This window comes from Candidatus Nomurabacteria bacterium (genome assembly GCA_023898645.1).
Lineage (GTDB): Bacteria > Patescibacteriota > Saccharimonadia > Saccharimonadales > Saccharimonadaceae > UBA2112.
In genome coordinates, this window is record CP060232.1 from 460,539 (window position 1) to 518,209 (window position 57,671).

Below are 57,671 nucleotides of genomic sequence, written 5' to 3' on the forward strand. Positions count from 1 at the left end.
GATGAGCAAGTATTGCTTCCTGTAGTGTCTGAGGAGACGGTAGATGTCCGCGTGCATGATTTTGCTGAGTCTGATTCCCGTGAGTATGTAGGCAGAATGTTTGGTAAATTTATGAATGAGCAGCCGCATCTTGCTGAAGTAGTCACGAACTATATTAGTCGAGCGGCGCAGTCGAATGCTGAAGCAGCAAAAATGGCGACTGTTGCGATAGTGATGTATGAGCACTTGAGTATTCAAGCTGAAGTGGATGAGTTAGACAGACAATTTAATTCACAACAAGAATAATATATAGACAATAAATAGACCCCGCTCATGCGGGGTTTATTTATTGTGTTCAGTACTTTACTAAACTTCGACTGCGTCGCGTAGTGCGAAGCCAACGACACCACCAACGAGTGGTGCAACTAGGTAGGCAGCAACTGCAAACCAGTCAATGTTTACCCAGTCAACAGCTGAAGCTGCTACGGCGATTGCTGGGTTTAGTACGATGTTAGCGCCAACATAGCTTACGGATACACCGGCAATAAGCATTGCGACGAACAGGCCGAAACCGGCTGTGATCGACTTAGCAACACGGTCGGTCTTTTCGCGCCATGCGCTTGCAAAAGCGAATGCAAAGATGGTGCTACCGAGAAGCTCGGCGAAGAATACGTACCAGTGGCTGTTGTTGGTGAGCGCTGCAAGCTTGAATACGTCAGGAGTAGCTTGACCAAGTGCAGAAGTGGATGACGCGTCTGTGTGGTAGCCGCTGATGAATGTTGACAGCACGACGTAAGCAGCGCCTGCGCCGAGAAGCTGTGCCAACACGTATGTAAGTGCGCGAACGTTGCCTAGCTTACGAGTAACCCATGCACCTACGGTGACGACAGGGTTTAGGTGTGCACCAGAAAGCGTGCCGACCATAAGTAGCAACGTGACAAGCACGAAGCCCATGTATAGTGGTTCGCCCTTTGTGACTAAGTAAGCGCTAGTTAGTAGAAATGCACCAATGAACTCACCGATGAGAGCTGCTGCTACGACAGTTCTCTTGTCGGTTAGCTTGAAGCGTGGAACCGATAGAGATTTTTTCGTTGTACTAACGGCCTTTACGGTTGTTTCAGTTTTTTTTGTAGATGGGCTTTTTGACCGGGTGGTTTTTTTTGCAGTAGAGCCGGCTTTTTTAGTCGCCATGGAATTCCCTCCTTGTATAGAAATTATGTGCTCAGTATAACATAACCTGAACGATATACTAGACCAAAGCGTCGACGCAATGAACAGTGGTTTATGGAGTATAATGATATATATGGGAATCATAGTAAACCAAGATGACAGACGGACAGAGTTGCAGAAACGTATTGCCGCAGATTTGACCGACAAAGCCAAAAAAAAGAGTGAACCACAAGGCGATATGCCAGACGGTGTCGATGACTCTGCGTACATGGAAGGTACGTCGTCGACGTCACGATTTGCAGGAGTATGGATTTTACTCATAGCCGTGATTATCGTTGCGGCTGTTATATATTTATTAGTCTCGTCTGGCAATCACAAGTAAGATAATTTATACTCTAGCTTAATGATCGATACCAATGAACTGCGCGAAAATTTGCTACAGCGCATCCGTGAAAGCAATCAGCCACACGAAGTGTTGCGAACTCCTGAACTCAGGGCGCTTGCTGATGGGCTGAGGGACTTGCCGCCTGAAGAGCGATCTGGTGCCGGCCGCGCGCTCAATGAATTGAAGCAGTCACTGCAGGCGGCCGTGCAGGAGCGTGAAAATGAATTGCTTGACCAAGCCGTAGTGCCAATCGACGTAACGGCTCCGATGGATGTTAATAGCGCCTTGCCTACACTTTTATCAACGGAGCGGGGTACGGTGCATCCAATTTCGCGCGAGATTGCCGTGATGAGCGACATTTTACAGCGCATGGGCTTTACTGTTTATGAGTCGCGTGAGATTGACGATCAATATCACATGTTTGAATCTTTGAACTTTCCCGCCGGACACCCCGCTCGTGACGATTTTGATACATTTATGACTGTTGAGACTGACAAAGACGGTGAGCCGCTTATAGCGCCCGCGCATACGAGTACTATGCAAAACCGCATAATGCGTGAACTCGCACCGCAACTTGAACGTGGCCTGCCAGTTGCTGCGGCGTCAATTGATCGCGTGTTTCGAAACGAAGATCTGGACCCGCGCCATGAACACACGTTTTATCAGCACGAAGGTATATTTATAGACAAAGACGTTCACGCCGGTATGCTTGTCGCTACGCTCAAGACATTTCTGGAGAGTTACTATCAGACTGAGCTCAACGTCCGCGTTAATCCGTTTTACTTTCCATTTACCGAACCATCATTCGAGTTCTCGCTCAGCTGTCCGTTCTGTAAGGGTGAGGGTTGCAACGTTTGCTCACAGTCTGGATGGATTGAATTACTTGGCTGCGGCATGATTCATCCTAATGTGCTCAGGATGGCAGGGATTAACCCCGAAGTCTATACCGGCTTTGCATGGGGCGGCGGTGTTGATCGATTGGTTATGATGAAACGCGGCGTCGAAGACGTGCGACATTTTGAATCAGCAAAATTAGATTTTTTGAGGCAGTTTTAAATGAAAGTTAGTCTAAATACAGTAAAGCAATACACGACTGTCGACTTACCGATCGATGAGCTAGTGACGCGTATCAACGAGCAGCTAGGCGGCGTAGAAGAGATTATAGATATTGCGGAAAAGTATCGCGGAATAACTATCGTACGAGTAGTCGAATGCGGGCCACTTGAAGGTACGGATCATCTGAACGTGACGAAAGTTGATGACGGCGGCGTGGTCGAGGGCGTGGAACGAGATGCGAATGGTTTGGTGCAGGTTGTGTGCGGAGCGCCAAATGTGCGTGCGGGAATGCTGGCCGTATGGTTAGCGCCGGGTGTAACGGTTCCCGAGTCGTATGATGAAGCTGAGCCGTTCGTACTTGGTGCCAAGCCTCTTCGTAGCGTGATGAGTAATGGCATGTTGGCAAGTCCAAAAGAACTTTCTTTTGGTGATTCGCATGAAGGTATTCTCGAAATTGATCCAAACGAATGGAAGCCCGGTGGTATTGAAATTAAAGAGGGTACGGATTTTGCGCAGGCTTATGGTCTGAACGATACGGTGATTGATATTGAAAATAAAATGTTTACTCATCGGCCGGACTGCTTTGGTCAGCTGGGAGTCGCGCGAGAGATTGCGGGTATATTGGGCAAAAAATTCGTAAGTCCAAACTGGTATAAAGATACGGTAGAGTTTGGTGGCGGCGAAGGATTGAACCTCGAAGTGCAGAACGATGCACCTGACAAGGTTTCGCGCTTTATGGCCGTTGCCATCAAAGACGTGACCGTAAAACCTAGCCCTGTGTGGCTGCAAGCTGAATTGGTGCGTCTGGGCGCAAAGCCAATCAACAATATTGTCGACGTCACGAATTATGTGATGTTACTCACGGCACAGCCAATGCACGCTTATGACTATGACAAAGTTGGCAGTAAGCTTGGCGTACGCATGGCGCATGATGGCGAACTGATTGCGCTACTTAATGGTAAAAATGCTGAATTGAATTCGTCTGACATTGTCATCACTGACGGCGAAAAAGCTATCGGGATTGGTGGCGTCATGGGCGGTAGCGAGACAGAAGTTTCGGACGACACGAAAAATATTATCTTGGAATGTGCCAACTTTGACATGTATACGTTGCGCCGCACGAGTATGCGCCATGGTTTGTTTACTGACGCAGTGACACGGTTTACGAAAGGCCAGTCACCATTACAAAATCCAGCAGTACTACAACTTGCTATGAAGTCGGTATACGATGTCGCCGGTGGCCAGCAGGCAAGTGATGTTGTCGACGTGAATCATGTCGATGGGTCGCGCGATATGCGATCAATTGAAGTTGCATTTATCAACAAGCGCCTGGGGCTGGCTTTGTCTTCAAGTGAAGTAGCTTCACTTTTGGGCAACGTTGAGTTTACCATTGATGCAAGTGCCGAAGACCGCTTGAGTTATGACGTACCGTTTTGGCGTACCGACATAGAGATCTCCGAGGACGTCGTAGAAGAAGTTGGGCGTTTATTTGGTTTTGATAAATTGCCGCAGGAATTGCCACGTCGCACACTTACGCCTGCGCCGGTCAGCCCGCGACAAGTACTCAAGGCGAAGCTTCGCGATACGTTGAGCCGCGCTGGTGCCAACGAAGTTTTGACATATAGTTTTATACACAAGAATTTATTAGAAAAGGCTGGCCAAGACATTGAAGATACGTATAAGTTATCAAATGCTCTTAGTCCCGATTTGCAATACTTGCGCCGGACTGTCCTTCCGAGTTTGCTTGACAAGGTCAACATGAATGTTCGTGCAGGCTATGATAAGTTTGCGATTTTCGAGATTGGTAAGGGCCACAAAAAGTCGGCCGGTCGCGATGATCAAGGCGTGCCTGTTGAGCAGCAGTACGTTGCTATGGTGCTTGCAGGCGGTGATTTTTATCAGGCAAAGGCGTTTACTGAATTTATAGCCAAGTCACTTGCCGTGCAGTTTGAATATGTATCGGTTAAGCAGAGTGAAATCTTTGAACCAAAAAGAAGCGCTCATATATATGTTGGTGAAAAAGTTGTTGGTGTGATTGGCGAATACCGTGCGTTAATAAAGAAGAACTTTAAATTGCCAGATGTTGCTAGCGGAGTTGAGATTGATTTTGATGGACTGCTTAACGCCACGAAAAATGCAAAAGAAAGTTATCGACCACTTAGTAAATTCCCAAGTGCTGAACGTGACGTGACTCTTCAAGTTTCGCGAGATAGTTCGTTCACCGACGTAGAGGGCGCGGTTATCGAAAGCCTATCCTCGACAGGCCTAGATGTGCTCGTTTCACCCTTGGGAATTTACCAGCCAGACGAGGGCGACACAAAGAACGTTACATTACGGTTGAAGCTAACCTCGTACGAAAAGACAATGACTGGCGATGAAGTCGCGGTCATTATGAGAGCGTTAGAGCAACATGTTTCGTCCAAAATCAATGCTTCTATCATATAGATGCAGTACGTATAGATTTAATTTGTAGACTTTAAAATACCGTCTGGCATCTGACGACCATTTCGTATAGAATAGGCATTAGCATGAAGAAACGGGGTAAGTCTTTTTGGAATCCAATTCGCGTAGCGATCTGTGTCGTGCTTTTGTTTGTTGCGGTCGGGGTGGCTCTTTGGGCGTACTTGCAGGGTAAAAATGTTGCCGTGCTAGATCCGCAAGGTGTCGTAGCGGCACACGAAAAAAGCCTCATGATCTTTACTCTTTTATTAAGTTTAGTGGTTGTCGTACCTGTATTTACTATGCTGTTTACAATCGCCTGGCGTTACCGCGAAGGCAACCCAAAAAAGGTAAAGTACACACCCGACGTTGACGGAAGTCGCTGGATGGAAACGCTCTGGTGGGGCGTCCCAATCGTTATCATCGGTATATTATGCGTGGTGACATGGGTTAGTACGCATCAACTCGATCCTTACCGAGCTCTTGACTCCAAGGTTAAGCCATTTCGCGTACAAGTCGTCGCACTGCAGTGGAAGTGGTTATTTATCTATCCTGATTATCACGTAGCGTCGCTCAACCAACTTAAGATTCCTGCTAAAACACCTGTGAATTTTGAGATTACTGCAGACGGTCCTATGAGCGCATTTTGGGTGCCAAATCTTGGTACTCAGACATATGCTATGACAGGCATGTCTGCGCAGCTCAGCCTCATGGCCGATCATGCGGGCACGTACCGTGGCAGCAATAGCAATATTAGCGGCACGGGGTATGCGGACATGACTTTTGACGTACAGGCCTTGCCAACACGACAGGCGTTCTATGAATGGGCAAAGTCGATTGCTAACGATCAGTGTCGTGAACACCTGGCCTGGGATGAATATGAACAATTAGCAAAGCCGAGTATAGTGAATCATGCTGTTTATTATCACCTCCACGATGACAAGCTGTATACTGATGTGGTGAACAAATACATGATGACCGGTATGGATATGAATCGTATGAACATGAGTCACTCAGATGATCATGGCGGTGATGATGATGTTGATGGAGGTAGTCAATGTGGGGTAGGTTAGGTCTTGACGCAATTCAGACCAATCCGGTTACATTGGGTGCTGTCGTTGGCGCTCTTGTCGGAGTATTGGCTGTTGTAGTCGGGCTGACATACTTCAAAAAATGGAGCTGGCTATGGCGCGAATGGTTGACATCTCTTGATCCTAAGAAAATTGGTGTCATGTATATCGTCGTGGCGTTTATCATGTTGCTGCGAGGTTTGGCAGATGCGGCTATGCTACGAGCGCAACAGGCTGTTTTTGCGACTGGCCCGCATAGTCCGATTTCTCCTGATATGTTTCAACAGGTCTTTACGGCACATGGTACGATTATGATCTTTTTCGTAGCCATGGGTATTATATTCGGAATTATCAATTTGATTATGCCTCTCCAGATTGGAGCACGCGACGTCGCATTCCCCCTATTAAACGCCATTAGTTTTTGGTTGTTCGCAGCTGGCATGGTTCTCATAAACGTGAGCTTGGGGCTAGGTGAGTTTGCTGCTGCCGGATGGTTGGCGTACCCGCCACTTTCAGAACTGGCATACAGTCCGGGGACGGGGATTGATTATTGGATATGGAGCTTACAGATAGCCGGCATAGGTAGCTTACTCTCAGGTGTGAATTTCCTGGTTACGATCTTTACTATGCGCAGGCCCGGCATGACACTTATGAAAATGCCTGTATTCGTGTGGTCAGTAGTCGGTAGTTTATTGCTCGTTGCATTTGCGTTCCCCATACTCACGGCAACACTTGCCATGCTGGCACTTGATCGCACGCTCGGCATGCACTTCTTTACCGCCGACATGGGGGGCAATCCAATGATGTATATCAATTTAATTTGGGCTTGGGGGCACCCCGAGGTATACATTCTTGTTTTACCGGCGTTTGGTATATTTTCTGAAATCGTTCCCGTGTTTAGTCGCAAGAAGCTATTTGGTTATAAGAGCATGGTTTGGGCTATTATCGCCATTATGCTGCTGTCGTTTACTGTTTGGCTGCACCATTTCTTTACTATGGGCGCGGGCGCCGATGTTAATGCGTTCTTTGGCATTATGACCATGGTGATTGCCATACCTACGGGGGTTAAGGTCTTTAACTGGATATTTACTATGTATCGTGGTCGAGTGAGCTTTACTACACCAATGCTATGGTTCATGGGATTTGTAACGACATTTACACTTGGGGGCGTGACTGGGGTTCTCATGGCGGTACCCGGTATTGATTTTCAGGTCCACAACAGCCTGTTTTTGGTGGCCCACTTCCACAATATGATTATTGGCGGAGTTGTCTTCGGCGCCTTTGCAGGATTTGCCTACTGGTTCCCGAAGTTTACAGGTTTTCGTTTGCACGAAGGCCTAGGAAAAATTGCCTTTTGGTGCTGGCTAATCGGTTTCCTTGTCGCGTTTATACCACTTTATATTCTTGGCTTTATGGGTGCCGTACGACGACTTGATCATTACGATCCGAGTCTTGGGTGGCAGGGGCTGTTCATCGTTGCCGGCGTCGGTGTGATGATTATTCTAATCGGTGTGCTCTTCCAGGTGCTTCAACTCGCCTACAGTATATGGAAGCGAAAGGAGCTTGCTGTCGGTCCTGATCCATGGGATGCTCGCACGCTTGAGTGGTCTACATCTACGCCAATTCCTGAGTACAACTTCGCTACGCTCGATGCGGTACACACTCGTGACGCCTTTTGGACTATGAAGCATTCACACAAGGAAAAGAAGTCGGTAAAGTATGAGCCGATTCACGTACCAAAAAACACTGGTTTTGGCGTGTATATCGGTGCCATCGCATTCGTCATTGGCTTTGCAATTATCTGGCATATTTGGTGGTTGATGGCCGTTGGTTTTATGGCCTTGATCGCAACTGTTGTAGCATCGACGCAACGCGAGGATACCGAAAAGACATTTTCCGTACATCAAATTACTGCTACTGAAGCTAAGTTATGGGGTACTGATGTATGAGTGAGAAAACTGAAGTAGTCGCACTGCTCAATAGGACGACCGTTGGATTCTGGTTGTATCTCATGACTGACTGTATATTGTTTGCGAGTTTGTTTGCTACATATGTAGTGTTGAGGGGTGAGACGGCAGGCGGGCCAAGTGGTCACGAAATCTTTGAAATGCCAACGGCGCTCGCTGAGACTATTATTCTGTTGACGAGTAGCTTCACGAGCGGAATGGCGCTCATAGCTATGAAACAAAAGAATATTCGGCAGTTGTATGTTGCTCTTGCCGCCACGTATCTGCTGGGTGTATCATTCCTGACTATCGAAATAAGTGAGTTTTCCAAATTTGTGGCCGAAGGGCACGGCTGGCAACAAAGTGCGTTTTTGTCGTCATTCTTTACGCTGGTTGGTACGCATGGACTTCACATACTGACTGGACTTATTTGGCTATTGGTATTGGTGACGGTCTTGGCACGCAAAGGCTTGACGGATAAGTTGGTACGACAAATGACGCTCTTTGGTTTGTTTTGGCACTTCCTTGACTTGGTATGGATATTTATCTTCACGGTTGTATACCTCATAGGAGTTGCTACATGAGAACTAGATATGTAGCTGGGTATGTACTGTCACTCATCCTGACACTCTTGGCTTATGATGCTGTAGTTAATCATTTCACGTATGGTTTTCAGCTATTACTTTTACTTGGTGTGTTGGCTGTAATCCAAGCGGTTGTGCAGCTGGTGTTCTTCCTTCACATAGATCAAGAAAGCGGTCCGCGATACAAGCTCATTACATTTTTAGTCATGATAGTTATGCTGCTTATCGTAGTGGTTGGGTCATTCTGGATTATGTACCATCTTAATTACAACATGATGCAATTGTCGCCAGACGCAAAGACGAACTTGATGCTCAACAAGTACGATAAGGGCGGCTTCTAAATAACTATATCTTCGATGACGTAGGTTGCTGTTTAAGATGATAGAATAGTTATCATGGAACGGCGGACGAAATCTTACCTGCAGTTGATCAAGCCGGGAATTACTCTTAGCAATAGTATGACAGCGGCCGCTGGGTTTTTTCTTGCAGCTAGTCAGTTTGGGTTTTCGTGGTCGCGATTCGCCGGCACGATAGGTGGTGTGGCGTTAATTATTGCATCCGCCTGTGTAGTGAATAATATCTATGATCGAAACATTGACGCAAAGATGAGTCGGACGAAGGGCCGTGAAATAGCGTCTGGGCATATTACACTTCAAATGGCCGCACTCTATGCGATGGCGTTGGGATCATTAGGGCTGTGGTTGCTATATACGTTTACGAATCAAACTACGGTGCTTCTTGGGTTATTGTCATATTTTTGGTATGTCGTCGTGTATAGTGTCGCCAAACGTACGACACCTTTATCGACAGTTATTGGTGCAGTGTGTGGCGCGTTACCCCCGATGGCAGGATACGCGGCTTTAGCGGGCAAGATTGACGATACAGCTTGGGTGTTGTTTTGGGTTCTTATGGTTTGGCAGTTGCCACATTTTTACGCGATAGCAATTTTCCGAGAAAACGACTATCGTAAAGCTAATTTGCCGGTGTGGTCTGTGTTGCTTGGGGCTGAAAATACCAAGGCTCAGATATTGTTTTGGGTTGCTGTATTTACAATCGTCGTTGCGCTACCTTCAGTAATTGGGGCGACAGGCAACATATATCTAACTGTTATGCTTGCGCTGAGTGTGTACTGGTTGGCGCAGGGTGTTTGGTACTATCGACGTGAAAAAACTGATCGATGGGCAAAGCGCATGTTCGGTATCTCACTTGTTGTGCTTTTGACTTTTTGCGCCATGATAAGCGTTGGCGGAATCATAGCATAAGTGCTATTATTGAAACAATATGAAAATTACTATAGTAGGTGGCGGCTTCGGTGGTGTCAAAACAGCACTCGAACTGTCCAAGAACAAACACAATCGAATCACGCTTATCAGCGATAGGCCTGACTTTCAATATTATCCCGCACTATATGGCACAGCGACTGGCCATAGTCATTTAGAATCATGGGTACCGCTTGGCACGATTTTTGCTGGCAAAATGAATGTCGATGTCGTGATTGACAATATTACGTCGCTCGACCCCAAAGTCAAAACCTTACAAAGCAAAAATGGAAACACGTATCACTACGAACATTTAGTGCTAGCACTTGGGGCAGTTACAACATACTTCGGCATCGAAGGACTTGATCAATACGCATTCGGTATTAAGTCTGAGGAAGAGATCAAGGAACTGAAACACCATCTGTATCAAGAAATAGCCGAACAACATGAAGTCGAAAAACAATACGTTGTAATTGGCGGTGGCCCTACGGGCGTTGAGCTAGCATCGGCACTCGGCTCATACATTACACGCCTTTGCGGACATCATAAAGTTCCGCACGGTCGAATTGGAATTACACTTGTAGAGGCGGCTCCTCGTATATTGCCACGGATGCATCCAACGACGAGCAAAAGGGTGGCGGAGCAGCTTCGGGAATTAGGCGTTAAGGTTCAGGTTAATAAAAAAGTTGAGTCCGCTACTGTTGATGGGTTGGTGGTGAATGGCAAGCCGCTTTCGAGTCATACGATTATATGGACATCCGGTGTCGCTAATAATCCATTCTTTGCTGCAAATAGTGAACATTTTGAACTTGCTAAGAACGGCAAGGTTGTGGTTAATGATTATTTGCGAACTAAAGACGGTATCCATGTAATTGGAGACAACGCCTTTACGCCATATAGCGGTCTTGCGCAGACGGCACTTCATGACGCGCTCTTTGTCAGTCGCAATTTTGCCCGATGGCAGTCTCATAAGTCGCTAAAGAAATACAAGCCAACAACACCAGTTGTTAGTATTCCTGTAGGTAAGAATTGGGCGGTATTTGAGTGGCATTGGGTTAGGTTCTACGGCTGGCCGGCGTCGCTTATACGGCAAGCTGCAGATTTTATTGGCTATCATGACATTCTTCCTGTCGGTCAGGCGCTTGGCGCATGGCGTGCGCAGACGGTCATCGAGGAAGATTACTTTACGCCAACCCCTCAAGAGCAATAGGCGTATCTATGAAGGACTACGTGAGCACTTCTGTTTAATTTGGTATAATGGAGTGAATAGAAAGAAGAGGGAGTAAACATGTCTACCACCAAAAGCCAACGAATAGGTATATGGGTCATCGCTGTCGTGCTGACCGTTGGAACTATAGGATCATTTTTTGTTGTCATTCTCGCCAACAAAAATAACCAAGCAGATCAAGCTGCGCTACAAAAGCAGTACCAGAAGCAATTAGACGATTACAAAAAGTTACAGGAAGAAGCGAAAAAAGCCAACAAGCCACTGGATGGCTATTCGGCAACACCGTTTGACAAAAACAGCGTCACCAAGTTGAAAGTAGAGACGCTAAAAGAAGGTACGGGCGCAGTTGTCAAAGCTGATTCGACAATTACGGCAAATTACTTTGGCTGGACATCTGACGGTAGTATCTTTGATAGTACGAATAAAAATGACAAAGTAACGCCAATCGACTTTAGCCTAACTGGCGTGATTAAGGGGTGGACGAATGGTTTGACTGGCGCCAAAGTGGGCTCAACAGTCCGTTTGACTATACCTGCCGATCAAGCGTACGGCAGTAAGGACGATGGCTCGGGTCGACCGGTTGGTCCGCTCATGTTTGTCGTAGAAATCCAAGCATTGAAGTAGTTAATATGCTATACTTAGTATAGTAAAATATAAATATTAATTAGGGACGAATATATGGCAGAAGTAATAGACACAATAATGATCGGTGCGGGTCCAAGTTCGCTTGCAGCGGCAGTATATACCACTCGCGAAGATATTAAGACTGTCTTGTATGAAAAGGGTGTCATCGGCGGATTAGCTGCGATAACCGACATGGTAGACAATTACCCTGGATTTCCAGAGGGTATTGAGGGCATGAAGCTAGCTGATCAACTTCAAAAGCAGGCTGAACGGTTTGGTGCAAAAATTGAGTTCGGTCAGGTTGACTCACTCAAGGTTGATGGCGAAATTAAAAATCTTGTTGTTGATGGTCAGCCGGTACAGGCAAAGACTGTATTGATCGCAACGGGAAGTGATTACAACAAATTGGGTATTCCTGGTGAACAGGAACTTTATGGACGCGGCGTGCACTATTGTGCTACTTGTGACGGTGCATTTTACCGTGAGAAACGTTTGGTTGTTGTCGGTGGCGGCAACTCGGCAGTGCAAGAAGCTATCTTTTTGACTCGCTTTGCGACACACATTGATCTGTTGGTGCGAAGTACCGTAAAGGCAAGTGACGTATTGCAGCAGGATCTGCAGAAGTGTGTCGATGAAGGTAAAATAACTATTCACTTGGGTGTAACTCCAACTGAAATTGTGGCTGGAGATGATGGCAAGGTTACTCATGTTGCTGCAAAAAAGAATGAAGAGGACGTCAAATTTGAAACCGATGGTGTATTTATATTCGTAGGTCTAAAGCCAAATACGCAGTTCCTTGAGGGTAGCGGTATTGAGCTAGATGAACAGGGGTTGATTAAGACAAATGAACATCTGGAAACGAACTTACCAGGTGTGTTTGCTAGCGGTGATGTGCGTAGCGGGGCGACTATGCAGATTGCAAGTGCAGTTGGCGAAGGTGCCACGGCGGCACTTTCTATTCGCGAATACCTGGACAACCTACACCACGTGGAAGTTTCATCGGTTACTGAATCACCGGTCGCTGCTTAGACAAAAATAGCTAACAGGCTATAGCTTGTTAGCTATTCGATCGGGATAGTCGGTGACGACTGCGTCGATTTCTCGCCGGTCGAGTAATTTTGCCGCTTGAGGTCGGTTTACCGTATATACATAGGTGAAGATTTTCGACTTCTTGGCAATTTCAATCGCAAGTTTATTTACATGAAGACGGTGCCAGCCGACGGCAGCAAGCTTGAGTTTGCGATTGTATGTGATGAAGGCGAATGGGTTTACGCTGTGTAATAGAGCCAGGTTTATGTATTTGTTTAACGAGCGCAGCTTCCATAGTGTACGTATGTGAAATGATGAGATAAGTACATTGTCCCACTCGTTTGGCTGATTGATGTACTTTTTGTCGAGTAGGTCGTAGACAATTTCTATGCCGTCGACTGGCTTGTATTCTAGATTAAGTAATATTTCACCAAAGAATTCATCTAGTACCGACGCAAGAGTGACAACCGAACCGGCTTTTTTGAGTTCGGCGAGCGTTGACTTGCGCACGGAGTGACCATGGAGTGCGGCATCGTGGCTAAGTATAGGGGTGCCGTCAGATGTTAAGCGGACGTCGAATTCAAGTATGTCAGCACCAGCATCCTTGCCGACGCGCAAGGACTCCAAAGTGTTTTCTGGCGCCAAACCTGCTGCGCCTCGATGTCCGATTACTAACATATCCTAGCTATAGTATACTGGATGGAGACAATACAGACGAAAAGAATACAGGAGAAACAATGGCAGATTTTAACAAGATACTTACACCAGGTGATGTCGATGGCGGCGTCGTAAACGTAGTGATTGAAATTCCGGCTGGCAGCAGCCACAAGATTGAGTGGAATCGCGAACTCGCAGTGATGCAGTTAGACCGCATCGACCCAGCTATTTTCGCTAAACCTACTAACTATGGTTTCATACCACAGACGCTCGATGAAGATGGCGATGAATTGGACGCATTGATTGTAACTGACGCTCCGCTACCCACGGGTATATTCCTAGAAGCAAAGGTGATCGGTGTGATGAAGTTTGAAGATGACGGTGAAGTGGATGACAAGATTGTCGTGGTGCCTGCCGACGACCGAAATAGCGGCAATCGTATCCAGAGCCTGAGTGACATCCCACAATTGGTTAAGCAGATTGAAAACCACTTTAACCACTATAAGGATCTTAAAAAACCCGGCACTACAATTGTTAAAAGTTGGGGCGACGTCGAAGAGGCTAAGGTTGTTATACACGAATCGATTGAACGCTGGAATAATCGCTAACAATGGCAAAGACGAAGTTTGTCGCAAAGGTATTACTCCTTGATGGCAACGGAGACTTTTTGTTGCTTACGAGAAGCGACACACACCCAAGCTTGGCTGGTTTTTATGACCTGCCAGGTGGAATGATTGAAGACGGCGAAGAGCCTGGCGCTGCGGTTATAAGAGAGGTAAAAGAAGAAACTGGCATTGAATTGCCTCATCATGCAGTCAAGGTGATATACACCACGACGCATGTCATGCATGACAAAAGCTACCCTACATTGCTGTATCTTGCGCGCATAGAAATGAAGAGTCCTGATATACAGATTAGCTGGGAACATAAGTCACACGAGTGGGCCCCACTTCATCGCATGGCTGATGTTGAGCCACAGTTGGCATCTACATACCAAGAGGCGTTTGCTTATGTTCGAGCACACAATATCATTGAAGATATAGATATCGTCGTAGGCGAAATTCAGGAAGCCGCAGCTTAGTTTTTTGTATACATAGCAAGCTTTGGCCTAAGTTTACTCTGGTTTACTTACGCGCTTTGCCTTTTTTGCGAGCTGCTTTATCGCGGATTATAGCCGCAGCGCCGCTGACGGCTTGCAGGAGGCCGAGCTTCCGGAGTTGCATACGTAATTTTGCTCGAGCATGACTTGTGGTGACGAGCTCTAACCAGTCGCTTTTTGGTTGGGATAATTTACGAGTTATGACTTCGACGACGTCGCCATTATGAAGCGGTTTGTCAAAAGCGTGAATCCTACCGTTAACGCGGAAGCTGTATGAGTGTTTACCGATGTCGCTATGGACCAGATAGGCAAAATCAAGCGGCAATGCGCCTTCGGGTAAGTTGTAGATGTCGCCTTTTGGTGAATAAACAAAGATGCGATTGCCAAAAAGATCGACATTTAACTGGTCCTGGCTAATCTCTTCGCCGTCCTTTAAGCGCGCTGCCACTTCTTGCATCTGTGTAATCCACTGTAGTTCGGCGGGTAGATGACTGGATTTTTTACGGGCGTAATTTTTGCTGCTTTTTTGCTCGTGGTAGTGAAAACTGGCGGCTAGTCCGCGTTCGGCATATTCGTGCATTTCGTTGGTACGAATCTGAAATTCAACAATCTGCTTACTCGGCGTAATGACGGTGGTGTGGAGACTTTGATAACCGTTTGGTTTCGGTATGGCTATGTAGTCTTTAATTCGGGCGAGCATTGGCTGATACATGCCGTGCAATATACCTAGTACTCGGTAGCAGGTTTCGTTGTTTGGCACGATGATTCGTAGAGCCATGAGGTCGTAAATGTCATCGATGTTGCCGTCGACTTTTTCAAGCTTTTTGTGCAAGCTATAGACGCTTTTCACGCGACCGTTAATTTCAAACTCTATGCCTTGTTTTTTGAGCTCACGTTCAACGTCGGTGCGGACGGCACCAAGTTTACGGGTACTTTTTCCTAGGCGCTTACGGATGATGTTTTTAAGCCTGTCAAACTCACTAGGGTCCAGGTATCGAAAAGCCAGCTCTTCGATTTCCATACGCACGCGACCCATACCAAGGCGATCGGCCATTGGGGCAAAAACCTCGAGTGATTCACGGGCGATTTTTTGTTGTTTGTCGGTTGGCATGTATTTTAACGTCTGTAGATTGTGTAGTCGGTCGGCTAGTTTGATGATGATAACGCGAACGTCCTGACTGACGGCGATGAGTAATTTGGAAAGATTGTCCTTTGTTTGAGGTAAATAATTTCCTAGGTCTTGCATACCGGAGCGGGCTTGGCTGACTTTAGTGACGCCGTCGACCAAGAAGGCGACATCATGGCCGAAAAGTGACTCAATTTCATCAAGTGTAGCGTCGGTATCTTCGACGGTGTCATGTAAAATACCAGCCAGGACGGTGTCGATGTCCATGCCCCATTCAATCAAAAGACGGGCTACTGCTAGCGGGTGAACGATGTATGGCTTGCCACTAAGGCGTTTTTGTCCCAGGTGTTTCTCGGTTGCAAAATTAATAGCATGCGTGAGCTCTGCGAGCTGGTTTTCATCGTATAGCTCCTTTGCTAGTAGTAATACCTCACGTCGTTCCATGCTTACCAGTATAAATCAGTTATGATAATTAAAAAACCACCATTAGAGGTGGTGACGGTTCGCATGGATTGAGGGTAAATATTTGCACATTCCGCTAACGCTGTTATACAATTGGGTATGAAATTACTAACACTTAATAAGAGGGTGGTTAACACGAATGGCAGTAGTAAAATTAGGTATCAACGGTTTCGGACGTATTGGTCGTAATGCATTTAAGATTGCATTTGAGCGTAGCGATTTAGAAGTTGTCGCAATCAACGACCTGACAGATACCAAGACGTTGGCGTATCTTCTCAAACATGACAGCAACTACGGTACGTATCAGTATGACGTAAGCTATGATGACACTAACATTATCGTGAATGGCAAGCACGTGAAAGTTTTGGCGGAGAAGGATCCAGCAGTTTTACCTTGGGGTGACTTAGGTGTTGATCTTGTCATCGAGTCAACTGGACGCTTCACAAAGAAAGAAGATGCTGAAAAGCACATCACCGGTGGTGGTGCGAAGCGAGTTGTTATCAGTGGTCCAAGTAAGTCTGACGGTGTCGACACGATTGTGCTTGGTGCGAACGACGACAAGATCGGCAGTGCTACAGAAGTAGTAAGCAACGCCAGCTGTACTACGAACAGCCTTGGTGCAGTCATGGCGATTCTTGATAGTGAATTTGGCGTAGAGAAATCGCTACTTACGACTGTCCATAGTTACACGGCCAGTCAGGTTGTTCAGGACGCACCGAACAAAGACTTGCGCGAAGGCCGCAATGCTGCAGAAAACATGGTTCCTACAACGACCGGAGCTGCTATTGCAGTCACGAAAACGCTTCCAAATCTCGAAGGTAAATTTGACGGTTTGTCGATTCGTGTGCCAACCCCTGTCGTCTCTATTAGCGACGTAACTGCACTCTTGTCTAAGGATGTTACTGTCGAAGAAGTGAATGACGTGTTTAAAAAAGCCGCAGCTGATCCGTTCTATCAGGGTATCTTAGCAGTTAGCGAAGAGGCGCTTGTAAGTCGTGACTATATTGGCGATAGTCACTCTGGCACAGTTGACTTGTTGCTAACAAAGGTTGTCGGCGGTAACTTGATTAAGATTTGTGTCTGGTATGACAACGAATGGGGCTATAGTAACCGTTTGGTCGAACTAGTGGCTGACCTCGGCAAAAAACTCGGCGAATAATCAATATATGAAAATGGTGCACTCGTTAAGTGCACCATTTAGCGCTGGGCGCTAAGTTATCTCAGAAAGCACTTGAAGATTTACGAGTTTAGATGGCGCTCTCTGCGTTATGGCTACCAGGTAGAGCCTGCCGCTAATCTTGGCATACCCTGTAACGTACCATATGACCGCAATTTTTCCGAACTCTCTTTTTTTGGGCGTCGACTGGATGTTGACGGTTGTTAGAGGGGATACGGATAAATTAGACCGATTGAACACGTCGATATAGTGACCGCGTCTCATGTTTGACACGTGTAGTCTACCAATCGATAGGTCCGCATACTGCTTGATCGGTTGAGCGATCGCAGAACTCATATTTACTCCTGTCGAGCTGTGCTTTTGAGGACAATACTACAATACGTAATTTATCGGATTTTGTCAAGTTGTCACATGTGTAAAAAATGCCGATGCTGGACTTTTATTTTCTTCAAAAAACGCTTATACTTAAGACATGAAAATCTATTTGGGCTCTGATCATGCTGGTTTCGATTTAAAAGAAGACGTGTTTGCTTATCTGGTGAAGCGCAATATTGACGTTGATGATGTTGGTGCGAAAGTACCTGATCCAAACGACGATTTCCCTCAGTTTGCCCAAGCTGCCGCCATTAAAGTGATTGGTGACGATGATCCTGACGCTCGAGCAATCTTGATTTGCGGTGGCGGGCAGGGTATGGCGATGGCTGCAAATCGTTTTCGCGGAATCCGCGCTAGTGTCATATGGGACGCAGAAGAAGCGCGCATGACTCGCAACGACAACGATTGTAACGTACTGTGCTTACCGGCGCGTGTATTGCAGCGTGAAGATGAAGCTGTCTGGCAGGACATTTTAGATACATGGCTCAATACGCCATTCGCAGATGCTGCTCGATATAAACGCCGAAACGCAGAACTGGATGAGCTTTCGTAATGTCGACAATCGTCCCATGCGTTACTGTTAGTACTCCCGAGGACTATAAGACGTCTCTAGGGCGAGTTCACACGTTTGCTCGTCGAATCCACATTGATTTTTCAGATGGTTCGTTTGCGCCGAATCAGTCCATAGCCGCTAACCAGATCTGGTGGCCGCAAGAGTGGCAGACAGACATCCATGCGATGGTTGCCGATCCGACGATTCATGTTGATTCTTTGCTTGCACTCCGACCACACTTGATTATTTTTCATGTAGAAGTGAAAATCGATTTAATGCCCGTGTTGCAAAAAATAAAAGCGGCAGGTGTCAAAGCTGGGGTTGCACTAATGAGAACGACCGTTCCGTCGGACGTCTCACAATTGATTGGTGCTGCGGACCACGTGATGATTTTCAGTGGTGATCTGGGTAAATATGGCGGAAAGGCCAGCTTGATGCAACTCGAAAAAATCCGCTTGATTAAAAACATCAATGCCGGAGTCGAAATCGGCTGGGACGGAGGAATTAATTTGGACAACGCGTTTAGTTTAATGCAGGGTGGCGTCGATGTGTTATACGTTGGCGGCGCGATTCAAACGGCGGCAAATCCCGAGTCTGCGTATGCGGCATTGGTTAAAGAAGTAGGAAAACAGGGGGCGATGTAATGCATAAAAATTTAACAGTAACTGACCTTGAGCATAAGGCATATACAATCCGCGAAGATATCATCCGTATGCTTGAGCATGCCGGTAGCGGTCATAGTGCCGGTCCACTGGGCTTGGCTGAAGTCTTTTCGGCGCTGTATTTCAATATTATGCGCATAGATCCGAAGAATCCCGATTGGGAAGATCGCGATTTCTTCTTCTTGAGTAACGGCCACTGTGTGCCGGTGCAGTATGCGGCGATGGCTGAGGCAGGCTATTTTGACAAAGACGAACTTATGACGCTACGAAAATTCGGTAGTCGTCTGCAGGGTCACCCAGAGCGCACACGGCTACCGGGGCTCGAAAATACCAGCGGACCGCTGGGTAGTGGTTTGTCTCAAGCGGCGGGGGTTGCGCACACACTGCAACATATTGACAAGCAGATACACAGGTTTGTGTATGTAGTGACCGGAGACGGTGAGCTAAACGAAGGTAATATATGGGAAGCGGCGATGTTTGCCGGAAAGTACAAACTGTCCCAATTGGTCGTATTTGTTGATCGCAATAACATACAGATCGATGGCACCACCGAAGACGTTATGCCACTCGAAGATTTACATGGCAAGTGGGAGTCTTTTGGCTGGCACGTGCAAGAAGTCGACGGACATAATATCGAAAGCATTGTAGACGCTGCCAGTATGGCTCGAGCAATTACCAACAAACCAAGCGTTATAATCACACACACGATACCCGGCAAGGGCGTTGATTTTATGGAATACGACTATCACTGGCACGGTGCGCCACCAAACGCAGAGCAAGCAAAGGACGCGTTGCACAAACTACGCACGCTAGACGGTAAGATCAAGGGGGAGCACGAGTAATGAGCCACTATCAACTTTCTGACAAGCTATTTACAGACGACCAGGGAAGTGAGCCAATTCGTGCTGGTTTTGGACGAGGTCTAAAGGCTGCTGGCGAAGCGAATGAAAATATCGTTGCACTTTGCGCTGACCTGACCGATAGTACGCAGATGAGCAAGTTTAAAGAAGCTTTTCCGGAACGTTTCGTAGAGATTGGCGTGGCGGAGCAGAACCTCGTGACGGTCGCAAGTGGCATGGCTCGTGTCGGCAAGATTCCTTTTACGAGTAGTTACGCTGCATTTAGTCCTGGCCGCAACTGGGAGCAAATCCGCACGACGGCATGTTTGAATGATCAGCCTGTCAAGGTTGTTGGAAGTCATGCGGGCGTGAGCGTAGGGCCGGATGGCGCTACTCACCAGATGCTTGAAGACATTGCGCTTATGCGCGTTCTGCCAAATATGGTTGTCGTTGCTCCTGGAGATGGCATAGAAGCAGAGAAGGCCACGAAGGCCATAGCTGAAAATGGCAAGCCTAGCTATCTGCGCCTAGCTCGCGAAAAAACGCCGATCTTTAGTACCGAGCATTCACCTTTTGAAATAGGCAAGGCCTACGTACTGCGAGAAGGCTATGACGTTAGTCTGCTGGGTACCGGCACGATGACCTACCAGATGCTTGCAGCGGCCGTGGAGCTTGAAAAGCATGGCATCAGTGCCGAAGTGGTACATGTGCCGACGATCAAGCCACTTGACGACCATACGATTTTGGCGAGTGCCAAAAAAACCGGTCGTGTTGTGACGGCGGAGGAAGCGCAAATTAGCGGTGGGTTTGGTGCTGCAGTGGCGGAACTATTGTCTGAACATCTGCCAACTCCACTGAAGCGTATTGGTATGATGGACCGGTTTGGCGAGTCTGGCACACCGGATGAATTGCTAACGCACTTCGGTTTGACAGGTGATAAAATTGCGCACACCGTGAAAGAGTTTGTAAGTGAAAAACCACAATATCATAGGGAATTTTAGGGAGGGGCTATTGCGATGAGTTTAACAATTCCATATATCAGGGCTAATACCATGAGGGCAAGGCACCTGTACCAGCGCACGCGAAGTCAGCATTTTGCCGTTGGTGCGTTTAATATCGATAACCAGGAAACTTTGATAGCTGTAGCACGTGCGGCACAGAAGCTGAAATCTCCAGTGCTTGTTGAAGTTAGTCATGGTGAAGTAAAAGCCATTGGTCTAGAAAACATTCGCGATATGGTCGATAACTACAAAGAAGAATTTGGCGTAGAAATGTATATTAATCTTGACCACAGTCCATCTGTTGACGATTGTAAGCGCGCTATCGATGCTGGTTTTGAGTTTATTCATATCGACATAAGCCAAGAAAACCATGACGCTAGCTTGCAAGACATCATTGCCAAGACAAAAGAGGTGGTGGATTATGCCAAATTTACCGGAGCGTTGGTAGAGAGCGAGCCGCACTACTTCGGCGGTTCGTCAAATGTCCACACAGAGAAGATTGACTACGAAGCAATTAAAAAGACGTTTAGCACACCCGAGGGTGCCAAGTATTTTATCGACATGACAGGTATTGATACATTTGCCGCTGCAGTTGGCAATTTACATGGTAAGTACCCAGTGCCTAAAGAACTCGATCTTGAGCTATTGCAGCAGATCCGCGACAGTATTGACTGTCAAATCAGTTTGCACGGAGGTTCTGGTACTCCTTTGCATTTCTTTGAAGATGCCGCTAAGATCGGCGTGAGCAAGATCAATATAAATAGTGATATGCGCTATGTTTTCCGAAAAACTTTGGAAAAGGTGTTAAAAGAGAACCCCGACGAATATGCCATTGTTAAATTAATGCCGGAAGTCTACGGTGCTGTCCAAGAAGTTGTCGAAGAAAAGATTCATGCGTTTGGCAGTGTTGGCAAGGCAGTCGTCTAGTCGACATGCCCTATAAAGGTTATGGTATACTAATAACAATATGAGTGGAACAAACATAAAAATCATCGCAGTTGGTGCAGCAGTCCAGGACGTATTTTTAAGCGATAGTGATGAATTCGAACCTGTGAGCGACAAGTCGGCACACGAACAATTTATGAGATTAGAGCTTGGTGCAAAGGCTGATGTGAATCACATTACTTTTAGTACCGGCGGTGGCGCGACTAACGCAGCTGTAACGTTTGCACGGCAGGGGCTACATGCCGTGTTTATGGGTACGGTTGGTCGAGATCCGGCAGGTCACGCCGTACTGCAGGCGCTTGACGACGAGGGCGTTAATACATCCCATGTAAGTTATAGCGAGAAGTTCAGCACTGGCTACTCGGTGCTGCTGTTAGCTCCCACTGGTGAGCGAACAATTTTGACTTATCGCGGAGCATCGACGCACTATCATGAAAAGGATTTTAACATCCACGGTATTGATGCCGATTGGATGTATGTGTCGTCAATGTCGGGTAATTTTGATGTGCTTCATAAATTATTCAAACAGGCTCGACAGATGGGTATCAAGGTGATGTTCAACCCTGGCAAGGGTGAACTGAATCATCCGAACAAGCTGCGTGCCCTACTGGAAGACGTCGAAGTTTTGTCTGTAAACAAAGATGAGATGGAGCTGCTTGTCGAAGGGCAGAGTATGGAAGAGCTTGTTGTCCACGGTTTGAACTATGTGCCGGTTGTCATAGTAAGCGACGGGCCAAACGGTGTTTGCTCCTCTGACGGCAAGACTATCGTAAAGGCGGGCATGTATCAGGATGTAAAAGTGATTGACCGTACAGGTGCTGGAGACTCATTTGGATCAGGCTTTCTTAGCCAATGGGCCCAGGGCAAGTCGCTTGTCGACAGTATTATCTTCGCTAGTGCCAACTCCACTTCAGTGGTGCAATATATCGGCGCTAAAACGGGAATTTTACATAAGAACGTGAAGTTGCACCATATGCCGCTCCACGAGCAAGTACTTAAAGCCAAAACATAAGCATGATATAATTTTTTATAGTATGACTCACACGTTGAAACAACTTTTGGGCAATGATCATCCTCTGTTTGTGGCAAATTTAGTGGCGCTTGAAAAAGCCGTCGGTAATGACGGCGTCGATGCGAAATTACTTGGTGACATCATTGAGCGTGGGCATGAGGTATTGCGTAGCGTAGGCCTTGATCCTGCAGATACGACAGGAGTCGAAGCATATAGGGCTCTCAGTAATATAGCCGGTAATGAAGCGTCTCGCGGGAAGCTTCGTGATACTGATTTTGTTTTGTTGCTGTTTGGTGACGATCTCGTTTCCTTTAATCTTCATGACATCATAGAAAATTCGCACCATCAGCTTAAATTCGAAAATCGCGTACTGGGCCATGCGCAACGTCATCTGAGGGCTGAAATTGTCCGACGTTACGCCGAGCATGACCGTTCGAATAATGAGTTAGTGCATGAATTAGCGCATGAAATCGGACTTAAGCCAGAGTCGGACGAAGGGCACCATGATATACATAAGGAGGTTTCAAAGGATATGAGTCAGCAGGTACCAAGAGTATTAGCGGTCGGTGATATTTTCACGGATGCGTTTATTAAATTGAACGAAGAAGTTGCACGAGTCGACACTGATCCTGATGGCAGCAAACGCATCAGCTTGCCGCTCGGAAATAAGCCGCCGTATGATGGTGTGGACATAGTCAGGGCTGTCGGACCTTCACCAAATGCTGCCGTATCGATGGCAAGGCTTGGGCTAGAGCCATCACTACTGGCTTTTATGGGTGATGATCAAGTCGCTATTGACGCGCGAGAGTATCTGAAAAGTGAGGGCGTTTCGGACGAGCTACTTTCATTACAGGAAGGTCAGAAGTCTAGTTATTATTATGTACTCCGTTATGGTGCGGAGCGAACGATTTTGGTTAAAAATGAAGACTATGATTACGTATGGAAGGAACCGACTGAGGAGCCTGCGTGGATTTATTTGTCACTGCTGAGTGATAAGTCGTGGAAGCTGCATGAAGACATGCTCAAATACCTACACGACCATCCGAATGTCAAATTTGCCTTTCAGCCAGGAACATTCCATTTTAAATGGGGGGTCGAAAAATTAAAGGACTTTTATAGCCGTAGTCACATCGTAGTGTTGAACCGCGAAGAAGCTATGGATATTACCGGTAAGCCTCATGATCCCATCGGAGAATTGACAAAGGCCGTGCACGACCTCGGGCCGCAAATTGTCGTGATTACAGACGGTCCGAACGGTTCGTTTGCATCGTACGACTGGAAGCTCGTTACCATTCCTAATTATCCCGATCCGGGCCCTCCAGTTGATCGTACCGGTGCGGGCGACGCATTTGCGTCTACGATTGTTGCAGCGCTTGCGTTAGGCGAATCAATGGATACGGCTCTCACGTGGGCGCCTATAAATAGCATGAGTGTCGTACAGCAGATTGGAGCGCAGACTGGACTGCTTTCGCGCGAAAAGATTATGGAATATTTGAAAAACGCCCCTGAAGACTATAGGGTAACGGAGATCAAAGAGTGAGATACCAAATCTGCGTCTCTGGTGCGGCGAGCGGCGAAACTGTCACCGCCTCGCATCAGTTGGCGTACGATTTAGGCAAGGCGATTGCTGATGCCGGTAAGACGTTACTGACCGGCGCTACTGTCGGTTTACCCCACTATGCAGCGCAAGGTTTTGTGAGCGTCAAGGGCTCAAAGGGCATATCAATTGGCTTTAGTCCCGCTAGTTCGTTTCGTGAGCACGTAGCAACGTATAAATTGCCAACAAAAGAGTTTGATTATATCAACTTTACTAGTATGGAATACGTTGGGCGAGACGTGCATTTGGTGCGGAGTAGCGATGCTGTCATTACCGTTGGTGGCCGCATGGGTAGTTTGCACGAACTAGCGACAGCGCTTGAAAGCCGCAAGGTTTGTGGCGTATTACTCGGTAGTGGAGGCCTGGCCGACTATGTGCCAACACTGCTTGAGAACGTCGAAGCTCCAGGTGCGAAAGACGTTATTTACGATACTGATCCTGCTCGATTGCTGAGTAAAGTCATCAAGGCGTTAGACGTAAAATATGCAGATTTCAAAGATGATGGCAAAGACAGTCAGCTTGCCAATCGCTATAGTAAAAACGGTTAGTCGTTATCTTGGTCTTCGTCACCACGTTTGATGATATGCCCACCAGAATCATCGTCTGAATTCTCATTTAGCATATCAAAAAGAGTAGGTTGGTCATCGTCCTCAGGAGTTCCGTAGAGGATATTTTCTTCACCGAAAGGTGATATTCGATTGTTCATGGCTGTCATAAAATCAGGCTGTTCAATGCCTAACTCATTTATAACTTCACATGTGACACGGGCACTTCGAGGTAAGTCTGACTCTTGCGTGGCTTTCTCGTGAGGCATCACATCGGCACTTTCAAGGCTGATTTTGCCTAGGGTATGTAGTTTGCCGGTTATTTTTAGCAGGTATTCGATATCAGTCAAAAAGCATCTAATCGCCTCATCATTGTCTGACAGTGGTCGTTCGAAATGATTCATTTTTATATAATAACATTTTTAGCTTTAAAAAGCAACTTCAAGTGAGATAGATGAAATGTACTGTGCTATTGAAAATATGCTGAATGAAGTGATATACTCCATATAAGCATAACCAATAAATAAAGGAACATACTTCCATGCAAAAACAGACAGGAAGCGTACATGCAGTTATTATCATACTTTTAACACTTGGACTCATCGGCTCGGTTGGATTTATATTTTGGCAGAATTTTATTGTAAATGGTCCTACTCGAGGAGCCGTACAGTCAAATAAGTCAACAAAGAGCGATGTGGTAAAAGCTGAAATCGTTGAGGTTAAGAAAAAAACTTATTGTGCTACATTCGAAAAAGTCTGTTTTGAATATCCTGAAAAGTGGACTATCAAACAGGTGGATGAACTAAGTGGAGATTCGAAAGATGCATTTACTATCGCTGATCCAGAAAACACGGTTGTTCTTGCATTTCAGTCGGGCATTGGCGCTAATGACGGCTCGTGTTGCGGACCTATGCCCGAAGGTCCAGTGACTATTATTAGCTCTCAGAAGGTACCGCACTTCGGAGAAGTAGCGTCAAGTCAATATGATAAAGATCGGTCAAACGGCGTCTATGTTAGCGAAGTTGTGACAACTAGCGTCAAGGGTGTATTTCCCGATCCGAGCGAGCCTATCGTCAACAGTGTTATCAAAGGCTATATTCCTCAGCTTGTTCTTCATAATTCCCTTACGCTAGCAAAAAAGCAAACAGTAACACGGATAAACGGTAATATAACAGGCGACAGCTACATAAACGGACAGCAGAATGGAACTATTTTTTTATTTGGTACGGTTACGTTTAGTATAAAGTCAACGCCAAAGATTTTCTCGTCACTGAATGAGGCAAAAGCGCAGTTGAAGGGCACTAGTTTCCAGCAGGCAAAGGCAATTTTGCTCTCTGCTCATTATGAGTAAATAAAGATGACTAGTCTATAATGATATAGATGAGTCAAAAATTCCGACTTGAGACGAACTACCAGCCGACAGGTGATCAGCCGACGGCTATTGCTCAATTGGTCAAAGGTTTGGAAAATGGCGAGCATGAACAAACGCTCCTAGGCGTGACTGGTAGTGGTAAAACTTTTACCATGGCAAATATTATTCAGAATCGTCAGACACCAACTTTGGTGCTGGCGCACAACAAAACCCTTGCTGCTCAGTTGTATAGTGAATTCAAGGCGTTTTTTCCAGATAACGAAGTTCATTACTTTGTCAGCTATTTTGACTACTACCAGCCCGAGGCATACATAAGTTCCAGTGATACTTATATTGAAAAAGACAGCAAGATAAATGATGAGATTGATCGCTTGCGCCATGCAGCGACAACTGCGCTATTAACACGACGTGACACCATAATCGTGGCGAGTGTTAGTTGTATATACGGCATAGGTAACCCTGATGATTATGCGGACATGTCAATCCACCTCACGACAGGGGAGCGGAGATTGCAGGACAAATTCGTACGCCAGTTGACCGATATTCAGTATCAGCGTAACGATATAGATTTTCATCGTGGCACATTTCGTGTAAAGGGCGATGTGGTTGACGTATTTCCGGCAGGAAGCGATGTAGCCTACAGAATTGAATTTTTCGGAGATCAAATAGACCGTATAACGCGCATTGATCCACTTACGGGTGAGATATTGGGTGAGCCAAACGAGTTACAGATATTTCCATCAAGCCACTATGTTACGCCAAAGGAAAAGCTGGCGTTTGCCATCGAAAAGATAAAAGACGAGTTTGATAGTCGACTGAAATGGTTTACGGATCATGACAAACATTTGGAAGCGCAACGGCTTGCCCAGAGAACAAAGTATGACATTGAGATGCTGGAGCAAACCGGATTTGTGAAGGGTATTGAAAACTACAGCCGGTACTTAACGAATCGCGAGCCTGGCGAGCAGCCGGCAACATTGCTTGATTACTTTCCAGACGACTGGCTGCTATTGGTAGACGAAAGTCACCAATCACTACCCCAGGTAAGGGGTATGTATAACGGCGACCGAGCGCGCAAAGAGGTGCTGGTAGATTATGGCTTCCGTTTACCGTCGGCTCTCGACAACAGGCCGCTTCGGTTTGATGAGTTCGAGAGACATGTTAATCAGGCGATTTATGTATCTGCCACACCAGGGGATTATGAGCTAGCGCATAGCCCCGCACCAGCGCAGCAGATTATTCGCCCGACTGGTCTGCTTGATCCGCAGATCGTCATTAAGCCGACTAAGGGACAAATTGATGATTTGATTGCTGAAATTCGAGATAGAACAGCAAAGGGTCAGCGCGTACTCGTAACGACGCTCACGAAACGTATGGCCGAAGACCTGAGCCAATATTTGCAAGACTTAGATATTAAAACAGCGTATATACATAGTGATGTAGATACGATGGAACGAGGTGATATATTAAACGATCTTCGTAGTGGTGTATATGATGTATTGGTCGGCATTAACTTGCTCCGTGAAGGGCTCGATTTACCGGAAGTGAGTATGGTAGCAATTATGGATGCTGATAAAGAAGGTTTTTTGCGTAGCGAAAGTGCACTTATACAGACGATTGGTCGTGCAGCTCGTCATATTGACGGCACAGTTTTTCTGTATGCCGATAAAATAACGCGTTCTATGCAGGCGGCAATCGACGAAACTAATCGTCGTCGTTCCATTCAGGAAAAGTACAACGTCGACCACAACATCACTCCGGTTTCGATTGAAAAGGAGATTAGTGAAGGTTTGAGGGCTATTATTCCGAAAAAAGCCGATGACAAGCCAAAACTTGATCTCAAAAAGATACCAAAAGATGAGTACGCAAGCCTTATTAAAGACTTGTCAGGTCAGATGGATCTTGCGAGTGCTAATCTGGAATTCGAAAAAGCGGCAGAGCTTCGCGATTTGATCTCGGAAATTCGTTCAAAAATGTAATCGAGCTACACTTGTCATGCCTGTTATGCTACACTAAAGCATAAGCATGGATGATTCGTCGACAAACCCATACATACCGAAGGAGTCTGACGCTATACGACAAAAAGTATACGAGCGGCAGTCGCCACTTGGTCGTGTAGTCAAATGGGCCCTCATTATAACGGCCATAGTTGCCGTGTTGGTAGGGGGTGGGTTATTTTTTGTACTTCCGAAAACGACGGCAGTTGATCAGCCGGCTCGACAGAAATTAGCCGATATCCTTCAGCCGCCGGATCAAACATTGAAACGAGTTAACGTAACCTCAATGCTTGGCTTTACTCTTAACTATGACAATCGCATTTACGACAGTTATGCCGAAGTTGGAGATAGCTCGGCAGGTACAGATAACAGCGATGCGAAAGCGAACGGCCAGACGTACGAAAATAACGACTTGCGCGTGCAGCGAGCCTATAACTATGTACGTATACGCCCTACCGAGAGTGTTAGTAGCGTACGCACACTAAAGCCTATTCCGCCACAACTTGAACTGTTCGCAACAGTAACCGCAAAGGACCTAGCTAAAGAAGCTGCGATACCGGAAAATAAAAACTTGTCGCAACTTAGTCTATTTGTAAAAATCGACGAAGATAAGCGACAGGCCCAGAAAGTGCTTGACGACAATACCGTCGTAACAATTGATGTATCAAAGCCGATTACGACTACCGTCGGCAGCGTTGATTATCAGATGGTCCGTTACACAACCACCAACGACAATCATAGAGTGTCCGACGTTCGATACGACGACTGCTACTACACGATTCAATACAGTCAGCCATATTCCATATGTGTAACTGGCGTTCGTCCCACGAGTGTTAGCGCGGCCAGTTTAGTTGAGCAAGTATTTAATTCCATTATGTTCGACCAGCCACAGACAACTCTAGGCGGCTCGTCGACGACAACTACAACCCCTGCTGACAAAACATCGAACACTAAAACCAAAAAAGTATCATTTGCATACCCGCTCGCCCGATTGGCACAGGCGACAATAGATTCTGGCACCGATGCGACAAACTCTAATGATGGAAATACAAGCGAGTCGCCACTACTTTCAATAACGCCGCCATATTATAGTAATGCCGGCAGCTTGAAGGCGATTGCGAAATCACAACCAAGCGTAGTAAGGATTGGTACGTTGTATTGTGCGAATGTATCGCTTAAATACCAGAGCGGCGACACCGCTGCTACTCTAACGGATGCTTGTACGGGAAGTGTGTCGAGCGGCGTGTTCGTGTCGAAGGATGGATACATTGCAACAACTGGTCATGCTATACGTTCACAGAAAAAGGCGCTGATCGATGGCTACATAAATTTTGCTCCTGATCAATCAACTATGCTCGATCGTTTGCAGCGTATACTTGATTATCTTGTGAAGGCCCAAATAATCTTGCAGTCTGATGCGGACTATTTAGAGACCGGTGCTTCAATCGGTGACCAGGAGGCGCTTTCAAAAATTGAGAATATCGCATCTGTCATACCAAACGATTTTATTGTACCGATTGACGAGCAGTATACGTACGCTGTTCAACCAGCCGACCAGCCGATAGTCATTAATCATAGCGATACCAACAAGCCGTCATTCGCATATTCGGATACCGTACTGAGCGCTAAATATGTAGCTTCTGACTACGATGCTAGCAAATCTATTCAAGAAGTGTTCGGGAGTAAAACACCTCAAGTAGATGTTGGCTTACTGAAAGTTAGCGGCAGCTTCCCTGATGTACCGGTCGCCTCGAAGCAAACAGTTAAAACAAACGATGCTTTGAGTACGATTGGATATCCGGCCTACACTGACAGCTCATTGGAAATTGATAAGATTCGAAACATTCCCGTTGTTACTAGTAGTAAGGTTGAGCAAGTATATCAGCAGAATAACGGGGGCCAACCATTGATTCAGACAGATACTCCTGTATTACCAGGTAACGACGGCGCGCCGGTATTTAATACGGATGGCCAGCTCGTTGGTTTTGCGGTTTACGGTTTGTCGTATTGTCCAGATGGATCATGTTTTGCAAACGGTACTGTTCGCACGGCGTCAGAGTTGCTGAAGCTTCTGGATGACAATAATATTAGCCTGCAAACTGGAAGCCCGATATCACAAGATTGGTTTGGCGCAGTTGACCGGTACTTCAATGCGAACTACACAGCAAGTGCAGGGTTGTTCCAGTCTGCTGGTAGTATGTACTCTTTTAATCGCTGGGCTAGCCCGCTTCAAAAGCAGGCTGCAGCAGGGGAAGGTACGAAGCTCGATACATCACTAATGAATGAGCTTGCGATAGTAATGATATGGACGTTGGGAGTGGCGATTACACTCACGATTGCTTCAGCCGTTGCACTATTTGTACATAAACGTCGCATTGGTAACCTGCAGGTGGGTCACTATGGTGTAGCAACAGACGATATGTCCGTCGCTTCACCTGTAGCGCCCGTGCAGACAGCGCCTTCTATGCCACTACCACCTGTTCAGCCTTCTCAGCCGTTTGGCCCGCCGGTACCGCCCCAAATGCCTGTGCAACCGACGCCTCCGCCACAGTCATCGTCGCCGGAATTTCAAATACACGACAACTCGGCCGGAACATATGGTGACACACACACCCAAGAGGTTGAATCTGACACATCAATACAGGTTAATCCGCAGCTACCAGAAGATCCAAAAAACGATACAGTCGAAGACCCCTTCTATAAGTAGTGGTAAAAAATTGTTCGAATGTTAATTCGATGAGCCTATATTCTAAGTAGTACGTGACAATCGTTTACTAGGCGAGTGTTTATGGCGACGGGGTGTAGAAAACACCCAAAATTTAAGACCTACGAATGTCCACAGGATTGAGATGCCTGCAGATATAAATTGGCCGACGTAGACGGATATGCCAAAGAGATCATGAAGTTGCAGGGTGATGTTGAACGTAAGCAACGCGGTAAAGCTCATAAATACGATAAATCGAAACACTTCAGTGGACGTTCGGCGTTTTTTACGTACTGAACTAAAAACCCAGCGGTCGTCAACGACAAAGAATAGTGTGTAAGACGCAACGGTGGCCACGAGGAGTGCTTGGTAATAGTTGGCCATGAAAAGCTTGTCTAAGGCTGCGAAAATGAGGTATGTTCCCCAGAATGGGATATTGCCGGCAATCTGAAGTTTTATAAATTCCCATCCGAGTTGCAGAAGTGCCTTTTGTTTTTTACTTCTGCTTTTTATTTTAAACATTAGTCACAGTATAGCAGAGCGCTTAATTCTGGAGTAGAATAGTCTTCATGAGTTTAATGATTGAAGTAAAAGATTTACAAAAGCGATATGGCGACAAGCAAGCCGTTGACGGCATTACTTTTGATGTAAAAAAAGGTGAGGTCTTCGGTATCTTAGGTCCGAATGGCGCAGGCAAAACGACGACACTTGAAATGATGGAGACGTTGCTGCCAATTGATGGTGGTTCAGTAAAAATCGACGGTATCGATGTGGCGAAAGATCCTCAACAAATTAAGTACATCATAGGAGTTCAGCCGCAATCACCTGGATTTCAAGATAAAACCAAACTCAAAGAAGTTATCGAGATGTTTGCAGCTGCTTACGGCGAAAAGGTTGACCCGATTGCGTTTCTAAAAGACGTCGATCTGGAAGATAAAGCAGATAGTTATGTAGAGGAGCTTTCCGGTGGACAGAAGCAGCGTCTTAGCATCACGACGGCGCTGGTGCATGGACCAAAGGTGTTCTTTTTGGATGAACCAACGACAGGGCTTGATCCGCAAGCTCGGCGTCATCTTTGGGACTTGATAGAAAAGGTTCGCGACAAGGGTATTAGCGTCGTCTTAACAACGCACTATATGGATGAAGCGGAAGTATTGTGTGACCGAATCGCTGTCATGGATAATGGCAAAATAGTTGCAATTGATACGCCAATAAATCTAATCAAAGATTTGTTGAAACGTGGTTTTAAGAAAAAGCAAGAAGTTGAGCAGGCTAACCTAGAAGACGTATTTATTGACCTGACTGGAAAGGGGTTGCGCGATGAGTAATTTGAGTAAATCACTATTTACAGTCAAAACGTTTGTTCGAATTAACACTAAGCGATATTTCCGCGATCGACTGGCTATTTTTTTCACGGTTATATTTCCTCTGATTTTTCTTTTTGTGTTTGGTAGTCTCAATTCTGGTGGTAGCGACGTATCATTTCGCATTGCACTCATTAACCAATCAGACAGTACTTTTGCGCGTAACTTCGTCAAGCAGGCTAAGGAAAGTAAAATATTTAAGATTGATAAAAACACGACTACGCTGAGTGGCGCAAAGGAACTGATGACAAAGTCGCAGTTGGACGCAGCTATAGTTTTGCCGAGTGATTTCGGAACGGTCAAGACGGGTCAAAAGATACCAAGTGGACAGGCGCAAGTAATCTACACGCAAAATAATACGCAGTCTGGGGTCGCACTGAGCTCAGTTCTAGAAAGCCAATTCAAGGTTATAAATTCTAAACTCGTGTCCGTACAGGCGCCGTTTACTGTAAAGACTGAACAGCTAAGCCAAAAAAGTCTGTCTGCGTTCGACTATACATTCGCAGGCCTTCTAGGGTTTTCGATTATAGGTATGGGTATTTTTGGACCGATGAATGTTTTTCCGGAACTTAAAAAGATGGGTATCTTAAGACGGCTCAGTACGACTCCTCTTCGGGTGTGGCAATATTTTATGTCGACAATGATTGGTCAGCTTATAGTCGGTTCATTTGCGCTCTCTGCTATGTTTATTGTTGCCATCTTGGTGTTTCATCTTAAGATCGTCGGTAATCCACTCGAACTTGTCATATTTTTGATGCTTGGTGTCATTACGATACTCGGTATTGGCCTGGCTTTGGGCGGCTGGGCTAAAAATGAACGCCAGGCGGCCCCACTTTCAAACATCATCGTGTTTCCGATGATGTTTCTGTCGGGTACGTTTTTCCCACGGTTTTTGATGCCGGAATGGTTACAAACATTTTCAGGATTTCTACCGCTAACTCCGATTATTGATGGTATTCGCTTGATCGCTACTGAAGGCAAGCATCTATGGGAAATCACCCCGCAACTTGGGCTGATGGGGATTTGGATGATAGTCATCTACTTTATCGCCTTTCGTGTGTTCCGCTGGGAATAGAAGAGTAAACCAAGGGGCATATAAAGTGCAGCTATGACCGTAGTCAATATGCTATAATGAGCGTTATGACCACCACTATCACTCGCGATGATGTACTTCATTTGGCGCAACTGTCTAGTCTGCAGTTGTCTGATGATGAAATTGGCGCGCTACAAGCGGATTTGGGTAACATACTTGAATATATTAATCAGCTGAGTGAACTTAATACAGAAGGTGTCGAACCGACATATCAGGTAACTGATCTCGAAAATATCGGACGCGACGATGTCGTCACAAAATCATCTGTCGGTCGCGACGAATTATTAGCGCTAGCTCCAGAGCAACTAAACAACCAAATAAAAGTTCCAAAGGTACTGTAAATGTCAAAAATTTCTGACTACATTGGGTCTTCTGCTGTCGAAAATGTTAAAAAGGCCTTGGCGGCCGCCAAGGATCACGAAGAATTTCATACGCTATTGTCACTTACTGAAGAGCGAGCACTTGAGCGTGCCGCCAAAGTAGACAGCGGTGATATCGCCGGCCGACTGGCTGGGGTACCGTTCGTGGCAAAAGATAACTTTCTGGCATTCGGCTCACCAACGACTGCGGCGAGTAATATACTTGCGAATTTTACCGCGCCGCTTCAAGCGACAGCTATAGAACGCTTAGAGGCAGAAGGCGCGATTTGCATAGGCAAGGCGAATCTTGATGCATTTGCACATGGCGGAAGTACCGAAAACTCTGCCTTTGGTCCTACTCTTAACTCGGTAGATAAATCCCGTGTCTCAGGTGGCTCATCGGGCGGTTCGGCAGTCGCCGTGGCACTTAGCATCGTGCCATTCACACTAGGTAGCGATACGGGCGGTTCTATTCGACAACCAGCCAGTTTTAATGGCGTTATCGGCGTAAAACCGACGTACGGAACGGTTAGTCGCTTTGGCGTAGTTGCAATGGCAAGCAGTACCGATACGATCGGTTGTTTCACGACGAACGCAGCGGACGCTGAATTAGTGATGGACATTATGGCTGGTCGCGACAGTAGCGACATGACGACATTGCCGGACTTTTTCGCCCCGTCAGAAGTGAAGGCAGGCCAGAAGATCGGTATCATTAAAGAGTTTATGACAGATGACGTTGATGCGGATGTAAAAGCACGCGTATTGGAATACGCAGAGAAATTAAGAGCCGCTGGTCATACTGTCGAGGAAGTCAGCTTGCCGATCGTAAAGTACACGCTTGCCATGTACTACATCATCGTACCGGCTGAAATCAGCAGCAACCTGGCTCGCTACGATGGCGTACGGTACGGAGTGCGTGCCGACAATACTGATTTATCTGAACTTTACGGTAAGTCTCGTGATCAAGGATTTGTGGCAGAAAACAAGCGACGTATTATGATAGGCAGCTACGTGTTATCGAGTGGTTTCTTTGACGCTTATTACATGCAAGCGCAAAAGGCGCGAACGTTACTCATTAATGAATTTAACGAACTATTTACTCAGTATGATGCGCTTATTGGGCCAGTAAGTCCGACACCCGCCTTCAAGCTGGGCGAAAACACTGCGGACCCGGTCAAAATGTACCTGGCGGACGTCATGACCGTGCCAGCAAGCTTGGCTGGTTTGCCCGCAATTAGCGTGCCTGCCGGCACCACAAGCGAGAACCTACCCGTGGGTGTGCAGCTTATTGGTCAACGAAAGGCCGATGCTCAGCTGCTCGCTCTAGCAAAAAGCATGGAGGAAAACAAATAATGGACGCAAGTATTATCATATTATTCGCAATCGTCATTGTGCTTGGTGTAGTGATGTTTGCTTTGATTACGTTTAGCAAACGTGGCGGCAAGCTCGACGTCGATAAATACCGTGTAAATTGGCTTGCCATCGAGCAGTCACTTGTAAAAGGCGAAGAAGCAACGTATCACCTGGCAATTTTAAATGCCGATAAACTAGTTGATCAGGCGCTGCGTGATCGTGGCTATGGCGGGCAAACGATGGGAGATCGCATCAAGTCGACGCGTGGCCAGCTGTCGCATCGCAACGATTTATGGACCGCACACAAACTGCGCAACCGCATAGCTCATGAAACAGGTGTTCGTGTCAGCTATGATCAGACTCGGCGCGCGTTGAGCGGCTTTAAGCACACGCTAAAGGATTTGGGGGCTATCTAGTGAACTACAAGATGACTATAGGTATAGAATGCCATGTTCAGCTGGCGACGCTGACCAAGCTTTTCAGTCCAGCTGACAACGACGCCCGAGATAAGAATCCGAACAGCGTCGTTCATCCGATCGATTACGGTCTACCCGGCATGCTGCCCGTGTTAAATAACCGTACTGTCGAGCTTGCGGTACTCGCTGGAATGGCTATGAATGCCAAAATTGCAAACGTTAGTCGTTTTGATCGCAAACACTACTTTTATCCTGATTTGCCAAATGGCTATCAGATAACGCAGATGTACCATCCGACAATCCTTGAAGGTTTTGTAGAGGCGCCAATGGAGGACGGCAGTTCGGTTCATGTGCGTATTCATCACGCCCACATTGAGATGGACGCCGGCAAACTTTCGCATTATGGCGACTATAGCCTCGTCGACCTTAACCGTGCCGGCACGCCGTTGATTGAAGTTGTTTCTGAGCCGGACATGCACTCGCCACAAGAGGCCAAGGCCTTCGCGTCTGAACTTCATAAGCTTATGACATATGCAGGCGTGACATTTGGTGATTTATACCATGGCAATATGCGTTTCGACGTGAATATTTCAGTCGCCCCCGAAGGCGCAACCGAGCTTGGTAAACGTGCCGAAGTAAAAAATCTTAACTCATTCCGCAGCGTGGAGCGCGCAGCCGAGTACGAGTTTAAGCGTCAGGTTTCACTTCTTGAAAAGGGTGAGAGAGTCGTACAGGAAACTCGTGGCTGGGATGACGCAACTGGTAAAACGACGAGTCAACGAAGCAAAGAAGACGCCCAAGATTACCGCTACATGCCCGACCCAGACATACCGCCGATCGTTCTGTCTGATGAGCGAATCGCAGAAATACAAAAAGACATGCCGAAGTTGCCGCCGTTTTTCCGTGAGAAGTGGTCAAAACTAGGCGTCGACAAGTCGGTCGTTGAGTCGCTTTTGGCGCACCATAGTTATGCGGAGTTGATTACGTCTATTCAAGATAATGCCGGTGATGATGCGGCAAGGCGCGTGGCGCATTGGTTTGCGAGTGGCGTATCGACTGATGACGAGACGGCTGAAATTGCCAGCGTGTTCGTACCTGAGAATTTTGTAGAACTATCTAGGATGGTAGACGCCAATGAACTTTCTAGTACTGCAGCAAAAGAAGTCTTTAACGAATTACTCGTCAGCGACAAAACGCCACGCGAAATCGCCGAGGAAAAAAACTTACTTCAAGTGAGCGACGAAGGAGCCATAGCGGCCATAGTAGACGAAGTCTTAAACGATCCTGCAAGTATGAAAGCTGTAGAAGACATAAGGGCGGGTAATGACAAGGCTATCGGATTCCTAGTGGGGCAGATCATGAAAAAGTCGCAAGGCAAGGCAAATCCGGCTCTGGCACAAAAGCTAATAAGGGAGAGGCTATAGCATGAAAAAACCAACCAAAGCAATCATAGCCGCGGCGGGCTTCGGTACGAGGTTTTTGCCACAAACTAAGGCTATGCCTAAGGAGATGCTTCCACTCATTGATAAGCCGATTATTCAGTATGTAGTAGAGGAACTTGTAGAGGCTGGGATCAAAGATATTATCATTGTCGGAAGCAGTAACAAGCGCGCTATAGAAGACCATTTTGACGTACCGAGCGAGGACTTGCTTGCTAATTTGCGTGCCGGCGGCCCAAAGAAACAGCCGTTTATAGATATTTTGAACGGTGTATCTAATCTGGCGAACTTTATTTACATTCGACAAAAAGGTCCTTATGGCAATGCCACGCCACTTGCTTGCGCAAGCCATTTAATTTCAGAGGATGAGCCATTTATTTATACCTTTGCTGACGATTTTATCGTTGCATCTCCAAGCCGATTCAAACAAATGATTGATATATATACAGAACACAACAAGCCGGTACTAACCTGTAAAACTGTCGTTGATGATGAAGAGTACGATCGCTACGGTATTGTCGCGGGAGATGAGCTGAGTGAAGGGCTAATAAAAATGTCGCATATCGTTGAGAAACCTGGCAAAATGAACACACCGTCGAATCTTGCATCAGTCAGTAGTTATTTGCTGACAGGAAAGATTTTTGATTACATTGAGAATGCTCAAAATACGTATGATGGAAAAGACGAATTTCTTTTACAACCAATTATGCAGCAGATGATAGATGAGGGCTATGAGTACCTGGCATGCGCAATCAAAGACGGTACTTATTATGATACCGGTAACAAGCTTGAATACATTAAAACAGTGATTGACTTCGGTTTACGACATGAAGATATGAGCGACGCATTGCGCGATTATCTAGTAGGCAGACTTAAGCAATAACCATGCTATACTAAAGTTATGGACTGGGCATACGTTCTCGTTATCATCCTAGCAATCTTCCTAGCAGCTTTTTTGATACTGGGTATCATTTTAGTCGTCCTTTTAATCCGTGTAACGATGCAGATTAAATCTGTTACTGAATCGGCCAAGCGCACCTCTGATGCCGTCGAAGGATTCGTTACTGGTGCTCGCCGTATGCGCGATGTAAAACTACTGCTGAATACTGTCATGGAGCAGGCAACGAAATTCAAAAAACGAAAGGATAAATGATGGGTAAGAAAATAGCACTAGGAGCAATCGTTGGAGCAGTTGCTGGTGTTGTGGCGGGTGTTTTAGTCGCACCAAAAAGCGGCAAGCAAACCCGGAGTGACATCAAAAAGACTGCTAAGGATTTGAAAAAAAAGACTTCAAAAGCACCTGCTAAGAAAAAAACTTCTGCGAAATCCACGAAATCAAAGTCTAAGAAATAATCATGTCTGACAAATCCCCCTTACACAAAGCTACTCGTGATCAACGCATGGGCGCTCGACGCGCGCTTCTTGAGGAATTGTTTAACGATTTTTATGATGACCGAAGGCACATCTACCGCATGAATTTCTTTCGAGGTATATTCTTCGGTCTGGGAAGTGTGTTAGGCGGTACGGTTGTTGTTGCTCTTGTGGTCTGGCTGCTGAGTTTATTTGTACAAATACCTGGTATCGGTGATGCTGCGCAACAGGCGCAGAGTACGCTTGAATCACACCAGAGTAAATAACGCTCTATTCAGTTATTCGTTTTGCGACTTCTTGTTCAAGCAGCTCCGCAAGTTTTTTCATCCCGCCCTCTGTTGGATTGGTGGATCCGTTTTTCAGTGCTTGCATGTAATTTTTTAATCTTTCCACAATCGTTGGCACGTATTCTTCTGACAGCTCATCGATAGAATCGCTCGGAGGTGTTGTGATGTATAGTTCTTCGCGCTGGAATGATCGTCGGTAGTTTATGTCTATTTCGTCATTTTGAAAGTAGATTGCGTTGAAGGCGCGTTGACCGACAATTCGTTGCCAGTTACTGAACTTCTCAGGGTCACCTTCGAGCAAGTTGTATTTAAGATAGGTTTCTTCGTAAATATCAAACAGCGGATCTTCAGATTGATCATATCGATACTGGACGACCGGACAAAGTTCATCGGGGGAGACGCCGTATTCATTTTCAATGTCAATCTCCTCGAGAAAATCCTCAACTTCATAGGTGGCGCTGACAGCAAGTCGTTTCATAGCGTCGATGACACGTTCTAGGCGCGCGCGTGTTTCAGGTGTCGGCTCGCCGAAGTCTGACGGGTCGAGGTTTTCAAAATCTGATCCCTCGAAATTAGTCATATTGTGCCTATAGTACCATAAGAAGCATGATTGAGAAAAGGCGAAGTCATCATATATTTTTCTATCACTTTTAGCCCAAAAGAAATAGGGATAAGTGCTATAATACAAACAGTTATGGGGGAGAAAAAAACAAACACCAACGATGCTTCTTTGGAAGTCTCTGATTACGTGCATTTGCATAATCACACGCATCACTCTTTGTTGGACGGCTTGACTAAGGTTCCAAATCTAGTGAATAGAGTCAAAGAGCTAGGTATGCAATCTGTTGCCATTACGGACCACGGAACTATGAGTGGAACGATTGAGTTTTACAAGGCGGCAACGGCTGCTGGCATAAAGCCAATTATAGGCATGGAAGCATATGTAGCGGCCAGGTCGCATCAAGACAGAGATCCGCAAAAAGACAAGGCAAGGTATCACTTGATTTTGCTTGCCATGAACGATACGGGCTACAGAAACTTAATGCAGTTGAGTACTATAGCGAACTTGGACGGCTTCTACTATAAGCCACGTATCGACCATGAATTACTAGAAAAATACGGAGAAGGTTTAATAGTACTGAGTGGTTGCGCCAGCAGCGAGTTGGGTGAGCAACTAAGAATAGACAACTATGAAGAAGCAAAAAAGATTGCTAAATGGTACAAGTCGGTATTCGGCGATAGATATTACTTAGAACTGCAAGATCACGGACACTTGGAGAATCCTTCGAAATGGGAAGTGCAAGTCGGCATTAATACACATTTGGAAAAGTTAGCCAAAGAGTTAGATATACCGTGTGTCGTGACAAGCGATGGTCATTACTTAAGTCACGATTATCAAGAGGCGCACGAAATATTACTTTGCGTTGGTACGGGCGCATATCTTTCGGATGCCAATCGTATGAGTCTCAAGGATTTTGAGTTACACGTTACTGAACCTGATGAAATCATAAAACGCTGGAAAGAAACTAATCCTGAGGCAGTTCGCAACACGAAGAGGATAGCCGACAGATGTGACGTGACGATTGAATTAGGTAAAATTTTAATACCAAAGTTTCCGGTACCCAAGGGTGAAGATGAAAAGTCGTATCTGCATAAACTTGTGTGGCGTGGATTGGCTTGGCGCTACGGCGGCGTCACCCTTGAGAAGTCTGAAAAACTTTCCGTAGACGAAGCAAGAAAGTTGCTTAGCGAAAAAGTAGTGAAGCAGGCTGATTACGAGCTTGGAATCATGGATCAGATGGGCTACAACGGGTATTTTTTGATTGTGCAAGACTTTATGATTTGGGGCAAGAACCGCGGTATTATTTTTGGGCCTGGGCGCGGTAGTGCTGCTGGCTCAATTGTTGCATATTCGTTACGTATCACTGAAATCGACCCAATTCGGTATGATTTGATGTTTGAACGATTCCTCAACCCAAGTCGTATCAGTATGCCCGACATCGACATCGACATCCAAGACACGCGTCGTGACGAAGTGATTCAGTATTGTGCGGAAAAATACGGCGATAGTCGCGTAGCAAACATCGTAACATTCGGCACCATGGCGGCTCGCGCTGCTGTACGCGACGTAGCTCGTGTACTTGAAGTGCCATATGCTGACGCTGACCGTCTGAGTAAGATGATTCCCGCCCCGGTGCAGGGCCGTCACATACCACTGAGTCAGTCAATTAAAGATGATCCTGATTTAAAGGCTGAGTACGAATCTAACCCAGTATCTAAGCGAGTGATTGATTTTGCTACTCGCCTAGAGGGTACGATTCGTAGTCATGGTGTGCATGCCGCAGGTGTGGTGATTGCACCAGACGACATCGTGAAATACGCGCCCCTTGAAATGGCGCAAAAGGGCGTAGTGACTACCCAGTATCCAATGGGACCAATCGAAGAGTTAGGGCTACTCAAGATGGACTTTCTTGGTCTTTCAAACTTGTCGATTATCAACAACACGCTGCGTATTATCCGCAAGGTGTATGAGACAGAGATTGACTTAGCGTCGATTCCAATCGACGACCAAAAGACGTTTGAATTGTTGCAGCGGGCCGACACAACCGGCGTGTTCCAGTTGGAATCTGCCGGGATGAAACGCTACTTGCGTGAACTTAAGCCAACGCTGTTTGAAGATATCATCGCCATGGGCGCGCTATATCGTCCAGGACCAATGGCCGAAATACCGAGGTTCATTGAAGGTAAGAACAATCCATCATCTATTACGTATTTACACGAATCGCTTGAGCCGATTCTTGGCGACACATACGGCGTGATGGTGTATCAGGAGCAGGTAATTAAGCTACTGCAGATGGTTGCTGGCTATACGCCGGGCGAAGCCGACCTGGTGCGCAAAGCGATTGGTAAAAAGAAGCGCGACATCATGGAGGCTGAAGAGCCAAAGTTTATCGAGGGGTGCGTAAAGCAAGGACTGACGAAAGAAAGTGCCGAGCAACTGTGGGCACAGATACAACCGTTTGCCGACTATTCGTTTAACAAGGCGCACGCAACTTGCTACGCGCAAATTAGTTACTGGACAGCGTACTTGAAGGCTCACTACCCAGACGCATTTATGGCCGCGCTTATGACGAGCGACGAAGACGACATAGATCGCTTGGCGATTGAAATTGCCGAGTCTCAGCGTATGGGCATCAAAGTGCTGCCTCCGGACGTGAATGAGTCGTTTGTGGAGTTTGCCGTGGTAAAGGGCAAGAGCCAGATTCGTTTTGGTATGGCGGCAGTCAAGGGAGTGGGCGTGGGTGCGGTTGAAGAAATTTTGCGTGCTCGAAGTGATGGTAAGTTTGCGAGTGTCGTGGATTTTGCCAAACGGGTCAATGTGCAGAAATTTAACAAAAAGGCTTGGGAATCACTCATAAAAACAGGAGGATTTGATCAGCTCGCAGATCGTTCTGATTTACTATTTAATCTTGAATCGATTCAGGGGTTTGCAAGCAAACTGCAAAAGGAGGCCTCTAGTGGACAGACAGACCTCTTTGGGCTACTTGGTGAATCGTCGGAAAGTGTTATGCCATCAATCAGTCTTCAGCCTTCGCCTACGAAGCATACCGAAAAAGAGCGACTGATGTGGGAGCGTGAATTGATGGGGCTGTATATTAGTGCGCATCCGTTGGATGAGTATGCGCAGTATTTCGCAGAGCAGACGGTGCCGCTTAGTACACTAACAAAGGCAAATGATGAACATAAAGCGATTGTCGGTGGTCTGATTAGTACGATGCGTACAATCATAACAAAAAGTGGGACGAAAATGGCATTTATTGGACTCGAGGACAAGACGGGCGAGACAGAGGTGATTGTATTTCCGAAATTATTCCAACAGATTGGCGAACAGTTGAAACAGGATGTCGCGGTCCGTATTGAGGGCACAATAAGTGCACGCGATCGCGAGGGCAATTTGATGGACGACATTAAGGTTATTGCGGATAATATCATGATTGTAACCGACCAGGAGCTTCGTGATTATCAATCGACAGGCGGTGGACCATTGAAGGCACGAGCAGGGTCTGTGACGACAACAAAGCGATCATTCTCGCGCAAGCAAACAAGTCTACCATCGACAGAGTCGTATGCTACGCCCAGTGTGCGAACTGCGACTGTTGCTGCAGCGACCCCTAAGCAAGTATATGTAAATGTAAAAAATCCAGACGACCATACAGTCTTGGAACAACTAAAAAAAACGTGCAGTAGACATCCAGGTGTCGACACGATCATTTTAGTATTGGGCGACGAAAACAAGTCTGCTATTAAGTTGCCTTTTGCAGTTGATGTCGGAGATACTCTGACAGGTGAACTAGGGAAGTTGCTTGGTGAGGATGCTGTCGTCGTAAAATAGCGGCTATTTTAGTGATACTATTGTGGTGAAAAGAAGGAGAAGTTATGAGTGAAAGAATTCAGAGACAGAACGAGAGAGAAATAAACAAAGATTTTTATGAGGTGCGAATTCAATATGGTGATTATGAGGGCGTTGCGCAGCTAGTCGATAATAATGAGCAGGGCGGGTACAGGTGGCAAATTTCGATACTTGCACGTGATACGCGCCAATTGATCTGCTATTGGGACGGTGCTGAGATAGATGGCGATGGCTCGATAGCGGTGTCGCTTGATGATATCAAGCGTGCTCAGGATGATATAGCGGAGGCAATCCAATCATTGGCATGGGAGCCATATAAATAGGAGGCAGCAGTATGGAACGACCAAATGGAAGAATCGAACAGGCACAGGATGAATACGATTACGAAATGACTCAATTGCAGTCTGATACGATTGCTCTTGCGGATGAATTACTAAAGCGTAAGCCAGAGAACTCGCCGTTGACTTTTGTCGATATCTGCCTAGAGGGTGATAGTAGTGAACTGCTGGAAGAGTTGCGCCAGAGTCCATTGAGTGATCTACTGAGTGCGCTTAACGAGCAGCTTGCCATTGAGTCTGACGGCAGCTACTATCCAGTGCTTGACGTGCGCAAAGAAAACGGAACACTTACTGGAATAGGTCTGCGCGTTTTGGGCTGGGATGAGGATAAGATTCGTTGGGTTAATCCAAATAGGACATCTCGTGAATACAAGAGATATCCTGGCCAAAAGGATAAAATGCGAGAAATCGAGATAGGAATAAGTTATCGTATCGGCGAAGAGACGGTCGTAGAAACACTGAGCCTTCATTGTGCGACGCATACTCGAGGGTACGCAAGTATATCTTCGAGACTTTATATGCCGGCATACGCAGAGACGGGTTATGAAGGGCATGGAGGAAAAAGTCGAGGTCGAACTAGCGAAGAAGATGTGTATTGGTTCCTTGATTTTGTCGCCCGTCATGTCGGTGACCAACCGAAAAGTATTGGAGAATTGCAAGCAGAGCAAATTCAAACAATACGATCAAACGCCGAGAGGTACGGTGTGCTCGAAAGTGTCGACAAGCTCATAAGTGACACCTGGAATGCGCAAGCGCTTTACCTGATGAATCTCCCTTGCCGGTTACTCGATGGCAATATATCAATCGCTAAGGGTCTAGAGTCGGCAGACGTAGCTGTACGAGCTGGCGAAGCAGCTCGGCTACTGGCAAAGCAGTACAAAAAGAAACGTATGGACCCGTCGGCGGGTGGTGAATGGATTGTTAGCCGACGCTACGGGGATAACTAAGCCCATAGAGCGCGATACCCGTTGCAACGCTGACATTAAACGATTCTTTTTTGCCGTTCATTGGTATTTCAATCAAATCATCGCACATTGAGCGTAGTTCTGGCGTGAGTCCTTCGACCTCCTCGCCTAGTAGGAGGGCGACTTTGTTGGGTACTACGTAGTCTGATAGCACGATCGATCGTTCGTCTTGCTCGAGGCCGACGATTTTATAGCCAGCATCTTTGAGTGCTGCGAGGTCGGGTGTATCCTGATATTCAAATGGCACCATTTCTTCTGCACCGAGAGCGGTTTTGTGAATCTGACTAGTTAGTTTTGTCGTAATATGGGGCAATCTTGAATCGTTAGGGATATTGGGATACGGCGAATAGCCACTAATGATTATTTTTGCAACACCAAAGCCTTCGCATGTACGAAAAATTGCACCAATATTGTGAGTTGAGCGTATATTGTGGGCGATAACGATGATATCAGACATACTACTAGTCTAACACTGTTAAACACATAAGCTTTTTGGTATTATCATAAGTACTATGCCGTATGTCGTAGAAGAAGATTCCCATGCACTAGCTGAAGAGAGTAAGATTCAGCAAGCTCGACGTGACCACGAAGAGAAGTCAACTGCACAGCGTGCAGCGATTCTAGGGTTGCCATACCTTGATTCACGCGAATTTGAGCAGCAACTAAACCTTGTTCGTGAAGGTATGATGACAATTCAGGAGATGCACGAGTGGCGAATGGTACCACTTCAGATGGGGTCTGAATATGAGCCGTTTCGATTTGGCGCGACGAGCAATACGCCAGAGTCGGTCATACAAAAAATTAAGCAAAAGTACGCCGACCAGGGTCGCGAAGCACAAATATTTCTGATTACGAATAGCGGCTACACGGTCCTGATGAACCGTTACGATCCTCCTAAAAAGGTCATTTACGACGACATTACCATAGCTAAGACTGGCGACAGTTCTACGATTGCGCAGGTGAGCAAGACGCTCAATACCGTTGGGTCCGACCAAATATTAGACTATCTAATAGATCAGGCCGATCGCTTGGGCGCCAGCGATATTCACGTTGAGAACCAGCGCAACTATATACGTATTCGCATGCGTGTGGACGGCGCCTTGCATCCGGTCGCAGAAATCAACAAAGACAAATATCGTATACTGATGGGCGCCATCGGCTCACGAGCGAATATCTCATCTGCCGCTAATACATCGCAGTCCGGTCATATTCAAAAGGACATTAACAGAAACGGCGCGACCCACTTATTGAACATTCGTATTGAAACTGTGCCAAGTATGTATGGCCAAGACGCCGTATTGCGTCTATTTAACTTTGACGAGTCTATGCTAAACCTTGATCTACTCGGTATACCAGAACGCGAAATGGCTGAGCTTCGAGAGATTACACGACACCCACGCGGTATGATGCTGATGGTTGGACCTACGGGTAGTGGTAAATCAACTACTCTCTATAGTACTTTGAACGCTCTTAATAATTCCGAGCGCAAGATTCTGACACTTGAGGATCCGATTGAGTACGGTATCAGCGGAATCACACAAATTCCAGTCGATACGACGCATGGTCAAACGTTTGCCGACGGATTGCGATCAATCCTGCGCATGGACCCTGATGTCGTTATGCTTGGTGAGATTCGTGATGTCGATACTGCAAAAACAGCCATCCAGGCTTCGATTACTGGCCACTTGGTGCTTAGTTCGTTTCACGCAAATTCTACTTCTGCTGCATTTAGCCGTATGATTGGCATGATTGGCATCAATCCGATATTCAGTAGCGCCATACGATTGCTCATCGCACAGCGATTGGTTCGAAAATTATATGATCCGTCCAAAGAAGAGTACGTACCCGACGAGGCGACACAACGATGGATACGCAAAACACTCGAAGGCGTGGCGGCCGATAGGATGGAGGGTATCGACCTTAACAACATTAAACTTTGGAAGCCTGTAGTACACCCAGATGCGCCATTCGGATATAAGGGTCGTATAGTCGTTATGGAACAGATGGTTGTTAATCAAAACATCCAAGCCTTCTTGCGCGGCGACATTGCCGATGCAAATCCTGAGAATATTGAAAAAGAAGCAAAGCGTTCCGCTGGTCTTATTACTCTCATTCAAGCGGGTACGTTGGCGGCCTTGCGGGGGCAGACTACTTTAGAAGAAGTCAATAAATCTATATAGCTATTTACAAAATTAATATAAGTTGTATAGTATAATTATTCCCGTTTTATTAAATATACACGGGTCGCACGAAGGAGCTGTTGATGCGTATCATCAACGAACACCTTGAAACAACACCCGACAATCGCCAACGTATCCTGACAGGCATCGAGCTGTTCAGGATAGGTCAGCGGAGATTCGGCCGATTCGTTAGTACTCTACACGACAAGGACGGCCCTCACAGCTTTGTTCATTACTGGAGGAAAGTCGGGGCAATCACCTGAAGCCCGCCATAAGCCCGCCGGAGTAATCCGACAACCGTTTTGGCGGGCTTATTAAATTGACAAAACTTAAGCTATTTGGTATAATATTTCCTACGAATACCTCATCGGGAGGTGTTGAACCAATTACGAGAGAGTCAATGATGACTACTATGGTAATAGATATCGAGCATGGCGAGCTGGCAAAGAAGTTCATGGGTGCGGTGGGAAAGTATCTTATCCATCATGCAACCCGCCAGTACTGGGCATTCATCGACATCATCACCGTTCTCGACATGATCGAGTCTGGTGAGCTTCCGGGAACTTACAACTGGGGCTTCTACGAGCGACGCATGAATGAGCTGCGTGCTCCGGACTGTCAGGAGCGGTGTGTGTTCGAGCGACTAGTCGGCTTTATTAAGTCGGAGTGGTCGACCTTAAGCGCCGACCAGCAATCGCGCGCTCAGAAGTTCGAACTTCACTCCTAGCCCAGCATTTGACCGCCCGTCATCGGAACACGCAAACTGTGTGTTCCGATGACGGGCTTATCTATAGGCAAAATGTCCGTATTACCCTTTTAAAACGGTAAAAAGTATGCTAAAGTATGTAATTGATTGTATTTATAAATTTCAAAGCGAGAGATAAGATGAGTTTTGCATTAATCCAAAAAGTGAATGACGAGCAGAAAAAACCTGCTGTCGTAGACGCACGAAGCGGCGATACTGTTCGCGTGCACCAGAAAATCCGTGAAGGCAATAAAGAGCGTATTCAGGTCTTCGAAGGTGTTGTTATCCGCACTGACAACAAGAAGCAGCATACAAGCCGCATTACAGTGCGAAAGGTAACGAGTGGCGTTGGCGTTGAAAAGAGCTTCTTGCTTCATAACCCGCTTGTTGAAAAAGTCGAGATTGTTCGCCGTTCAAAGGTTCGCCGTAACTTCTTGTCATACCTACGTCACCGTAGTGGTAAGAGTGCACGTTTGACCGCAGTGAACTTTGATCGTGCAGCAGTCAACGAGGTTGCTGACTCACGCGTCGAAGAAGAGGCTGTAGTGGAAGCTGAAGCTGAAGCTCCACAAAACGAAGAGAAATAAGTATATTACAAAGAGAAAACGCTCCGAATCTCGGAGCGTTTTTAATATGATTGGTCAGATTGTACGATTTGGCGGCTTCGGTCTCGTAATCCATGACCATCCCGTACTGAAGGCCCTGTAGGGCAAGACGAACGGGCAGAGTAAAATCTCTTTGAACGAAGCGCCTTCACCGTAGTGTGCGTACGATATCACCACGCAAACTGTTAAATAGCTTGAGAAGATGAAAAGTGCGACGGCTGCGTATAGAGGGTACATATTAAGCCTTTCGACATCGTTGTCACTTGAGGCGGAGTTTTTGGAGAATGTAGCGCATACCATCTTTCATGTACATTAACCCATCGCGTACGAGGAGACTAAAGTACACGAATTTTGTGTGAATTCTAGTACGTTTCGTCGTTATTCGGCGTGTCCGACGGCTCATCTAGAATACCGGTTGGGTTGCCTTTAGTCACTCGAAGCGGAGCTATGAGCGAGTAGGCATAGATGAGGCCGACGATGATGATAGCCGGTAGGATGATCCACCATGCCATGCTTTTCCAATCATAGTAGGTTCGACGCACGGACGTACGTTTAATGGTAACTGTACGATATAATTAATGAAAAGTCAATGACGTACAATAGTTCTATGATTCTTGGTATTGATGAAGTCGGAAGGGGGCCGTGGGCTGGGCCACTAGTCGTAGGAGCGGTCGTACTAGGGGGTTCTACTATCGAAGGTCTTACAGACAGTAAGAAATTGACAAAGAAGCGAAGAGAAGAGCTAGATGAGCTTATACGACAACAGTCTGCAGGTTATGGCCTAGGCTGGGTTCATGCAGACGAGATTGACGAAATAGGGCTTGGAGAAGCGCTACGGCTTGCGACGAGGCGGGCAGTCGAGCAGGTGAAGACGCCGTATCACGAAATCATCATCGACGGTACGATTAATTTGCTGGCCAATACAACAAAAGGTGAATATGTGACAACGTTGCCAAAAGCCGATCTGTTGGTACCAAGTGTCAGTGCAGCATCAATTATAGCCAAGGTCGCACGCGACAATTATATGGCAGAACAAGACTCGATGTATGAAGGCTATAAATTTTCATCGCACGTTGGTTATGGTACGGCTGCTCATCGCGCTGCTATAGAAAAGAATGGTGTCACGCCGCTTCATCGGCTGTCGTTTGCTCCGTTGGCGAAATACAGAAAAGAACCTGGTCAGGTTCGGGCTGCAGATGATTCGACACACAAACAGTCCCGCCAGCCTGCATCGACGACAAAGACCGTAGGAGATGCTGCCGAAGATGAAGTGGCGAATTATTTGCAGCGGCAGGGCCATGAAATAATTGAGCGAAATTGGAAGACGAAGTACTGTGAAATCGACATTGTTTCGCTGAAGGATGAGACGGTATACTTTACGGAAGTGAAATATCGCAAGCATCAAGATCAAGGCGGAGGGTTCGCTGCTATAACAAAGAAGAAACAAAATCAGATGAACTATGCTGCAAAGTTTTATACCCAGGTAAAGAAACTGGTGAATACCGACCTGCTTCTTGCAGCTGCTTCGGTCACGGGCGAATATCCTGCGGTCGAGGAATGGATCGTACTAGATTAGCTCGTCTTTTTTCTGGTTGAGGAATTGCGTCCACTGACGCACGAGTCGCAGGATAGTTTTGAGGGGCAGTTCGATCAAGATATCTAGCACGGTAGCGACGATGTTGACCTGACTATAGCGGTAAGATATTTGCTGGCCTACAGCGATGAACGGCATATAGATAATGTCGCGCAATAGAGAAAGGGAGCCTTGCGGTGTGTTGACTACTTCTAGTTCGTGAATCTGACGACTCAAACGGAAAGACAGGAAGCTGGCCGTTGACAAGAAGGTAAAGAATATAAAGCCTTGGACTATGTTAAATTCAATCAAGTAAAGTCCGTAAGTAAGAGCGGCAAAAGCGATAAAGAAAATCGTGGCGTACATACTATTGAAGATAATTGACGAGGTCTTCTTAGGGATTCGTAGCGGGTAGGCCTTAGTGTCGCCGTCAAATATCATGTGGGACACTTGTTTTATAACTGCCGAGGTGTTGCGATCTACTGGCTTTGAAAGAGTTACGCGACTAAACGCGATGAACAGAGCTGGGAAAAATAGATTTACCGCAAACGGCGTCCACAATATATGCCCGCTTATAAATATGTCGTAAGGTACTTCAACTGCAAAACCGACAAGGCCTTTGGTGATGAGAAGGAATATGACGCTGCGTATGATTCCTACATCTAGACGTTTGTCGAGCGCTGTATATTCCGCTTCTATGTGACGGTGAAGGTTCTGTTCGAGTGCTTCAGGCGATTTAAGCGACTGTGCTGTCAAAGGTGCTTCTTTGCCGTAGAAGCCACTGTAGATGAACCTGAGCGAAGCGCCATTCTTGCTGACGATACGTGTCATATTGACAGTCGTCTTTGCGTCGAATAGGACGTCGACCCTACGGTTGAATTGTTCAAATGCTTTGATGTCATCTATATCTTGTCGGTAACTGTCGATAAGAGCTGTTCGGATGGTTGCATTGTCGGATTTAAGTAACGATCTATGTATAGCGATATAGAGAATTATTGAGAAATCTTCTTGATTGAATACTTCATAATCTTTAATTATTTTTTTGGTGTTAATTTTTTCATGCAGATAGCTATAGGCAAAATGAGCAAACATAAGTTGCCGGATATGACTTTGCAGAGTTTGTTCGGAGCGGACAGCAAGAACATCGAGTATCCATTTTTGAAATGCGGCACGATCATCAATGTCGTTATCGGAACCAACGTAGTTCCAGTAGGCGTTGTAATAACGTTTTATGTCACGGTCAATGATTTTAACATCGGCTTTGGTGGTGTGGTCATTGGCTAAATATTCAGCTTGCGTAAGCTCCGCAACAAGTTCATCGGCTAGGTTTTTTGTTGAAGCTTTGGCATGAAAAGACAATACTCGTCGCAGATAACGACGAATCGCGCGCTGCTGGAGTAGATCGCCTTCGGAATATTCCGAGGCATTGCGCAATTGCTCGTAGGCTGTAGAAATGGTGTTGCCAACCGTCGGGATATGGATAGTATCTTTTTCACGCCGGGCAAGTATGTCAGCTTCGTATGTGTCAATTCGTTTTAGCGAATCAGCAAGCAATCGCCCTAGCTGGCTTATCTGAGAATTTTGATTCACGAAACCAATTATAACCTTTCTTTGACGTCAATGCGGGACAATCACGAATATTAAACTAATTTTCAATTGCAAGTAATGCAGCTACAACCGCATCTTTGTCGCGTTCTATGAGCTCTACGCGACCCTCTATCTCACTGATGCCAACTGAAATTGCACGACTGAGGGCAGGAATGCTAAGTTTTGGCTCAAAGAACGCCTTGAATTCTTCGAGCTGTTGGCGAGTGCAGAGCGCACTTGATGCGAAGCGGACAAAATCTTCGTAACTTTTGTCGCCGGCAAACGATCGCTCCACCCAGTCCCAGTTGTCGCGTAGCCACTGCCATGAAAGATCACGACTGTATCGACCACGCACAAGGTATACAAACCATCGATAAGAGTCTTGCGGACGGATGACACTTGGATCTTTGAGTAGGTTTAGTAATTCTGTAATTTTATCCGGTAAGCGAGTACTAGTAACGCCCATGCAGATGTCTTGGCGCAGTTCCGCAGAGCTTGTAGACTTGTAGGCATTTATCATCTCGTCAACGATGCTAGCGTCACCGTAACGGGCAACGGTTCCAAGGATGAGTGGCCGCAGTTCTGGGTCTAAGTCCTCAGTTTTATGTCGATCGTACAGCTCTTGAGACATCATGAGAGCTTCGGGTACTTCGCCATACAGAGTTTGCCCTACGACGATTGCGCGGAGCTTCGTGTCTTCTTCCGATTCGCCGCTAATGACGTTCCAGCCGAGTCGTTCATATTGTTTTGATGCGAGATTTGCAGCTAGTTGTCGCAGCTTTTCTTCTGCAGCTGGGGCATCCTCTACGAATTTACGTAATTCCCCGACTGCCAAAGAAATGATACTCCAGACTGATTCAAGCTCTTCATCCTTGTAAGATTGCAACAGCGGAAGCAGTTGCTCGCTAGACATGATACCGCCTCGGGCAAGTAAGGTTGCTTCGTCGAGCAGCTGAGTTCGGCCGACCGCATCGAGTGAGCCATCTTGTATTCGGCTGATTAGGTGCTGGCGTGATGTGTCATCATAGTGAGTTATGAAATGCGCACTATCTGCTTCGTTGAGCTGAAGAGGTTCGTTTGATGTAAAGCTGACAGATTTAGAATTGAGCAATTTAGGTACGATATCCGAGCTTGATTCAAGGGGGATTGGCCAAAGTTTTTCAGATGCCTCGTGAGGTCCAACAAAGAATTGTTGTTGTGACAACGTAACATTGTCTCCTTCACGGGTAACGTTTACGACCGGATAGCCTGATTGTGAAATCCATGTGTTCATGATAGCGGCGATGTCTTTTCCACTTGCGTCGCTAAGCTCGACCCACAGGTCATTGCCGACAGTATTTTTGTACGCATGTTCTGCGAAATAATGCTTTAAGCCAGCTTTGAACGATTCATTACCGATATAATACTGAATCATACGAAGAAGGCGGCAACCTTTTGCGTATACGATGGCGCCGTCAAAGAGGGTGCTAATTTCGTCTGGATGATTAACGTCGACTTGGACGGATTGGACGCCGTCTATACAGTCTCTTCGAAGAGCGGCGATAGATTCGTTTGTAATGAAGCTTTGCCATATGTTCCATTCGGGATGAATGGCGTCAATGGAAATGTATTCCATGAGTGTAGCAAAGCTTTCGTTGAGCCATAGGTCATTCCACCAGCTCATCGTGACGAGATTACCAAACCATTGGTGAGCTAATTCGTGGGCAATGACTGTCGCTATGTAATGTCGACCACTAACGCTGACGATTTTTGGATCTGCGAGTAGTGCGACCTCGCGGTAGGTGATAAGTCCCCAGTTTTCCATGGCGCCCACAGTAAAGTCTGGCAGTGCGACGTGGTCACTTTTTGGTAATGGATAAGATGTGCCAAAATAATCATCATAAAATTCAATAACTTTAACGGCTGTTTCAAGAGCGAAATCGAGACTTTCGGCAGTTTGAGCTGGCGTTGCCCACACGTTGACCTCGACACCGCTATTGGTTCGAGAAGTTTTGCGGTGTAGCTCACCGACGACAAATGCGACTAGATATGTGCTCATGCGTGGAGTTGTTTGGAAGTGCGTAACGAGCTTACCGTCTACTACGGACTGCTCATCGATAGGCATGTTCGACAGCACGGTCTGGTTTGGAGTGGTCGATAAGTGTACGTCAAAGCGCGCCTTAGCGCCCGGCTCATCTATACAGGGGAATGCTTCGCGTGCGTAGTGAGATTCGAATTGTGTTGCTATGAGTTCTTTTTTAACCCCATCATGCTCAAAATAACAGGGGTAAATTCCATGCATTTGATCAGTAATTTTGGCGTTGAATTCTACTGTCGCCGTATGTTCTCCGACTGAGATGTTGCTACCGAGCGCCAGTTCATCTAGCTCTCCAGGCACGAATTCTACAGATTGGCCGTCGATTGTCGCCTTAGTGATTGTTAGATGTTTTGCGTGTAGCTTGACTGGCTGGCCGCTGATGTTTGCTCGCCCGCGGACAGAGACTGTTCCGCTATATGTGTGTTCTGACTCGTTTAAGTCGATTTTTAGGTCGTAATGCTCTGGTGTGAAGTAGTCAATTAGTTTGGGTACGCTAGTCATGCATCCAGTATACTAAAGAAATGATTTCGAGGACACTGCGACGCCGACGGATAGGCGCCGCCATTGCTATGCTTATACTCGCCGTCGTGACAATGGTACAAAATGATGACATGTGGCAGATGCAGTCTTTGTCGGCTCCATCTCCGAAAACGTCAGATTCAGTGTCTGGTGACGCGGCTAATTTGCTTACGACGATTCCTATAAAGGGACGTGCACCTAAGACTGGTTATTCACGAATGCAGTACGGAGATGGCTGGGCAACAACAGATGGTTGCGATACGCGAAACATTATATTGCACCGTGATTTACAGAAACCGGTTGTCGGCGATAACTGCAATGTTTTAAGCGGGACGCTAGACGATCCTTACACTGGTAAGACAATTGTGTTTAAACGCGGCGCAGATTCGAGCGCAGATGTTCAAATTGATCATGTGGTGGCGCTTGGCGACACGTGGCAAAAGGGCGCTCAGCAACTTAGCAAAGATGAGCGCTTAAGGCTTGCGAATGATCCGCTAGAGTTACTGGCGGTAGATGGACCGGCTAACCAGCAAAAAAGTGATGCCGACGCCGCAACCTGGTTGCCGTCAAACAAGCCGTTTCGTTGTCAATATGTCGCTCGTCAAATTGCCGTCAAGGCGAAATACCACCTGTGGATGACACAGGCGGAGCACGATGCTATAGCTGGAATCTTATCAAGGTGTCCGGGTCAGCCATTGCCGATGGCTTGAATTTGACGTTTGTCTGTCTCGTCTTCAATTTCATGCCCAACGATTTCTTCAATCAGATCCTCAATAGTGACGATACCTACGATGTAATCGTCTTTTTCAATTGGAATCAAGTGAGAGCTGGTCGAAATAAACCTACGAAGCATTGTGTCGAGTGCGGTGCGACTCCCAACCATCTGGACTGGATAAAGAGGAAGATCGTCTACGGTATAGTCTGTGTCATCAAAGTCGATATCAACTAGATCTTTCATAAGAAGTACACCATAGCAGTGCGTAAGCTTCTGATTAAAGATAGGTATGCGACTGCGACCAACTGCTTTGATTTCGTCTATCTTTTCTGCAGTTAAGTGCGTACCGGGTTCTAGCCAGAAAACATGATTAATGTGCAGCATTATATCGCTTACTCGTTTTTCACTAAGTTGCAACGCTCCACGGATGATTTCAACTTCATCGTTATCAAGTTCGCTTTCTCTATGACCAATATGCTCACTAATGAGCACGCCGAGTTCTTGTCTGGTGTGTAGCTGAGTGCGCTGTTCGCTGAATAAGTAGTCTAGTAAAAGCTGAAGAGGCTTAGATATGGGGTAGGTTATGAAGATCATCAGTTTAATAACAGGGACTAAGAAAGACATGTAACGAAGTGCATCTCGGCTAAATAATGCCTGAGGAAGTATTTCTCCGAAAACGACGATCAAGACAGTCGTAATAAAGCCAGCAAGCAAGCCGTATAAAAAGCTTTCTAAAAATAATGATGTCGCAGACACTGCGGCCACGTTGCTTAGGAGAATTGCGGCTAGTGTGAGGTGGGTATTTTTTCTAAACGGATAAACACGTTTAGCTTTAGTATTCCCAAGTTTTGCTTTGCGATGGAGGTCGCCTAAATCGAGTGACATGAGAGCAATATTCAAACCCGAACAGAGGGCAGACAATCCAATCAGCAGGACGACGATGATAATAGTAAGTAATATACTCACAGAATGATTACCATTTTATAACAGTATGGTCGTTCTAGTAAAGGCCGAGTATTTTATGACGGCTGGCCATCCCTGTTATTTTCTAATAGTGCCCAAATGTCATGCCATGGCATGCCTTTTTTTCGTAGAAACAACATCTCGAATTCACGTTTATTGCGCTGGATGTCGTCATCTAGCTCTTTCATTTCTGCTTCGTTTGAAGGGATAAAAAAGTCGTCAAACGATTGCGGCGCAGGTATGACGACGCCGTTTTTTTCGTCTTGTTTAGTACGCGGCCATACGTGAAAATGCACGTGATCCATTTTGATTCCGTTTTCCTTTTGAAGTGGTTGTGACTTTTGCGTGACGACAGAGCCGTACCCAAAATCCACGACATCGGCGAGAGACTCTGCTTCGTAAACGATTCGACCCAATAAAGCTGCGCCCATCTTGCTGGCGACAGTATAGTGCTCATCAGGGACGACTAGTAGATGATTGCGTCGGAACCTTGGTTTAGAAAAAAATGATATAAAACCATCCCCTCTGTTTACTATAAGGTTTTTCATGGAGTCGTCCGGCTGACAAAATGCACAGTCTGGTTTCTTTTCGGGCATTGCGGCTCCTTTCATTGTTCTATTGCTATAAACTCACCTGCATGCTAAACTTATTTTAGTACATTCCGGCCGGCAGGTCGGATTTTTTCATACAAGAAAGGAACAATGACACAATGGAAGACTTAAACATTAAACAACTTACACTGGCCGTCCGTACGATTGCTGAGGAAAAGAACCTACCCGAAGAGACTGTCATGAGCGTTATTGAGCAGGCGATTGCCGCCGCTTGGCGCCGAGACAACGGAGAGCGCGATCAAGAAGTGCGCGCAGTACTTAACGTTAATGACGGCACTGCAAAAGTATTCGTAGCTCGTGAAGTAGTAGAGATCGTCGGAAGCGACGCTGTCGAAATCAGCCTAGAAGACGCGAAGAAAGTAAAGAAAGACGCTGAGATTGGTGATGTAATTGAAGAAGAGCACGAAGTCGAGTCATTTGGCCGCGTGGCAGCTCAGACCGCCAAGCAAGTCGTGTTGCAGCGTCTTCGTGAAGCAGAGCGTGAAGTCGTACTAGCTGAATACGAAGACAAAATCGGTACCGTTGTTACCGGTACTGTGCAGCGTGTAGAACCACGTGTGATTCGCGTAGAATTAGGTAAAGCTGCAGGTATCATTCCTCAGAGTGAACAGATTCAGGGCGAGTACTACAGTGTCGGTTCTCGCATAAAGGTATTTATAAAGGACATCGAGCGCGATAATCGTGGTCCTCAATTGATTTTGAGCCGCGGTAACGAATCCTTTGTCGAATACTTGTTCCGTCAGGAAGTTCCTGAGATGGAAACTGGCGCCGTTGAGATTAAGACCATCGCTCGTGAGGCTGGTCGTCGTACGAAATTGGCGGTTGCTAGCACTGTACCTGGCGTGGATCCTGTCGGTACGTTTGTTGGCGGTCACGGTACTCGCGTGCAGGCTGTTATGAACGAAATCGGCGATCAGGAAAAAATCGACATCATCACATATGATGAGAATCCCGAACAATTTATTCGCAATGCGCTGAGCCCAGCAGAAGTTGCAAAAGTTGAAATTGACGAAGCGGCTAAAAACGCAAAGGTTTACGTAGCTGAAGATCAGCAATCAATTGCAATTGGGCGCGGCGGTCAGAATGTTCGCTTGGCGTCACGCTTAACTGGTTACGAACTCGACATTGAGACTGCGCAACCAGAAAAGAAGGTAGAGCCAGTCAAACCAAAGAAAAACATCGAAGACAGTCTGTTTAGCGCTATCGAAGAAGCTGGTGACGAAGTTAAAGAAAGCGAAGAGAAGAGCGAAGAATAGTCTTCTGGATATTCACATTAAAATACCGCCTCGTGGAGGCGGTATTTTTTTGATTCTCTATGTTTGTATGTCGCGACGGATGAAGCCAAGCCAACCTACTATTGTCAGCACGACTATGACACCGACAAGTATATATACGTGATGTGTGTTCAGGCCGTGTTGCATGATTTGCGGGTTATTGTAGTAATGAAAGATAGATAGCTTATCTGGTGCCTGCAGTTCTTTAACTGCCGGCGCAAGCGACGAAATGATAAAGCTGAGCGCTGCATAGCCACTAGCGACTGCGACCGTGAGACCTTTTTTGCCGAACGCCATGGCTACACTAAATGCGACAAGGCCGTACGCGACGTTCATAAGCCATGCATCAAATGCCGACTGCATAATACGAGGAAAATCGACAGACTTATCAATGATAGGCAGCGCTAGGTAGACTCCGGCAACGATACCAGAGCATACGACTGCTATAAAAAATACGAGCGCGAGCCATTTTTGGAAATATACCGAGGTACGTGTAACGGGTAGACTCAGTAGCGACTGCAGGCGTCGGGAGTC

Annotated in this window: 60 protein-coding genes (2 of these 60 cut by a window edge); 46 read left to right on the plus strand and 14 right to left on the minus strand. The window is 46.4% G+C overall.

Annotated features, from left to right (window positions below; all coding sequences use genetic code 11):
- On the plus strand, window positions 1-285 hold the 3' portion of the coding sequence (locus H6797_02260; protein USN96992.1) for a hypothetical protein. It extends 15 nt beyond the left edge of the window; only the last 285 of its 300 coding nucleotides appear in the window; the start codon falls outside the window, past its left edge; the stop codon is at window positions 283-285.
- Window positions 286-345: 60 nt separating this feature from the next.
- On the opposite strand, the gene H6797_02265 is transcribed toward H6797_02260, so the two are convergent.
- Window positions 346-1,170, minus strand: coding sequence for an aquaporin (locus H6797_02265; GenBank protein ID USN96993.1), 825 nt, complete (start codon window positions 1,168-1,170; stop codon window positions 346-348).
- A gap of 112 nt (window positions 1,171-1,282) precedes the next feature.
- Here H6797_02265 and H6797_02270 point away from each other — a divergent pair, with 112 nt between their 5' ends.
- The 11 genes from H6797_02270 to H6797_02320 all read left to right on the plus strand — a co-directional run bounded on the left by H6797_02270 (window position 1,283) and on the right by H6797_02320 (window position 12,769).
- Window positions 1,283-1,531 (plus strand): hypothetical protein, encoded by a 249-nt coding sequence (locus tag H6797_02270; GenBank protein ID USN96994.1) that lies wholly within the window; start codon window positions 1,283-1,285, stop codon window positions 1,529-1,531.
- 21 nt (window positions 1,532-1,552) lie between these two features.
- On the plus strand, window positions 1,553-2,590 hold the full coding sequence (pheS, locus tag H6797_02275; protein ID USN96995.1) for a phenylalanine--tRNA ligase subunit alpha: 1,038 nt from the start codon (window positions 1,553-1,555) through the stop codon (window positions 2,588-2,590).
- Window positions 2,591-5,035: a phenylalanine--tRNA ligase subunit beta gene (gene pheT, locus H6797_02280; GenBank protein USN96996.1), complete on the plus strand. Its 2,445-nt coding sequence runs from the start codon at window positions 2,591-2,593 to the stop codon at window positions 5,033-5,035.
- An 83-nt stretch (window positions 5,036-5,118) separates the two neighbouring features.
- Window positions 5,119-6,102, plus strand: coding sequence for a COX aromatic rich motif-containing protein (locus H6797_02285; GenBank protein USN96997.1), 984 nt, complete (start codon window positions 5,119-5,121; stop codon window positions 6,100-6,102).
- Entirely contained in the window at window positions 6,087-8,048 is a 1,962-nt protein-coding gene (locus tag H6797_02290; GenBank protein ID USN96998.1) for a cbb3-type cytochrome c oxidase subunit I, read from the plus strand. The genes H6797_02285 and H6797_02290 overlap by 16 nt, the downstream gene beginning before the upstream one ends.
- Window positions 8,045-8,629: a cytochrome o ubiquinol oxidase subunit III gene (gene cyoC, locus H6797_02295; GenBank protein ID USN96999.1), complete on the plus strand. Its 585-nt coding sequence runs from the start codon at window positions 8,045-8,047 to the stop codon at window positions 8,627-8,629. The genes H6797_02290 and cyoC overlap by 4 nt, the downstream gene beginning before the upstream one ends.
- Window positions 8,626-8,970 (plus strand): cytochrome o ubiquinol oxidase subunit IV, encoded by a 345-nt coding sequence (gene cyoD / locus H6797_02300; GenBank protein USN97000.1) that lies wholly within the window; start codon window positions 8,626-8,628, stop codon window positions 8,968-8,970. The genes cyoC and cyoD overlap by 4 nt, the downstream gene beginning before the upstream one ends.
- 54 nt (window positions 8,971-9,024) lie before the next feature.
- Window positions 9,025-9,891, plus strand: a complete 867-nt coding sequence (gene cyoE / locus H6797_02305) for a protoheme IX farnesyltransferase (protein USN97001.1) — start codon at window positions 9,025-9,027, stop codon at window positions 9,889-9,891.
- Window positions 9,892-9,910: 19 nt separating this feature from the next.
- Complete coding sequence (locus H6797_02310; protein ID USN97002.1) at window positions 9,911-11,098, plus strand: FAD-dependent oxidoreductase; 1,188 nt, start codon at window positions 9,911-9,913, stop codon at window positions 11,096-11,098.
- 78 nt (window positions 11,099-11,176) lie between these two features.
- Window positions 11,177-11,740 carry an FKBP-type peptidyl-prolyl cis-trans isomerase gene (locus H6797_02315; protein USN97003.1) on the plus strand — a complete coding sequence of 188 codons (564 nt, stop codon included), beginning with the start codon at window positions 11,177-11,179 and terminating at the stop codon, window positions 11,738-11,740.
- Window positions 11,741-11,794: 54 nt separating this feature from the next.
- The gene (locus H6797_02320; GenBank protein ID USN97004.1) at window positions 11,795-12,769 is read left to right on the plus strand and encodes an FAD-dependent oxidoreductase; all 975 of its coding nucleotides are present in this window, start codon (window positions 11,795-11,797) and stop codon (window positions 12,767-12,769) included.
- 18 nt (window positions 12,770-12,787) lie between these two features.
- On the opposite strand, the gene H6797_02325 is transcribed toward H6797_02320, so the two are convergent.
- Window positions 12,788-13,447 carry a glycerophosphodiester phosphodiesterase gene (locus H6797_02325; protein ID USN97005.1) on the minus strand — a complete coding sequence of 220 codons (660 nt, stop codon included), beginning with the start codon at window positions 13,445-13,447 and terminating at the stop codon, window positions 12,788-12,790.
- 59 nt (window positions 13,448-13,506) lie between these two features.
- On the opposite strand from H6797_02325, the gene H6797_02330 reads away from it, so the two are divergent.
- Both H6797_02330 and H6797_02335 read left to right on the plus strand, forming a co-directional pair.
- On the plus strand, window positions 13,507-14,034 hold the full coding sequence (locus H6797_02330; protein USN97006.1) for an inorganic diphosphatase: 528 nt from the start codon (window positions 13,507-13,509) through the stop codon (window positions 14,032-14,034).
- A gap of 2 nt (window positions 14,035-14,036) precedes the next feature.
- The gene (locus tag H6797_02335) at window positions 14,037-14,507 is read left to right on the plus strand and encodes an NUDIX hydrolase (GenBank protein USN97007.1); all 471 of its coding nucleotides are present in this window, start codon (window positions 14,037-14,039) and stop codon (window positions 14,505-14,507) included.
- A 43-nt stretch (window positions 14,508-14,550) separates the two neighbouring features.
- Here the strand turns inward: H6797_02335 and H6797_02340 are convergent, their stop codons facing one another.
- On the minus strand, window positions 14,551-16,095 hold the full coding sequence (locus H6797_02340) for a bifunctional (p)ppGpp synthetase/guanosine-3',5'-bis(diphosphate) 3'-pyrophosphohydrolase (GenBank protein ID USN97008.1): 1,545 nt from the start codon (window positions 16,093-16,095) through the stop codon (window positions 14,551-14,553).
- 157 nt (window positions 16,096-16,252) lie between these two features.
- Here H6797_02340 and gap point away from each other — a divergent pair, with 157 nt between their 5' ends.
- A complete protein-coding gene (gene gap / locus H6797_02345; GenBank protein ID USN97009.1) occupies window positions 16,253-17,272 on the plus strand; it encodes a type I glyceraldehyde-3-phosphate dehydrogenase in 1,020 nt (339 codons plus the stop codon).
- A 51-nt stretch (window positions 17,273-17,323) separates the two neighbouring features.
- On the opposite strand, the gene H6797_02350 is transcribed toward gap, so the two are convergent.
- Window positions 17,324-17,626 (minus strand): hypothetical protein, encoded by a 303-nt coding sequence (locus tag H6797_02350; GenBank protein USN97010.1) that lies wholly within the window; start codon window positions 17,624-17,626, stop codon window positions 17,324-17,326.
- A 136-nt stretch (window positions 17,627-17,762) separates the two neighbouring features.
- Here H6797_02350 and H6797_02355 point away from each other — a divergent pair, with 136 nt between their 5' ends.
- The 8 genes from H6797_02355 to H6797_02390 are packed head-to-tail and all read left to right on the plus strand — an operon-like array spanning window position 17,763 to window position 24,822.
- Window positions 17,763-18,218, plus strand: coding sequence for an RpiB/LacA/LacB family sugar-phosphate isomerase (locus H6797_02355; GenBank protein USN97011.1), 456 nt, complete (start codon window positions 17,763-17,765; stop codon window positions 18,216-18,218).
- Window positions 18,218-18,862 carry a hypothetical protein gene (locus H6797_02360; GenBank protein ID USN97012.1) on the plus strand — a complete coding sequence of 215 codons (645 nt, stop codon included), beginning with the start codon at window positions 18,218-18,220 and terminating at the stop codon, window positions 18,860-18,862. Before H6797_02355 ends, H6797_02360 begins: the two co-directional genes overlap by 1 nt.
- Window positions 18,862-19,722 (plus strand): transketolase, encoded by an 861-nt coding sequence (locus H6797_02365; protein USN97013.1) that lies wholly within the window; start codon window positions 18,862-18,864, stop codon window positions 19,720-19,722. The genes H6797_02360 and H6797_02365 overlap by 1 nt, the downstream gene beginning before the upstream one ends.
- Window positions 19,722-20,720, plus strand: a complete 999-nt coding sequence (locus H6797_02370) for a transketolase family protein (GenBank protein ID USN97014.1) — start codon at window positions 19,722-19,724, stop codon at window positions 20,718-20,720. The genes H6797_02365 and H6797_02370 overlap by 1 nt, the downstream gene beginning before the upstream one ends.
- 15 nt (window positions 20,721-20,735) lie before the next feature.
- The gene (locus tag H6797_02375; protein ID USN97015.1) at window positions 20,736-21,647 is read left to right on the plus strand and encodes a class II fructose-bisphosphate aldolase; all 912 of its coding nucleotides are present in this window, start codon (window positions 20,736-20,738) and stop codon (window positions 21,645-21,647) included.
- A 40-nt stretch (window positions 21,648-21,687) separates the two neighbouring features.
- Window positions 21,688-22,677, plus strand: coding sequence for a carbohydrate kinase family protein (locus H6797_02380; GenBank protein USN97016.1), 990 nt, complete (start codon window positions 21,688-21,690; stop codon window positions 22,675-22,677).
- 22 nt (window positions 22,678-22,699) lie between these two features.
- A complete protein-coding gene (locus H6797_02385) occupies window positions 22,700-24,217 on the plus strand; it encodes a carbohydrate kinase family protein (GenBank protein ID USN97017.1) in 1,518 nt (505 codons plus the stop codon).
- Window positions 24,214-24,822 (plus strand): LOG family protein, encoded by a 609-nt coding sequence (locus H6797_02390; GenBank protein ID USN97018.1) that lies wholly within the window; start codon window positions 24,214-24,216, stop codon window positions 24,820-24,822. Before H6797_02385 ends, H6797_02390 begins: the two co-directional genes overlap by 4 nt.
- Here the strand turns inward: H6797_02390 and H6797_02395 are convergent.
- Window positions 24,819-25,223, minus strand: a complete 405-nt coding sequence (locus H6797_02395) for a hypothetical protein (protein ID USN97019.1) — start codon at window positions 25,221-25,223, stop codon at window positions 24,819-24,821. The two genes, H6797_02390 and H6797_02395, sit on opposite strands and share 4 nt — an antisense overlap.
- Before the next feature lie 137 nt (window positions 25,224-25,360).
- On the opposite strand from H6797_02395, the gene H6797_02400 reads away from it, so the two are divergent.
- From H6797_02400 to H6797_02410, 3 genes are read left to right on the plus strand one after another with little or no spacing between them, the layout of a single operon-like run.
- Window positions 25,361-26,170, plus strand: coding sequence for a hypothetical protein (locus tag H6797_02400; GenBank protein ID USN97020.1), 810 nt, complete (start codon window positions 25,361-25,363; stop codon window positions 26,168-26,170).
- A 29-nt stretch (window positions 26,171-26,199) separates the two neighbouring features.
- Entirely contained in the window at window positions 26,200-28,170 is a 1,971-nt protein-coding gene (uvrB, locus tag H6797_02405) for an excinuclease ABC subunit UvrB (protein ID USN97021.1), read from the plus strand.
- 46 nt (window positions 28,171-28,216) lie between these two features.
- A complete protein-coding gene (locus tag H6797_02410) occupies window positions 28,217-30,895 on the plus strand; it encodes a trypsin-like peptidase domain-containing protein (protein ID USN97022.1) in 2,679 nt (892 codons plus the stop codon).
- Between the two features lie 42 nt (window positions 30,896-30,937).
- Here the strand turns inward: H6797_02410 and H6797_02415 are convergent, their stop codons facing one another.
- Window positions 30,938-31,414 (minus strand): GtrA family protein, encoded by a 477-nt coding sequence (locus H6797_02415; protein ID USN97023.1) that lies wholly within the window; start codon window positions 31,412-31,414, stop codon window positions 30,938-30,940.
- 47 nt (window positions 31,415-31,461) lie between these two features.
- On the opposite strand from H6797_02415, the gene H6797_02420 reads away from it, so the two are divergent.
- The 10 genes from H6797_02420 (at window position 31,462) to H6797_02465 (ending at window position 38,553) form a co-directional block, all read left to right on the plus strand.
- A complete protein-coding gene (locus H6797_02420) occupies window positions 31,462-32,220 on the plus strand; it encodes an ABC transporter ATP-binding protein (GenBank protein ID USN97024.1) in 759 nt (252 codons plus the stop codon).
- Entirely contained in the window at window positions 32,213-33,331 is a 1,119-nt protein-coding gene (locus H6797_02425) for an ABC transporter permease (GenBank protein ID USN97025.1), read from the plus strand. The genes H6797_02420 and H6797_02425 overlap by 8 nt, the downstream gene beginning before the upstream one ends.
- A 65-nt stretch (window positions 33,332-33,396) precedes the next feature.
- Window positions 33,397-33,690: an Asp-tRNA(Asn)/Glu-tRNA(Gln) amidotransferase subunit GatC gene (gene gatC / locus H6797_02430; GenBank protein ID USN97026.1), complete on the plus strand. Its 294-nt coding sequence runs from the start codon at window positions 33,397-33,399 to the stop codon at window positions 33,688-33,690.
- Window positions 33,691-35,061, plus strand: coding sequence for an Asp-tRNA(Asn)/Glu-tRNA(Gln) amidotransferase subunit GatA (gatA, locus tag H6797_02435; GenBank protein USN97027.1), 1,371 nt, complete (start codon window positions 33,691-33,693; stop codon window positions 35,059-35,061).
- Window positions 35,061-35,477 carry a hypothetical protein gene (locus H6797_02440; GenBank protein ID USN97028.1) on the plus strand — a complete coding sequence of 139 codons (417 nt, stop codon included), beginning with the start codon at window positions 35,061-35,063 and terminating at the stop codon, window positions 35,475-35,477. The genes gatA and H6797_02440 overlap by 1 nt, the downstream gene beginning before the upstream one ends.
- A gap of 11 nt (window positions 35,478-35,488) precedes the next feature.
- A complete protein-coding gene (gene gatB, locus H6797_02445) occupies window positions 35,489-36,901 on the plus strand; it encodes an Asp-tRNA(Asn)/Glu-tRNA(Gln) amidotransferase subunit GatB (protein USN97101.1) in 1,413 nt (470 codons plus the stop codon).
- Window position 36,902: 1 nt separating this feature from the next.
- Window positions 36,903-37,799 carry an NTP transferase domain-containing protein gene (locus tag H6797_02450; protein USN97029.1) on the plus strand — a complete coding sequence of 299 codons (897 nt, stop codon included), beginning with the start codon at window positions 36,903-36,905 and terminating at the stop codon, window positions 37,797-37,799.
- Window positions 37,800-37,817: 18 nt separating this feature from the next.
- Window positions 37,818-38,069, plus strand: coding sequence for a hypothetical protein (locus H6797_02455; protein USN97030.1), 252 nt, complete (start codon window positions 37,818-37,820; stop codon window positions 38,067-38,069).
- Window positions 38,066-38,269, plus strand: a complete 204-nt coding sequence (locus tag H6797_02460) for a YtxH domain-containing protein (protein ID USN97031.1) — start codon at window positions 38,066-38,068, stop codon at window positions 38,267-38,269. Before H6797_02455 ends, H6797_02460 begins: the two co-directional genes overlap by 4 nt.
- A 2-nt stretch (window positions 38,270-38,271) precedes the next feature.
- Window positions 38,272-38,553: a hypothetical protein gene (locus H6797_02465; protein ID USN97032.1), complete on the plus strand. Its 282-nt coding sequence runs from the start codon at window positions 38,272-38,274 to the stop codon at window positions 38,551-38,553.
- A 4-nt stretch (window positions 38,554-38,557) separates the two neighbouring features.
- Here the strand turns inward: H6797_02465 and H6797_02470 are convergent, their stop codons facing one another.
- Complete coding sequence (locus tag H6797_02470; GenBank protein ID USN97033.1) at window positions 38,558-39,154, minus strand: hypothetical protein; 597 nt, start codon at window positions 39,152-39,154, stop codon at window positions 38,558-38,560.
- 114 nt (window positions 39,155-39,268) lie between these two features.
- On the opposite strand from H6797_02470, the gene H6797_02475 reads away from it, so the two are divergent.
- The 3 genes from H6797_02475 to H6797_02485 are packed head-to-tail and all read left to right on the plus strand — an operon-like array spanning window position 39,269 to window position 44,270.
- Complete coding sequence (locus H6797_02475; GenBank protein ID USN97034.1) at window positions 39,269-42,967, plus strand: DNA polymerase III subunit alpha; 3,699 nt, start codon at window positions 39,269-39,271, stop codon at window positions 42,965-42,967.
- A 44-nt stretch (window positions 42,968-43,011) separates the two neighbouring features.
- Window positions 43,012-43,308 (plus strand): hypothetical protein, encoded by a 297-nt coding sequence (locus H6797_02480; protein USN97035.1) that lies wholly within the window; start codon window positions 43,012-43,014, stop codon window positions 43,306-43,308.
- Between the two features lie 11 nt (window positions 43,309-43,319).
- Entirely contained in the window at window positions 43,320-44,270 is a 951-nt protein-coding gene (locus H6797_02485) for a hypothetical protein (GenBank protein USN97036.1), read from the plus strand.
- Here H6797_02485 and H6797_02490 read toward each other — a convergent pair.
- The gene (locus tag H6797_02490) at window positions 44,245-44,745 is read right to left on the minus strand and encodes a TrmH family RNA methyltransferase (GenBank protein USN97037.1); all 501 of its coding nucleotides are present in this window, start codon (window positions 44,743-44,745) and stop codon (window positions 44,245-44,247) included. The genes H6797_02485 and H6797_02490 overlap by 26 nt on opposite strands.
- Window positions 44,746-44,800: 55 nt before the next feature.
- Between H6797_02490 and tadA the strand changes: the two genes are divergently transcribed.
- From tadA to rplS, 4 genes are all read left to right on the plus strand, one after another.
- Window positions 44,801-46,468: a Flp pilus assembly complex ATPase component TadA gene (gene tadA, locus H6797_02495; protein ID USN97038.1), complete on the plus strand. Its 1,668-nt coding sequence runs from the start codon at window positions 44,801-44,803 to the stop codon at window positions 46,466-46,468.
- A gap of 83 nt (window positions 46,469-46,551) precedes the next feature.
- The gene (locus tag H6797_02500) at window positions 46,552-46,731 is read left to right on the plus strand and encodes a hypothetical protein (protein ID USN97039.1); all 180 of its coding nucleotides are present in this window, start codon (window positions 46,552-46,554) and stop codon (window positions 46,729-46,731) included.
- Between the two features lie 140 nt (window positions 46,732-46,871).
- Complete coding sequence (locus H6797_02505; GenBank protein USN97040.1) at window positions 46,872-47,195, plus strand: hypothetical protein; 324 nt, start codon at window positions 46,872-46,874, stop codon at window positions 47,193-47,195.
- A gap of 158 nt (window positions 47,196-47,353) precedes the next feature.
- Window positions 47,354-47,800, plus strand: a complete 447-nt coding sequence (gene rplS / locus H6797_02510) for a 50S ribosomal protein L19 (protein ID USN97041.1) — start codon at window positions 47,354-47,356, stop codon at window positions 47,798-47,800.
- A 380-nt stretch (window positions 47,801-48,180) separates the two neighbouring features.
- Here the strand turns inward: rplS and H6797_02515 are convergent, their stop codons facing one another.
- Window positions 48,181-48,330, minus strand: coding sequence for a hypothetical protein (locus H6797_02515; protein ID USN97042.1), 150 nt, complete (start codon window positions 48,328-48,330; stop codon window positions 48,181-48,183).
- Window positions 48,331-48,407: 77 nt separating this feature from the next.
- Here H6797_02515 and H6797_02520 point away from each other — a divergent pair, with 77 nt between their 5' ends.
- Window positions 48,408-49,394 carry a ribonuclease HII gene (locus H6797_02520; protein ID USN97043.1) on the plus strand — a complete coding sequence of 329 codons (987 nt, stop codon included), beginning with the start codon at window positions 48,408-48,410 and terminating at the stop codon, window positions 49,392-49,394.
- On the opposite strand, the gene H6797_02525 is transcribed toward H6797_02520, so the two are convergent.
- Together H6797_02525 and H6797_02530 are read right to left on the minus strand one after the other, a co-directional pair.
- Window positions 49,386-50,981, minus strand: a complete 1,596-nt coding sequence (locus H6797_02525; protein ID USN97044.1) for a hypothetical protein — start codon at window positions 50,979-50,981, stop codon at window positions 49,386-49,388. The two genes, H6797_02520 and H6797_02525, sit on opposite strands and share 9 nt — an antisense overlap.
- Before the next feature lie 55 nt (window positions 50,982-51,036).
- Entirely contained in the window at window positions 51,037-53,556 is a 2,520-nt protein-coding gene (locus tag H6797_02530; GenBank protein ID USN97045.1) for a M1 family metallopeptidase, read from the minus strand.
- A gap of 20 nt (window positions 53,557-53,576) precedes the next feature.
- On the opposite strand from H6797_02530, the gene H6797_02535 reads away from it, so the two are divergent.
- Entirely contained in the window at window positions 53,577-54,284 is a 708-nt protein-coding gene (locus tag H6797_02535; GenBank protein USN97046.1) for an HNH endonuclease, read from the plus strand.
- Here H6797_02535 and H6797_02540 read toward each other — a convergent pair.
- Complete coding sequence (locus H6797_02540; GenBank protein ID USN97047.1) at window positions 54,263-55,255, minus strand: DUF21 domain-containing protein; 993 nt, start codon at window positions 55,253-55,255, stop codon at window positions 54,263-54,265. The genes H6797_02535 and H6797_02540 overlap by 22 nt on opposite strands.
- 53 nt (window positions 55,256-55,308) lie before the next feature.
- Entirely contained in the window at window positions 55,309-55,848 is a 540-nt protein-coding gene (locus H6797_02545) for an HIT domain-containing protein (GenBank protein USN97048.1), read from the minus strand.
- Window positions 55,849-55,961: 113 nt separating this feature from the next.
- On the opposite strand from H6797_02545, the gene nusA reads away from it, so the two are divergent.
- Window positions 55,962-57,119: a transcription termination/antitermination protein NusA gene (gene nusA, locus H6797_02550; protein USN97049.1), complete on the plus strand. Its 1,158-nt coding sequence runs from the start codon at window positions 55,962-55,964 to the stop codon at window positions 57,117-57,119.
- A gap of 57 nt (window positions 57,120-57,176) precedes the next feature.
- On the opposite strand, the gene H6797_02555 is transcribed toward nusA, so the two are convergent.
- On the minus strand, window positions 57,177-57,671 hold the 3' portion of the coding sequence (locus H6797_02555) for an ABC transporter permease subunit (protein USN97050.1). 300 nt of this gene lie beyond the right edge of the window; 495 of the gene's 795 nt are visible here — the last part of the coding sequence; the start codon falls outside the window, past its right edge — the gene reads right to left on this strand; its stop codon occupies window positions 57,177-57,179.

Bases quoted from the DNA above. Each gene is read 5' to 3' on its own strand.
- gap (USN97009.1), top strand. From the start codon at position 16,253: ATGGCAGTAGTAAAATTAGGTATCAACGGTTTCGGACGTATTGGTCGT.
- uvrB (USN97021.1), top strand. From the start codon at position 26,200: ATGAGTCAAAAATTCCGACTTGAGACGAACTACCAGCCGACAGGTGAT.
- H6797_02505 (USN97040.1), top strand. From the start codon at position 46,872: ATGACTACTATGGTAATAGATATCGAGCATGGCGAGCTGGCAAAGAAG.
- H6797_02500 (USN97039.1), top strand. From the start codon at position 46,552: ATGCGTATCATCAACGAACACCTTGAAACAACACCCGACAATCGCCAA.
- gatC (USN97026.1), top strand. From the start codon at position 33,397: ATGACCACCACTATCACTCGCGATGATGTACTTCATTTGGCGCAACTG.
- H6797_02270 (USN96994.1), top strand. From the start codon at position 1,283: ATGGGAATCATAGTAAACCAAGATGACAGACGGACAGAGTTGCAGAAA.
- H6797_02360 (USN97012.1), top strand. From the start codon at position 18,218: ATGTCGACAATCGTCCCATGCGTTACTGTTAGTACTCCCGAGGACTAT.
- H6797_02285 (USN96997.1), top strand. From the start codon at position 5,119: ATGAAGAAACGGGGTAAGTCTTTTTGGAATCCAATTCGCGTAGCGATC.
- tadA (USN97038.1), top strand. From the start codon at position 44,801: ATGCCGTATGTCGTAGAAGAAGATTCCCATGCACTAGCTGAAGAGAGT.
- H6797_02265 (USN96993.1), bottom strand. From the start codon at position 1,170: ATGGCGACTAAAAAAGCCGGCTCTACTGCAAAAAAAACCACCCGGTCA.
- cyoC (USN96999.1), top strand. From the start codon at position 8,045: ATGAGTGAGAAAACTGAAGTAGTCGCACTGCTCAATAGGACGACCGTT.
- H6797_02340 (USN97008.1), bottom strand. From the start codon at position 16,095: ATGGAACGACGTGAGGTATTACTACTAGCAAAGGAGCTATACGATGAA.
- H6797_02530 (USN97045.1), bottom strand. From the start codon at position 53,556: ATGACTAGCGTACCCAAACTAATTGACTACTTCACACCAGAGCATTAC.
- H6797_02370 (USN97014.1), top strand. From the start codon at position 19,722: ATGAGCCACTATCAACTTTCTGACAAGCTATTTACAGACGACCAGGGA.
- H6797_02455 (USN97030.1), top strand. From the start codon at position 37,818: ATGGACTGGGCATACGTTCTCGTTATCATCCTAGCAATCTTCCTAGCA.
- pheS (USN96995.1), top strand. From the start codon at position 1,553: ATGATCGATACCAATGAACTGCGCGAAAATTTGCTACAGCGCATCCGT.
- H6797_02335 (USN97007.1), top strand. From the start codon at position 14,037: ATGGCAAAGACGAAGTTTGTCGCAAAGGTATTACTCCTTGATGGCAAC.
- H6797_02395 (USN97019.1), bottom strand. From the start codon at position 25,223: ATGAATCATTTCGAACGACCACTGTCAGACAATGATGAGGCGATTAGA.
- nusA (USN97049.1), top strand. From the start codon at position 55,962: ATGGAAGACTTAAACATTAAACAACTTACACTGGCCGTCCGTACGATT.
- H6797_02380 (USN97016.1), top strand. From the start codon at position 21,688: ATGAGTGGAACAAACATAAAAATCATCGCAGTTGGTGCAGCAGTCCAG.
- H6797_02490 (USN97037.1), bottom strand. From the start codon at position 44,745: ATGTCTGATATCATCGTTATCGCCCACAATATACGCTCAACTCACAAT.
- pheT (USN96996.1), top strand. From the start codon at position 2,591: ATGAAAGTTAGTCTAAATACAGTAAAGCAATACACGACTGTCGACTTA.
- H6797_02320 (USN97004.1), top strand. From the start codon at position 11,795: ATGGCAGAAGTAATAGACACAATAATGATCGGTGCGGGTCCAAGTTCG.
- H6797_02350 (USN97010.1), bottom strand. From the start codon at position 17,626: ATGAGTTCTGCGATCGCTCAACCGATCAAGCAGTATGCGGACCTATCG.
- H6797_02310 (USN97002.1), top strand. From the start codon at position 9,911: ATGAAAATTACTATAGTAGGTGGCGGCTTCGGTGGTGTCAAAACAGCA.
- H6797_02330 (USN97006.1), top strand. From the start codon at position 13,507: ATGGCAGATTTTAACAAGATACTTACACCAGGTGATGTCGATGGCGGC.
- H6797_02475 (USN97034.1), top strand. From the start codon at position 39,269: ATGGGGGAGAAAAAAACAAACACCAACGATGCTTCTTTGGAAGTCTCT.
- H6797_02385 (USN97017.1), top strand. From the start codon at position 22,700: ATGACTCACACGTTGAAACAACTTTTGGGCAATGATCATCCTCTGTTT.
- H6797_02535 (USN97046.1), top strand. From the start codon at position 53,577: ATGATTTCGAGGACACTGCGACGCCGACGGATAGGCGCCGCCATTGCT.
- H6797_02485 (USN97036.1), top strand. From the start codon at position 43,320: ATGGAACGACCAAATGGAAGAATCGAACAGGCACAGGATGAATACGAT.
- H6797_02415 (USN97023.1), bottom strand. From the start codon at position 31,414: ATGTTTAAAATAAAAAGCAGAAGTAAAAAACAAAAGGCACTTCTGCAA.
- H6797_02315 (USN97003.1), top strand. From the start codon at position 11,177: ATGTCTACCACCAAAAGCCAACGAATAGGTATATGGGTCATCGCTGTC.
- gatB (USN97101.1), top strand. From the start codon at position 35,489: ATGACTATAGGTATAGAATGCCATGTTCAGCTGGCGACGCTGACCAAG.
- H6797_02515 (USN97042.1), bottom strand. From the start codon at position 48,330: ATGGCATGGTGGATCATCCTACCGGCTATCATCATCGTCGGCCTCATC.
- H6797_02375 (USN97015.1), top strand. From the start codon at position 20,736: ATGAGTTTAACAATTCCATATATCAGGGCTAATACCATGAGGGCAAGG.
- H6797_02325 (USN97005.1), bottom strand. From the start codon at position 13,447: ATGTTAGTAATCGGACATCGAGGCGCAGCAGGTTTGGCGCCAGAAAAC.
- H6797_02545 (USN97048.1), bottom strand. From the start codon at position 55,848: ATGCCCGAAAAGAAACCAGACTGTGCATTTTGTCAGCCGGACGACTCC.
- cyoE (USN97001.1), top strand. From the start codon at position 9,025: ATGGAACGGCGGACGAAATCTTACCTGCAGTTGATCAAGCCGGGAATT.
- H6797_02290 (USN96998.1), top strand. From the start codon at position 6,087: ATGTGGGGTAGGTTAGGTCTTGACGCAATTCAGACCAATCCGGTTACA.
- H6797_02410 (USN97022.1), top strand. From the start codon at position 28,217: ATGGATGATTCGTCGACAAACCCATACATACCGAAGGAGTCTGACGCT.
- H6797_02465 (USN97032.1), top strand. From the start codon at position 38,272: ATGTCTGACAAATCCCCCTTACACAAAGCTACTCGTGATCAACGCATG.
- rplS (USN97041.1), top strand. From the start codon at position 47,354: ATGAGTTTTGCATTAATCCAAAAAGTGAATGACGAGCAGAAAAAACCT.
- H6797_02365 (USN97013.1), top strand. From the start codon at position 18,862: ATGCATAAAAATTTAACAGTAACTGACCTTGAGCATAAGGCATATACA.
- cyoD (USN97000.1), top strand. From the start codon at position 8,626: ATGAGAACTAGATATGTAGCTGGGTATGTACTGTCACTCATCCTGACA.
- H6797_02450 (USN97029.1), top strand. From the start codon at position 36,903: ATGAAAAAACCAACCAAAGCAATCATAGCCGCGGCGGGCTTCGGTACG.
- H6797_02420 (USN97024.1), top strand. From the start codon at position 31,462: ATGAGTTTAATGATTGAAGTAAAAGATTTACAAAAGCGATATGGCGAC.
- H6797_02460 (USN97031.1), top strand. From the start codon at position 38,066: ATGATGGGTAAGAAAATAGCACTAGGAGCAATCGTTGGAGCAGTTGCT.
- H6797_02480 (USN97035.1), top strand. From the start codon at position 43,012: ATGAGTGAAAGAATTCAGAGACAGAACGAGAGAGAAATAAACAAAGAT.
- H6797_02355 (USN97011.1), top strand. From the start codon at position 17,763: ATGAAAATCTATTTGGGCTCTGATCATGCTGGTTTCGATTTAAAAGAA.
- gatA (USN97027.1), top strand. From the start codon at position 33,691: ATGTCAAAAATTTCTGACTACATTGGGTCTTCTGCTGTCGAAAATGTT.
- H6797_02470 (USN97033.1), bottom strand. From the start codon at position 39,154: ATGACTAATTTCGAGGGATCAGATTTTGAAAACCTCGACCCGTCAGAC.
- H6797_02425 (USN97025.1), top strand. From the start codon at position 32,213: ATGAGTAATTTGAGTAAATCACTATTTACAGTCAAAACGTTTGTTCGA.
- H6797_02400 (USN97020.1), top strand. From the start codon at position 25,361: ATGCAAAAACAGACAGGAAGCGTACATGCAGTTATTATCATACTTTTA.
- H6797_02520 (USN97043.1), top strand. From the start codon at position 48,408: ATGACGTACAATAGTTCTATGATTCTTGGTATTGATGAAGTCGGAAGG.
- H6797_02440 (USN97028.1), top strand. From the start codon at position 35,061: ATGGACGCAAGTATTATCATATTATTCGCAATCGTCATTGTGCTTGGT.